At 55.7% G+C, this 57,671-nt stretch carries 44 protein-coding genes and 1 other RNA gene (1 of these 45 running past the window's edge); 24 read left to right on the forward strand and 21 right to left on the reverse strand.

All coding sequences use genetic code 11. The features are described 5' to 3' along the window. Positions 1-1,527: PLxRFG domain-containing protein (locus tag ACUHMQ_RS08065; RefSeq protein ID WP_445294943.1), on the forward strand; the 1,527-nt coding region annotated here is incomplete at its 5' end. A gap of 317 nt (positions 1,528-1,844) precedes the next feature. On the opposite strand, the gene ssrA is transcribed toward ACUHMQ_RS08065, so the two are convergent. From ssrA to ACUHMQ_RS08115, 10 genes are all read right to left on the reverse strand, one after another. Then, positions 1,845-2,205, reverse strand: a transfer-messenger RNA (tmRNA) gene (gene ssrA, locus ACUHMQ_RS08070). 27 nt (positions 2,206-2,232) lie between these two features. Continuing rightward, positions 2,233-2,895: an HAD family hydrolase gene (locus ACUHMQ_RS08075; RefSeq protein ID WP_445294944.1), complete on the reverse strand. Its 663-nt coding sequence runs from the start codon at positions 2,893-2,895 to the stop codon at positions 2,233-2,235. Further along, positions 2,892-3,614 carry a bifunctional 2-polyprenyl-6-hydroxyphenol methylase/3-demethylubiquinol 3-O-methyltransferase UbiG gene (ubiG, locus tag ACUHMQ_RS08080; protein ID WP_445294945.1) on the reverse strand — a complete coding sequence of 241 codons (723 nt, stop codon included), beginning with the start codon at positions 3,612-3,614 and terminating at the stop codon, positions 2,892-2,894. The genes ACUHMQ_RS08075 and ubiG overlap by 4 nt, the downstream gene beginning before the upstream one ends. A 37-nt stretch (positions 3,615-3,651) precedes the next feature. Then, the gene (locus ACUHMQ_RS08085; protein WP_445294946.1) at positions 3,652-4,968 is read right to left on the reverse strand and encodes a TRZ/ATZ family hydrolase; all 1,317 of its coding nucleotides are present in this window, start codon (positions 4,966-4,968) and stop codon (positions 3,652-3,654) included. Positions 4,969-5,046: 78 nt separating this feature from the next. Then, positions 5,047-6,942 (reverse strand): bifunctional tRNA (5-methylaminomethyl-2-thiouridine)(34)-methyltransferase MnmC2/FAD-dependent 5-carboxymethylaminomethyl-2-thiouridine(34) oxidoreductase MnmC1, encoded by a 1,896-nt coding sequence (gene mnmC / locus ACUHMQ_RS08090; protein ID WP_445294947.1) that lies wholly within the window; start codon positions 6,940-6,942, stop codon positions 5,047-5,049. A gap of 90 nt (positions 6,943-7,032) precedes the next feature. Continuing rightward, on the reverse strand, positions 7,033-8,538 hold the full coding sequence (gene lysS, locus ACUHMQ_RS08095; protein ID WP_445294948.1) for a lysine--tRNA ligase: 1,506 nt from the start codon (positions 8,536-8,538) through the stop codon (positions 7,033-7,035). A gap of 51 nt (positions 8,539-8,589) precedes the next feature. Beyond that, positions 8,590-9,694, reverse strand: a protein-coding gene (gene prfB / locus ACUHMQ_RS08100; protein ID WP_445294949.1) for a peptide chain release factor 2 whose coding sequence is annotated in 2 segments (ribosomal slippage) — positions 8,590-9,612 and positions 9,614-9,694 — 1,104 coding nt in all. Because the reading frame shifts where the segments join, the coding sequence is not laid out codon by codon here. Between the two features lie 203 nt (positions 9,695-9,897). After that, on the reverse strand, positions 9,898-12,597 hold the full coding sequence (locus tag ACUHMQ_RS08105) for an ATP-binding protein (RefSeq protein ID WP_445294950.1): 2,700 nt from the start codon (positions 12,595-12,597) through the stop codon (positions 9,898-9,900). A 27-nt stretch (positions 12,598-12,624) separates the two neighbouring features. After that, the gene (locus ACUHMQ_RS08110; RefSeq protein WP_445294951.1) at positions 12,625-16,953 is read right to left on the reverse strand and encodes a response regulator; all 4,329 of its coding nucleotides are present in this window, start codon (positions 16,951-16,953) and stop codon (positions 12,625-12,627) included. Between the two features lie 207 nt (positions 16,954-17,160). Further along, positions 17,161-21,939: an NAD-glutamate dehydrogenase gene (locus ACUHMQ_RS08115; RefSeq protein WP_445294952.1), complete on the reverse strand. Its 4,779-nt coding sequence runs from the start codon at positions 21,937-21,939 to the stop codon at positions 17,161-17,163. A 417-nt stretch (positions 21,940-22,356) separates the two neighbouring features. Between ACUHMQ_RS08115 and aotJ the strand changes: the two genes are divergently transcribed. The 12 genes from aotJ (at position 22,357) to astE (ending at position 35,751) form a co-directional block, all read left to right on the forward strand. Further along, entirely contained in the window at positions 22,357-23,133 is a 777-nt protein-coding gene (gene aotJ / locus ACUHMQ_RS08120; protein ID WP_445294953.1) for an L-arginine-binding protein AotJ, read from the forward strand. 549 nt (positions 23,134-23,682) lie between these two features. Beyond that, positions 23,683-24,384: an ABC transporter permease gene (locus ACUHMQ_RS08125; RefSeq protein ID WP_445294954.1), complete on the forward strand. Its 702-nt coding sequence runs from the start codon at positions 23,683-23,685 to the stop codon at positions 24,382-24,384. Between the two features lie 2 nt (positions 24,385-24,386). Then, a complete protein-coding gene (locus tag ACUHMQ_RS08130) occupies positions 24,387-25,100 on the forward strand; it encodes an ABC transporter permease (RefSeq protein ID WP_445294955.1) in 714 nt (237 codons plus the stop codon). A 5-nt stretch (positions 25,101-25,105) separates the two neighbouring features. Further along, positions 25,106-26,224 carry a succinylglutamate desuccinylase/aspartoacylase family protein gene (locus ACUHMQ_RS08135; protein WP_445294956.1) on the forward strand — a complete coding sequence of 373 codons (1,119 nt, stop codon included), beginning with the start codon at positions 25,106-25,108 and terminating at the stop codon, positions 26,222-26,224. 75 nt (positions 26,225-26,299) lie between these two features. Further along, on the forward strand, positions 26,300-27,067 hold the full coding sequence (locus tag ACUHMQ_RS08140) for an ABC transporter ATP-binding protein (protein WP_445294957.1): 768 nt from the start codon (positions 26,300-26,302) through the stop codon (positions 27,065-27,067). Between the two features lie 2 nt (positions 27,068-27,069). Next, positions 27,070-28,059, forward strand: a complete 990-nt coding sequence (locus ACUHMQ_RS08145) for a GlxA family transcriptional regulator (protein ID WP_445294958.1) — start codon at positions 27,070-27,072, stop codon at positions 28,057-28,059. 237 nt (positions 28,060-28,296) lie between these two features. Further along, positions 28,297-29,508, forward strand: coding sequence for an aspartate aminotransferase family protein (locus ACUHMQ_RS08150; protein ID WP_445294959.1), 1,212 nt, complete (start codon positions 28,297-28,299; stop codon positions 29,506-29,508). A 33-nt stretch (positions 29,509-29,541) separates the two neighbouring features. Then, the gene (astA, locus tag ACUHMQ_RS08155) at positions 29,542-30,549 is read left to right on the forward strand and encodes an arginine N-succinyltransferase (RefSeq protein ID WP_445294960.1); all 1,008 of its coding nucleotides are present in this window, start codon (positions 29,542-29,544) and stop codon (positions 30,547-30,549) included. Between the two features lie 17 nt (positions 30,550-30,566). Then, positions 30,567-31,586, forward strand: a complete 1,020-nt coding sequence (gene astA / locus ACUHMQ_RS08160; protein WP_445294961.1) for an arginine N-succinyltransferase — start codon at positions 30,567-30,569, stop codon at positions 31,584-31,586. Between the two features lie 219 nt (positions 31,587-31,805). Then, positions 31,806-33,287 carry a succinylglutamate-semialdehyde dehydrogenase gene (astD, locus tag ACUHMQ_RS08165; protein WP_445294962.1) on the forward strand — a complete coding sequence of 494 codons (1,482 nt, stop codon included), beginning with the start codon at positions 31,806-31,808 and terminating at the stop codon, positions 33,285-33,287. 84 nt (positions 33,288-33,371) lie between these two features. Next, a complete protein-coding gene (astB, locus tag ACUHMQ_RS08170) occupies positions 33,372-34,718 on the forward strand; it encodes an N-succinylarginine dihydrolase (RefSeq protein WP_445294963.1) in 1,347 nt (448 codons plus the stop codon). Positions 34,719-34,743: 25 nt separating this feature from the next. Further along, positions 34,744-35,751, forward strand: a complete 1,008-nt coding sequence (gene astE / locus ACUHMQ_RS08175) for a succinylglutamate desuccinylase (protein ID WP_445294964.1) — start codon at positions 34,744-34,746, stop codon at positions 35,749-35,751. 58 nt (positions 35,752-35,809) lie between these two features. Here astE and ACUHMQ_RS08180 read toward each other — a convergent pair whose 3' ends face one another. Then, the gene (locus ACUHMQ_RS08180; RefSeq protein ID WP_445294965.1) at positions 35,810-36,571 is read right to left on the reverse strand and encodes an RNA methyltransferase; all 762 of its coding nucleotides are present in this window, start codon (positions 36,569-36,571) and stop codon (positions 35,810-35,812) included. 170 nt (positions 36,572-36,741) lie between these two features. Here ACUHMQ_RS08180 and ACUHMQ_RS08185 point away from each other — a divergent pair, with 170 nt between their 5' ends. The 4 genes from ACUHMQ_RS08185 to ACUHMQ_RS08200 all read left to right on the forward strand — a co-directional run bounded on the left by ACUHMQ_RS08185 (position 36,742) and on the right by ACUHMQ_RS08200 (position 41,156). Next, positions 36,742-37,524 (forward strand): inositol monophosphatase family protein, encoded by a 783-nt coding sequence (locus tag ACUHMQ_RS08185; RefSeq protein ID WP_445294966.1) that lies wholly within the window; start codon positions 36,742-36,744, stop codon positions 37,522-37,524. Between the two features lie 224 nt (positions 37,525-37,748). Further along, positions 37,749-39,191: a TldD/PmbA family protein gene (locus ACUHMQ_RS08190; protein WP_445294967.1), complete on the forward strand. Its 1,443-nt coding sequence runs from the start codon at positions 37,749-37,751 to the stop codon at positions 39,189-39,191. Then, positions 39,188-40,513 (forward strand): TldD/PmbA family protein, encoded by a 1,326-nt coding sequence (locus tag ACUHMQ_RS08195; protein ID WP_445294968.1) that lies wholly within the window; start codon positions 39,188-39,190, stop codon positions 40,511-40,513. The genes ACUHMQ_RS08190 and ACUHMQ_RS08195 overlap by 4 nt, the downstream gene beginning before the upstream one ends. A gap of 202 nt (positions 40,514-40,715) precedes the next feature. Beyond that, a complete protein-coding gene (locus tag ACUHMQ_RS08200) occupies positions 40,716-41,156 on the forward strand; it encodes a VOC family protein (protein ID WP_445294969.1) in 441 nt (146 codons plus the stop codon). 155 nt (positions 41,157-41,311) lie between these two features. Here ACUHMQ_RS08200 and ACUHMQ_RS08205 read toward each other — a convergent pair whose 3' ends face one another. Beyond that, the gene (locus ACUHMQ_RS08205) at positions 41,312-44,074 is read right to left on the reverse strand and encodes an AarF/UbiB family protein (RefSeq protein WP_445294970.1); all 2,763 of its coding nucleotides are present in this window, start codon (positions 44,072-44,074) and stop codon (positions 41,312-41,314) included. Positions 44,075-44,441: 367 nt separating this feature from the next. Between ACUHMQ_RS08205 and msrA the strand changes: the two genes are divergently transcribed. Next, positions 44,442-44,993, forward strand: coding sequence for a peptide-methionine (S)-S-oxide reductase MsrA (gene msrA, locus ACUHMQ_RS08210; protein WP_445294971.1), 552 nt, complete (start codon positions 44,442-44,444; stop codon positions 44,991-44,993). A 23-nt stretch (positions 44,994-45,016) separates the two neighbouring features. On the opposite strand, the gene ACUHMQ_RS08215 is transcribed toward msrA, so the two are convergent. Beyond that, complete coding sequence (locus tag ACUHMQ_RS08215; RefSeq protein WP_445294972.1) at positions 45,017-47,134, reverse strand: putative bifunctional diguanylate cyclase/phosphodiesterase; 2,118 nt, start codon at positions 47,132-47,134, stop codon at positions 45,017-45,019. A 124-nt stretch (positions 47,135-47,258) separates the two neighbouring features. Between ACUHMQ_RS08215 and ACUHMQ_RS08220 the strand changes: the two genes are divergently transcribed. Next, the gene (locus tag ACUHMQ_RS08220; RefSeq protein WP_445294973.1) at positions 47,259-47,867 is read left to right on the forward strand and encodes a GNAT family N-acetyltransferase; all 609 of its coding nucleotides are present in this window, start codon (positions 47,259-47,261) and stop codon (positions 47,865-47,867) included. Positions 47,868-47,875: 8 nt separating this feature from the next. Here the strand turns inward: ACUHMQ_RS08220 and ACUHMQ_RS08225 are convergent, their stop codons facing one another. From ACUHMQ_RS08225 to metG, 4 genes are all read right to left on the reverse strand, one after another. Further along, on the reverse strand, positions 47,876-48,151 hold the full coding sequence (locus ACUHMQ_RS08225; RefSeq protein ID WP_445294974.1) for an acylphosphatase: 276 nt from the start codon (positions 48,149-48,151) through the stop codon (positions 47,876-47,878). Next, complete coding sequence (locus tag ACUHMQ_RS08230; protein WP_445294975.1) at positions 48,148-48,822, reverse strand: HAD family hydrolase; 675 nt, start codon at positions 48,820-48,822, stop codon at positions 48,148-48,150. Before ACUHMQ_RS08230 ends, ACUHMQ_RS08225 begins: the two co-directional genes overlap by 4 nt. Then, positions 48,812-49,372, reverse strand: coding sequence for a GNAT family N-acetyltransferase (locus tag ACUHMQ_RS08235; RefSeq protein ID WP_445294976.1), 561 nt, complete (start codon positions 49,370-49,372; stop codon positions 48,812-48,814). Before ACUHMQ_RS08235 ends, ACUHMQ_RS08230 begins: the two co-directional genes overlap by 11 nt. A gap of 70 nt (positions 49,373-49,442) precedes the next feature. Continuing rightward, complete coding sequence (gene metG / locus ACUHMQ_RS08240) at positions 49,443-51,488, reverse strand: methionine--tRNA ligase (RefSeq protein WP_445294977.1); 2,046 nt, start codon at positions 51,486-51,488, stop codon at positions 49,443-49,445. A 209-nt stretch (positions 51,489-51,697) separates the two neighbouring features. Here metG and ACUHMQ_RS08245 point away from each other — a divergent pair, with 209 nt between their 5' ends. From ACUHMQ_RS08245 to ACUHMQ_RS08265, 5 genes are all read left to right on the forward strand, one after another. Beyond that, complete coding sequence (locus ACUHMQ_RS08245; RefSeq protein WP_445294978.1) at positions 51,698-52,537, forward strand: 2OG-Fe(II) oxygenase family protein; 840 nt, start codon at positions 51,698-51,700, stop codon at positions 52,535-52,537. Positions 52,538-52,588: 51 nt separating this feature from the next. Further along, on the forward strand, positions 52,589-53,677 hold the full coding sequence (apbC, locus tag ACUHMQ_RS08250) for an iron-sulfur cluster carrier protein ApbC (RefSeq protein WP_445294979.1): 1,089 nt from the start codon (positions 52,589-52,591) through the stop codon (positions 53,675-53,677). Then, the gene (locus ACUHMQ_RS08255) at positions 53,674-54,480 is read left to right on the forward strand and encodes a GNAT family N-acetyltransferase (protein ID WP_445294980.1); all 807 of its coding nucleotides are present in this window, start codon (positions 53,674-53,676) and stop codon (positions 54,478-54,480) included. Before apbC ends, ACUHMQ_RS08255 begins: the two co-directional genes overlap by 4 nt. A gap of 15 nt (positions 54,481-54,495) precedes the next feature. Then, on the forward strand, positions 54,496-55,071 hold the full coding sequence (dcd, locus tag ACUHMQ_RS08260; protein ID WP_445294981.1) for a dCTP deaminase: 576 nt from the start codon (positions 54,496-54,498) through the stop codon (positions 55,069-55,071). 130 nt (positions 55,072-55,201) lie between these two features. Further along, positions 55,202-55,804 (forward strand): peroxiredoxin, encoded by a 603-nt coding sequence (locus ACUHMQ_RS08265; RefSeq protein ID WP_445294982.1) that lies wholly within the window; start codon positions 55,202-55,204, stop codon positions 55,802-55,804. A 61-nt stretch (positions 55,805-55,865) separates the two neighbouring features. On the opposite strand, the gene ACUHMQ_RS08270 is transcribed toward ACUHMQ_RS08265, so the two are convergent. The 4 genes in view from ACUHMQ_RS08270 to ACUHMQ_RS08285 are tightly spaced (at most 21 nt apart) and all read right to left on the reverse strand, a layout consistent with a single transcriptional unit that may run on beyond the window. Next, on the reverse strand, positions 55,866-56,525 hold the full coding sequence (locus ACUHMQ_RS08270) for an energy-coupling factor ABC transporter permease (protein ID WP_445294983.1): 660 nt from the start codon (positions 56,523-56,525) through the stop codon (positions 55,866-55,868). Positions 56,526-56,546: 21 nt separating this feature from the next. After that, positions 56,547-57,170: an alpha/beta hydrolase gene (locus ACUHMQ_RS08275; RefSeq protein WP_445294984.1), complete on the reverse strand. Its 624-nt coding sequence runs from the start codon at positions 57,168-57,170 to the stop codon at positions 56,547-56,549. A gap of 3 nt (positions 57,171-57,173) precedes the next feature. Continuing rightward, positions 57,174-57,482, reverse strand: coding sequence for a (2Fe-2S) ferredoxin domain-containing protein (locus tag ACUHMQ_RS08280; RefSeq protein WP_445294985.1), 309 nt, complete (start codon positions 57,480-57,482; stop codon positions 57,174-57,176). Between the two features lie 7 nt (positions 57,483-57,489). Beyond that, positions 57,490-57,671, reverse strand: partial view of a hypothetical protein gene (locus ACUHMQ_RS08285; RefSeq protein ID WP_445294986.1) — the 3' end only. Its footprint extends 925 nt past the window's final position; the window shows 182 of its 1,107 coding nt (coding positions 926-1,107); the start codon falls outside the window, past its right edge — the gene reads right to left on this strand; the stop codon is at positions 57,490-57,492.

The following is a 57,671-nucleotide window of genomic DNA, read 5'->3' on the forward strand; positions in this document are numbered from 1 at the left end:
CGCCAAGCTTCCGGTAACTTCAATCGGGTTGAGATGCTGGAAGCGGCAGAAGCCTGCAAGGGTGACGTGAAGGACGAAGCGGTCAGCCTAGTGCAGTACCTGACTGAACCCAAGGAAGAGGCAGCCGCATTGCGTGGCTATATGTTCCTGCACTTCCTGGGTGGTTCGGTGGCTAGTGCTGCTGTCAATCTGACGCAGCCTGCCATCATGACCTTTCCGTATCTGTCGCAGTTTGGTGGTCCGACTAAGGCTGCCAAGCGACTTTCCAGTGCAGCTGCCCGTATCTACGCCAAGCGGCACGCACCCGACTTGGCCAAAGCACTGAAGCAGGCTGAAGCCGATGGCATTGTGGCGCCACATGAAATCCACCAGCTGATGGCGGAAGCAGGCGGGACGATGCTGGATCGTCAACCTGGACTCCGTGCCTTTAAAGCGATTTGGGGTTCCATGTTCGCTTTGGCCGAGTCGGTCAACCGGCGTATGACCTTTATCGCTGCGTTTGAAACGGCGACTGAAGAGAAAATCACAGATCCCTACGGGTTCGCCGAACGTGCAGTACAAGAAACTCAGGGTCTCTACAACCGAGGCAACCGTCCCAACTGGGCACGCGGTGCCATTGGCGCGACGGTATTCACTTTCAAGCAATACAGCATCAGCTATCTGGAAATGTTCAAACGGATGGACAGACAGGGGCAAGCCATCGCCTTGGCGGTCCTGTTGCTGGCTGCTGGTCTGGAAGGACTGCCCTTTGCCGAAGATATCCAGGACTTGATCGATACGCTTGGCCGATTCATGGGGTACAACACCGACAGTGAAACGGCGCTGCGGCGTGCGGTGATCGGTACCTTTGGCAAGACCATAGGCGGTATTGCACTGGATGGTGCAAGTGCTTTGCCCGGTATGCCATTGGATGTGCAAGGCCGTTTGGGACTGGGCAACCTGCTACCGGGTACACGCCTGCTGACGCCGTTTGAAAACAACAAGACTGACGATATCGCCCAGTTTGCTGGGCCTGTGGGTGGATTAATTGGTCAAGCAGGTAAAGCGTTTGGGAATCTGGCGAGTGGCGATGTAAAGGCAGCGTTCGGCGCAATAGCACCGGTAGCGATCCAAAACATCGCCAAGGGTGCAGATATGGCCATGACAGGTATGTACCGTGATACCAAGGGCCGTAAGGTGATTGATACCAGCATTACGCAGGCACTTATCAAGGGAATTGGCTTTCAGCCGAGGGAAGTAGCGGAGACACAGCAGGAGTTGGGGCAGGCAATGCGCCGCATCGAGCTGCATAGAAGCGTCAAACAGTCGATTTCTGATCAGTTGGCACAAGCTATTGCGCTGGGGGATAACGAGGGGAGGGCGGAAGCACTACGCCGCCTGAAGGCATGGAATGCCAAAAACCCAGGCACGCCGCTTCAGATTACTCGAACGGCGATTGGACGACGAGTAAAGGAAATTCGGATGACCAAAGCAGAGAGGATGGCAAAGCGAACGCCGAGGGAGTTGCCGGCGCGTTCCAATAGTTGAATTCTATTCAGTGGACCACCAGGAGAAAATGACAATTGAATATTCGAAGCTGTGTTTTACGTGACTTCTCTTCACGTTTTTCAGCTGGAACTAGGAGAAAGTTGAGGGGAAAAGACATTGAAACAGAGGTGAAGAGGAGGGGGGAAAAATGGCTAGATGAAGACCAAAAAAAGGTCTCAAATCTGTATCGGTAAGAGGGTGAAAAGTGGAAAAAAATGCTGGCAAAAATGCTGGCAATACCCACCCAAAACAGCCCCAATTCAGCCACATAGAAAAGAGCCCGTAAAATCTAAGTGTTTGATTTTACGGGCTTTTATTGGTGGAGTCGGCGGGAATCGAACCCGCGTCCGAAAGCACTCTACAGTGAGTTCTACATGCTTAGTCTAGCCAATTGGATTTAACGTCTGACACGCCGACCGACAGGCTTGGCATACGCGAGCTACCTAAATTTGACCCTGCAACAAGTAGCCCGCTGCAGGGCGATCTCATGTAAATAACGCTGCTGCCGGTTGCCCGGCCTGACCCATGAGCAGATCAGTGCAGCGACTGGCCGGGATTAAGCGGCTAGTGCGTAGGTTTCGTCGTTTGCGACTAAATAAATTCAGCGTTTAACGGGGTTCTGAGATCCCGGCATGCCCTCATCCGCTTTGCAACCCCCGTCGAAGCCATGTCGACCCCAGGTATGAAACCGATGAAGAGCTGCCATTATACCGCTAGAGTGGGCAAAAGGGCGAGCAGTTCCAATGGGTGTGCGATGTTGTGGTCGGCTCCCCATTCCTCTGGTCGATCGGTCTCGGCGATGTAGCCATAACTGGCCAGCACCGTTTTCATGCCGACAGCACGCCCCGCGACAATATCGCGCTCAGCATCGCCCACATACCAGCATTGGCTGGGGTCGATACCTATTTCTGTGCAGGCGTGCTGCATAGGGCGCGGGTCAGGCTTGGGGACACCGACTGTGTCACCAGAGACGACGATGGCAGGGGGGACGGAAAAACCGAGAACAGGGACAAGCCGGTCTGTGAAGCGCATTGGCTTGTTGGTTACGATGCCCCATCTCAACCCGCGAGTAGCCAAGGTTTCCAGCATAGGGTTGATGCCGTCAAACAATACTGTTTCATGTCGGAAGCCGTCTTCATAGTGGTTGAGAAAACGTAGGCGCATCGCATCAAACCCCGGGTCATCACGATGCAGGCCGAAACCCAGCTCAACCAAGCCGCGTGCGCCATGGCTGGCGATTGGACGGATTTTCTCGTAGGGAACGGGAGAACGACCTTCTTCCGCTAGAAGCCGGTTCAATGCGCCACCCAGGTCCAGCGCCGTGTCCGCTAGGGTGCCATCAAGGTCGAACAAGATGGCTTTGATCACGCTGCAGCCTTTCGGCTAGCCAGCAAATAATTCACGGTGGCGTCATCACTCAGATGGTAGGACTTGGCGATCAGTTCGTAACCCATGCCTTTCAATTCGATCATCTCCAACCCATTATTGCGTGCCATGCGTGCAAGTTCGGAGGGCTTGATGAACTTCGCATACTCGTGGGTGCCACGGGCCAGAAGGCCGAGTATGTATTCAGCGCCTACCACCGCATGCAGATAAGCCTTGGGGTTGCGGTTGATGGTGGAGAAGAACACCCAGCCGCCAGGTTTGGCCAACTGTGCGACTGCAGCTACGACGCTGGTAGGGTTGGGTACGTGTTCCAACATTTCCATGCAGGTGACAACATCAAAACTTGCGGGTTCGGCCGCGGCCAGTTCCTCGACAGCGAGACACCGGTAGTCCACCGTAACACCGCTTTCCAGGCCGTGTAGCTTGGCTATCTTGAGCGACTTCTCAGCCAAATCCAGGCCGGTGACCGACGCACCAGACTTCGCCATGGCTTCTGAAAGAATACCGCCGCCACAACCTACATCCAGCACACGTTTGCCAGCCAAGTGGGCATGTTTGTCGATAAAGCCCAGCCGCAGTGGGTTGATTTCATGCAGTGGCTTAAATTCGCTGTCCTTGTCCCACCATTTGTGGGCTTGGTCGGCAAACTTGGCCAGCTCGGCATCATCGACGTTACGGGTGGCAGCGGTTTGTTCAGTCATGGTATGTGCGGATTCCTATTCAATCAGTACCGACAGATTATTTGACGGCGATGCGTTCGCGCCAGTGATGTGCCCGCGCCAGAATCTGGCCTGCATTCAAGGTAGTCAGTTCCCTGTTTTCCATCAGCATGCGGCCATTGACCCAGACATGGCTCACTTGCTCACGTCCAGCAGCATAGACCAGTTGCGAGATCGGGTCGTATAACGGCTGAGTTTCGATGCTCGACAGGTTGACGGCGATGATGTCGGCCTGCTTGCCGACAAGCAAGCTACCGATCTGTTTATCCATACCTAGCGCACGTGCGCCCGACAAGGTGGCCATTTCCAACGCGGCGGCTGCCGGCATGGCTTCAGGGTTGGTGGATTCGGCCTTGGCGAGTATCGCAGCCAAGCGCAGATCACCCAAAAGGTCGAGCTTATTGTTGCTGGCTGCGCCATCGGTGCCAATGCCTACCTGAATACCCGCGGCCTGCATGGTATGGATGCGGGCAAATCCGGAAGCCAGCTTGAGGTTGCTGGCCGGATTGTGCGCGATATTGACACCATGCTTCGCAAGTAACGAAATCTCGGCATCAGTAGCATGTACCACATGAGCAGCGATCAGGTTCGGCCCAAGCAGGCCGAGATTGCGCAGGCGTTCCAATGGCCGCACACCATATTGCTTGAGGCTGCCTTCGATTTCGTCGGTGGTCTCGTGGATATGGCAATGAATGCCGATATCGAGTTGTTCTGCCAGGGTGATGATTTTGCGGAAGGTTTCGTCAGCTACCGTGTAAGGCGCATGCGGAGCCAAGCTGAATTTGACCAAGGCTTCGCCGGTAAAGCTGTCCCGCGCGGCCAGGGCCTTGCCGATGTAATCATTGGCATTAAGGCCGTAACCGGTGGGGAATTCAAGAACCGTACAACCTACAACCGTGCGCATACCGGCAGTGAGACCCGCGCGAGCGACCGCCTCGTGGTGAAAGTACATGTCGTTCACTGTGGTGGTGCCGCCGCGAATCATCTCGGCCATCGCATGCACCGTACCATCGAAGACGAATTCGTCCGATACATGCTTACCTTCGGCTGGCCAGATGTGGTTACTCAGCCAGTCCATCAATGCGAGGTCATCGGCCAGTCCGCGCAACAGGCTCATCGCTGAATGGGCATGCAGATTGATCAGGCCTGGTAGTAGCGCGTGTTCGTTCAGCTTCAGATGCGTGGCATCGGCATATTTCGTCCGTGCTTCTGTGCCGGGCAGGATAGCGGCGATACGCTCACCCTCAATTACCAGGGCGTGGTTTTCCAGCACACAGCCGCGTGGTTCAACAGGAATGAGCCAGCGTGGATGCAGGCAGAGTGGTTTGGGCATCATCAGGCTCGTAAAAAGAGGATAGATTTTAATGCAGGCGGTATCTTGGCTGCCATGCTGTACGTATTAGTGTTGTTCAAGTTACCGCCCCAGAAAACGCGCCGGATCGATGGCATTGATCAACTCCCGCTCCAGGGGCAGCGGTTCTCCTTCGATCTGGCTGGCCAGCAGTTCAGCCAGAAGACCGGACCAGACTAGACCACGTGCCCCAAAGCCGGTCAATGCGTAAAGCCCGGGTTTACGGGGCGCAAGATGCAGGCTGCCGGTATGTTTGGTTTGGAAGGTGGCAGGGTCACCCAGGGGGCCGACGATAGGTAGACGGTCGATTGTGCTGGGGCGTGCACAAAGGCGGCCATCGAGTTTGCTGGCCCTCAGTTCTGTTGGGGTCGAGTCGAGCATCTGCTGCAAAATCGCCAGATTGGCAGCATGCCCTGCTGGCAGGTCGTCTTCTTGTTGCAGGGGGGAGGAACCGAGGCAAGCTACTCCCTCATGGTTGGGGGTAAGGTAGCCCGCCAGGCACACCACGGTTTTACTATCGGGGGCAATATCGCTAGGCAGATGACTGACCAGGCGGGTATCGCCACGCATCAGGAGCTCGGGTGCGAAGCGAGTGGCTTCCGCAGCATTGGCCAGGATTAACACTGGGGCGCTGGCCAGCTGTTGGTTCTGTCTGTCGAGGGCCTGCCATTCGCCATTTTCATAGGCCAGTTTGGAAAGCTCACAATCATAGCGCTGTGTCAGTGCGTTGCCTGTCGCAGCAAGCTGTGCGTTGACGAGACTGGGTGGGTTGATCCAACCGGCCAGTGGGAACCAAAGCCCACTGGTAGAAAGCGGTAGGCCAGCCAGGGTGCTTGCTTCTGCCTGTGAGACAGCTTGCAGCCACGTGGTAGGCCAATCTTGTTCATCGGCCAAGCGTTTGAAGCGGTCTGCTTCGTCGGTTGAGCGTGCCAGTTGCAGCGCTCCACATTGCGACCAATGTAGTTGAGGGTATTGCGACAAGTACTTCAGTCGCCCTAGGCCATAAAGAAAACAGGACCGCACCAAGCGCACCTGCTGGTTGTCGTCGCTTGATACCACCGGCCGGTATGCGCCGGCCAAATTGCCCGAGGCTTCCTGCGCGGGCTGCGGGTGACGCTCAAGCAATGTAATGCGCCATCCGCGTACTGCCAGGCGCTCCGCAATTGCGCTGCCGGCTATACCTGCGCCGATCACAATGGCATGGCGTACGGTGTGTGTATTACTGGGCTGCCGCATACCTTTAAATTGCCCTACCAGCATTTGCCGTTTGCTGCCAAAGCCTGGCTGGCGTTCTACAGTGAACCCGGCATGTTCCAGACCGCGCCGCACTGTGCCGGCCACAGTATAGGTTGCCAGCGTTGCGCCATTCGCCGCCAGCCGTGTGAACTGCTTGAAAAGCGGCAGTTGCCACAGCTGGGGGTTTTTGCTGGGGGAGAACCCATCCAGATAAAACGCGTCTACACGCGCCGCCAGTTTGGTTAGCCAATGCAATGCATCGCCAAACAGCAGGGTAAGTGTAACGAGGCCGCCGTCGAGTTCGAGCCGGTGTATGCCTGGCATCAACATCGGCCACACCTGGACCAGCTGGGTGCCGAGTTCGCGCAGGGCAGGTTCGTCGGCAAACAACTGGATATAAAGCGTGGAAAGATCAGTCGCGGTGTAAGGATGCAGCTCGCAGGAAACAAAGTGCAGACGCTCACTGCGTTCAGCATCGGCACGCCACGCTGCCCAAGTGGCAAGAAAGCTCAATCCAAGACCAAAGCCGGTCTCGCAGATGGTGAAAGCGTGCTGCTGTCGCCACCGTTCAGGCAGGCCATTGCCCGCCATGAAGACATTGTGCACCTGGGCCAGACCGCCATCCTTGGTGTGGTAGACATCGTCGAAGGTGGACGAATAGGGGATACCGTCTGCAGTCAGCTCAAGTTTTGCGGCTTGGATCTGTGGGAAAGGCGTGGTCACGACGGCGGGCTTGGGGTGATGGCAGGGTAGGAGCAGGTTCTAAAAACAATGGGAGCCGACGCTCCCATTGTTTGATTGCACTGAGGAGGTTTAGTCCTCGCGGCGCATCTGCGGGAACAGGATGACGTCGCGGATGGATGCTGCATCGGTCAGCAGCATTACCAGACGGTCGATGCCGACGCCTAGGCCACCGGTTGGCGGCATGCCATGCTCCAGGGCGCGGATGTACTCTGCGTCGTAGTGCATGGCTTCCTCGTCGCCAGCATCCTTCTGGCGTACCTGATCAAGGAAGCGTTCGGATTGTTCTTCCGGGTCGTTCAACTCGGAGAAACCATTGGCCAGTTCACGACCCACTGCAAACAGCTCGAACCGTTCGGTAATGCCGGGGCGTGTGTCTGAGCCGCGTGCCAGTGGGGAGATTTCGACCGGATAGTCGATGATGTAGGTGGGGTCCCAGAGCTTGGTCTCAGTCGTTTCTTCGAACAGGCTGAACTGGAGCCCCGCGATACCGCTGGTGGCGAAGCTCTTGCCGCCAAGTCGTTCGATCTCGCCTTTGAGCCAGACGCGGTCGTTCAGCTGTTCCTTGGTGTACTCGGGGTTATGCTTGAGGATGGCTTCTTCCACAGTCAGCCGCTCGAAAGGTTTGGCGAGGTCGACGATCTTGCCTTGGTATGTCACGGCGGTATGGCCGACCACTTCACGGGCGGCATGGCGGATCATCGCTTCAGTCAGGTCCATGATGCGGTTGTAGTCGGCATAGGCCTCATAGCTTTCCAGCATCGTGAATTCAGGATTGTGGCGAGTGCTCATCCCTTCGTTACGGAAGTTTCGGTTGATTTCAAACACGCGCTCCATGCCACCTACCACGAGGCGCTTCAGGTACAGCTCCGGCGCGATGCGCAGGTACAGCGGCATATCGAGTGCATTGTGGTGGGTCACGAAAGGCTTGGCTGCTGCCCCGCCCGGGATTGGGTGCATCATCGGCGTTTCGACCTCGAGGTAACCCTCGTCGGTCATAAACTCGCGAATCTTCTGGACGATCTTCGAGCGCTTGATGAAGGTATCGCGGCTTTGATCATTGGTGATCAGGTCGAGGTAACGCTGGCGGTACTTCTGTTCCTGGTCGGTCATGCCATGGAATTTTTCTGGCAGCGGGCGCAGGGATTTAACCAGCAGGCGCAGCTCAGTCACCTGTATGCTTAGCTCACCAGTCTTGGTCTTCATCACGGTCCCGCGGGCAGCCAGGATATCGCCCATGTCCCAGGTTCTGAATGCACCAAGCGTTGCTTCGCCGACTTTATCCAACGAGACATAGAGCTGGATACGACCAGAATCGTCCTGAATGGTGGCGAAAGCAGCTTTACCCATCACCCGCTTCAGCATCATGCGGCCGGCAACCGATACCTCGATCAGTTCCGCATCCAGCACTTCCTTGTCTGTTGCGTCGTATTTCGCATGCAGATTGCCCGCTTTATGGGTGGGCTTGAAGTCGTTCGGGAAGGCGATGCCTTGCTTGCGAATATCCACCAGTTTGGCGCGGCGCTCGGCAATCAGCTGGTTTTCGTCTAGGGCGAGGGGAGTTTGTTCTTCGGACATGATTTGAATAGTTTCTTATAGATTTACGAGGTATCTGCGCGGGTTTGGGGATCAGACACCCTGCTTCAGGCTGGCCTGGATGAAGATATCGAGGTCGCCATCCATGACGCCCTTGACGTTGCCCACTTCGACGTTGGTACGCAGGTCCTTGACGCGGCTTTGGTCGAACACATAGGAACGAATCTGGTGGCCCCAGCCGATATCGGACTTGCCTGCTTCGAGCGCCTGCTGCGCTTCCATGCGCTTGCGCAGCTCAGCCTCGTATAGCTTGGCGCGCAGCATCTGCATGGCTTCGTCTTTGTTACGGTGTTGCGACCGGTCGTTCTGGCACTGCACGACGATATTGGTCGGTACGTGAGTAATCCGTACGGCCGAATCGGTCTTGTTGATATGCTGACCACCCGCGCCAGAAGCACGGTAGGTGTCGATACGCAGATCAGCCGGGTTGATTTCGATCTCGATACTGTCATCGACTTCAGGGTAGATGAAGACGCTGGAGAAGGAAGTATGCCGGCGGGCATTTGAATCGAATGGGGAGACACGTACCAGGCGGTGCACGCCGGTTTCCGTACGCATGAAGCCGTAGGCATAGTCACCGGTCAGCTTCAGCGTACAGCTGGAAATACCGGCCACTTCGCCTTCTGACTCTTCCATGATTTCAACCTTGAAGCCTTTGCGCTCACCATAACGCAGGTACATGCGCATCAGCATGCCTGCCCAGTCCTGCGCTTCAGTACCGCCAGCGCCAGATTGGATATCGATAAAGCAGGCGTTGGGGTCCATCGGGTTGTTGAACATCCGGCGGAATTCGAGCGCGGCGACTTTGTTTTCCAGCTCGGCGACATCGGCTTCAATAGAGGCCATGGTGTCCCAGTCAGCCTCGGCCTTGGCCATATCGAACAGATCGCGGCCATCGGCAACGCCACTGGTGATCTGGTCCAGCACAAGCACCACATCTTCCAGGGCTTTGCGCTCGCGGCCTATCTCCTGCGCGCGCTTCTGGTCATTCCAGATATTGGGGTCTTCGGAGAGGCGGCTGACTTCTTCCAGACGGTCTTTTTTGCCGGGATAGTCAAAGATACCTCCGCAGCTCGTCGCCACGGGCGGCGAGATCGGCGAGGGCGTTTTCAATGGCGTTGAGGCGTTCGGCTTCCATGGCGGCGTCTATTGAAATTTTGGTAAACCGCTGATTATACCGGAGCAACGCAAGCTGGTTTGTGATTCGGGCAAATTCGTACGGACATGCTTTCCCTTACTAACATCAGCGTGGTCTCACAGTCTGGCGAACCAATGTAGAACAAGTTGAAAACAGCCGAAGTGGAAGGTGCAACTGTCTTGAACAGGCCTTTGATGAGGCAGCTATCCGTGCGAAGTAGCGACATTAAGGCCTGAAAGCAGCTGGTTCAGGACACGCGATAACTGATCGATCTCTACTGCAATAGGGGGCAATGTGGGTTCTTCGAGCTTGCTTTCGATGTCGGCCGCCAAGCGTTGTACTTCGCCTGCGCCAATCAGGCCTGCGACGCTCTTCAGGGTGTGTATCAGTCGTCGTGCAACAGTAGGGTCGTCGGGCAAGGCCACACGGATGCGGTCTGTGACGCCGGTTTGTTCCAGGGCAAAGCGTTGCAGCAGCGCTAGGTAGAGCGTTTTGTCGCCCAAGGTACGGGCCAGACCGCTGACCACATTCAGACCGGGTAGATCGGGCAGGTCGATATCGGATATTGCGGAGTCAGCAACATTAACACTGTGCCGCGCCGTCCAGCGCCCCACTGTGTCGAATAGGGCCTGCGGTGTAATCGGCTTGGCGAGATGGTCGTTCATGCCTGAATCGAGACAGCGCTGCTTTTCTTCCAGCAACGCATGAGCCGTCATCGCGATGACGGGTAGGTTCGCAAGACTAGTTTCGGCGCGAATGGCTCGGATGGTGGCAAAACCGTCCATGATGGGCATCTGTACATCCAATAGCACCAGGTCGTAAGGGGCGGGCTCGAAAGCCAGCAGCTTATCGAGCGCCTCGCGGCCATTATTAGCAAGCGTGACGCTGACGCCGGCTGCCTGCAACAGTTCCTGTGCGATCTGCTGATTGATTTCATTATCTTCCACCAGCAAGACCCGGATGCCGCCAAAGCTGGGCAGACTGCTGGGTGTTTCGCGCGTTGGCCGTACTTGGCTGGTCGTGGCGGGTTGGAACAGGGCGTGGAAATGGAACAGCGAGCCTTCGCCCACACGGCTTTGTACGCCGATCTTGCCTCCCATCATCTCCACAAGCCTGCGTGAAATACTCAGGCCCAGACCAGTACCACCGAATTTACGGGTGGTGGAACCATCGGCCTGGGTAAAGGCCTGGAACAGGCGGGCGACTTCCTCTTCGGTCATGCCGATGCCGGTATCGCGTACGTTGAAGCTGAGGCGGATACCGCGCTCGTCCTGCTTCACCAATGTGGCGCTCAGGGTGACTTTGCCTTCCTCGGTGAATTTGACGGCGTTGTTGAGCAGATTGATAAGAATTTGCCCCAGGCGCAATGGGTCGCCCTTAAGCCGCCGTGGTATGTTGGGCGGGATGTCGAACGTATAGTCCAGCCCCTTTGCATGCGCGCGGGCATTGGTGACGGTTGCGACATTGGCCAACACTTCATCAAGATCAAAATCGACCGACTCCACGTCGAGCCGGCCGGCTTCTATCTTCGAGAAATCGAGGATGTCGTTGATGATGCCCAGCAAGGACAGCCCTGCGGTGTGGATCTTGTCGATATAGTCCCGTTGCTTGGGGCTGAGTGATGTTTTGAGCGCCAGATGCGCCATGCCGATAATGGCGTTCATCGGCGTGCGGATTTCATGACTCATATTGGCAAGGAACATGGACTTGGCGCGCGTGGATTCCTCCGCATGCTTACGGGCCGCTTCAGCAGCGCGTAAGTCGCTCTGTATGCTGAACATAAGCAACTTGGTCCGTGTAGCCTGGCCCTGTGCCTTTTCAAAGAGCTGGTGATAGCGCTGGTGATCTTGCAAAGCAGCCCGCCAGTTGCCTTGCGCTGAATGGATTTGCGACAAGTCGTTGCAGGCACGCATGGGCATGAAGGTGTAGCCCATCTCGCCGGTCTCATCAATGGCAAGGTTCAGATATCGAATGGCTTCAGCCAGATTGCCCTGCTGATGATGCAGATGACCACATGCCCACCAGATGTAGGGCCGCAGGTGTTTTTCCTCATAGCTGTTGATTTCGGCCAATGCTTGGCAGCAATAAGTCTGGGCTTCTTCCGGCTTTCCTTGGTGGGCCAAGGTGTAACAGGCGACAGCCAGAAAGAAACCCCGGTTGGAAGGCGAAGCCTGCTTGATGGTAGGGGAGGGAGGCAGAAAGGGGGCGATGACGCAGTAAGCGCCTTCCACATCGTCGCGAGACAATTTGCACAGCGCCAGAATGAAGCTGATAAAGGGTACCAGCCAGTCCTCGTCGCAACCCTGCGCCAGTTCATAAGCTTGCCAGAGCGTTGTTTCGCCATCGTCGGCGTTGCCGCAGATATAGAACAACTCGCCGATATTGCAGCTGATTTGCGCCTCGCGCGCGCGCAACCCCAAAGCCCTTGCCGCTTCAAGCGCGGCATAGAAATGGCGTAGTGCTTCGTCGGTCAGTCCACACTCCTGCGCGATAATGCCCAGGGTATTCAGTGCCAATACGCTGCCAAGTTCAGGTTTGGTGGGCAGGATAGGCAATATGTGCTCTTGGCCGTACGCGTAGGCTTCCTGGATCTGCCCGAGCACGCGGTACACGGCGCTCAAGCCATAGCGGCTGAGCAATAACCCTTCCCGCATCCGATGAGTGCTGAAGGCTTCATCGAGCCGTTGAAAGACAGCGACGGTATGGGTGTTGCGATCATCAAAGAAGTCACACAGCGCTTGCACCAGCTCGCCATACAGCGCTGGTGCGATCTGATCATCCCGTTGACCCTGTGCCTGCAGTTCGAGGCCGATCTGCCGGCCTTCTTCGGGCTTGTCGCGCATGATGCTGAGCGCACGCTCAAACTGTGGCCGCCAGTGCAGACTTGAGGAAGTGGTTGGCATGATAGGGCTGTTCGAATTGACGTCAGGTTAAAGTCCGGCCCGTCCGGCCAGAACACCAAGCAGGGCATGAGCCGCGACATAGTCTTTGTCCGCTATCGATTGCTCGACTGCAGCAAAGGCATGGCCAAGGCCCTGACGTAGCGTGGCGGCATGTTGCTCGACCAAGCCGAGTGCGGCGGGACTTTGGTTTTGTAGTTGATGATTCAGTTGGCTGACAAGGTCGGCAAGACTTTGGGTTGTCATGGCAGGTGCTGCCGTCTGGTTGAACCAGTTTGTCAGGCCCTTGCAGAGGGGCTGTAAGGTCTGCTCGAGCACCTGGATGGGAGTGTCCAGTGTGTCGATCGTGCCATCGGCGGCGATGCCGGCTTCGACGGCGCTAGCCAGCGTGGCGATTTCATGCGCGCCTAGGTTGGCGGAGACGCCTTTGAGCGAATGCGCTTCGCGCTCGGCAGCTTCCCTATCGGTGTTGAGCAGGTCGCGAATCCGGCTGGCGCTGTGCAGAAAACGGTCGCCATACTGACCCAGCAGTTTCCGGTATAGCTTCATATTGCCGGCCACCCGACGCAGACCATCCTTGCAATCCATGCCGGCCAGTTGCGGCAAATCATCCTGTACCGGTGTGGTTGGAGGCGGCGTAGCTTCCCGCTTGCTTATCCAGCGCTGGGCGCACGCATACAGCATATCGGGTTCGATCGGCTTGCTGATATGGTCTTGCATACCTTCCTTGAGGCAGCGTTCACGTTCCTCCACCATGGCGTGAGCCGTCATGGCAACGATGGGCAGGGCATCGAAACGGCGGTCGGCACGTATGGCCAGCGTGGTTTCGTGCCCGTCCATGATGGGCATCTGCAGGTCCATGAACACCATGGCATAGTGGTTGGGCGCCTGTTGGCGCAGCATATCGAGCGCTTCCTGGCCGTTGCCTGCAAAGTCGATACGCAGACCGATGCCCTGCAGCAGTTCGGCGGCGATCTGCTGGTTCACTTCGTTGTCTTCCACCAGCAGAACACGGACACCCTCAAGACCCTGGGTATTCACTTCGATTACCGGTTGGGTTGCCTCGGTTTCTTTTGGACCCAGCAGCGTAATGAGCGTGTCAAACAGGCTGGAGCGGTTGACCGGCTTGAGCAGGAATCCATCGATGGCAGCCTGCTCGGCGCGGTGGCGAACCTCTTCCCGGCCAAAAGCCGTCACCAATACCACCAGCGGTATATGTTGCAGCCCCTGGTCCTGCTTTACCCGTTTGGTCAGCTCAATGCCATCCATGCCTCGCATCTGCCAGTCGGTCAACACAACCTGATAGGGAGAGCTGCGGTCGGCAACGCGTATCGCCCGCAGCGCCGCTGCACCGGAATCGACGGCATCGACATGGAAGGGCATATCGCTGAGCGCATCCACCAGCACCTCGCGTGCCATTTCGTTGTCGTCAACCACCAGCACACGCATGTCATTGAATGCGGCCGGCAGAATGCGCCTGGTACGGACTCTTTCGCCACCCTGGGCGAGTCGGATATTGAACAAGAATTGCGACCCCTGACCTTCAATGCTGTGAACAGAGATTTGCCCGCCCATCATTTCGACCAGCCGACGGGAAATACTTAAGCCTAGACCAGTCCCGCCAAAGCGGCGTGTTGTGGAGCCATCCGCCTGCTGGAATGCCTGAAACAGATTGGCGGCCTGCTCCTGGCTCATGCCGATACCGGTATCGCTGACACAAAAGCTCAGCTGGATTTCATTGTTCTGCTGCCCCAACAGTCTGGTACTGAGCTTTACCTCACCGTATTCGGTGAACTTGACGGCATTGTTGATAAGGTTGATTAGGATCTGCCCCAGCCGTAGCGGGTCCCCCTTCAGGTGGCGCGGTACCTCGCGGGGGACATCGAACAGGTATTCAAGCCCCTTCTCCTCGGCGCGCGCACTGGTAATAGCGGCAACATTGGCCAGCACCTCATCCAGGTCGAAATCGATTCTTTCCACGTCCAACCTGCCGGCTTCGATTTTTGAAAAGTCGAGAATGTCGTTGATCACGCCGAGCAGCGAGACGCCGGCTGTATGAATCTTGCTGATGTAATCACGTTGCTTGGGTGTAAGCGTCGTCTTCTGGGCAAGATGCGCCATACCGATGATGGCGTTCATCGGTGTACGGATTTCGTGGCTCATGTTCGCGAGGAAAAGCGACTTGGCATGGGTGGCGTTCTCAGCCTCTTCCTTGGCGGCACGCAAGGCGGCGGCTTGCTGGTGCGACTCGGTGACGTCGATCCAGAAGCCATTCCATACCCAGGCTCCATCTTCATGCCTGCTGCAGGTGGAGCGTGTGTGCACCCAGACCAGCTTGCCATCGATCTGCAGGCGGCTTTTGAAGTCGGTTCCCACTTTGTCCGCGATCGCGCGATGCAGCATGGCTTGCCCGGTGACGCGGTCCTCGGGCAGCATGAAGCGCCAACGTACCGAAGGGTCTTTTTGCAGTTCGCGGTAATCCACGCCGATGATGTCACGTACCTTGGCGCTGGCAAATGGGTAGTGCAGATAGCCATCAGGTTCGAGCCGCAACTGGAAAATCGCGAGCGGCAAGGCATCGGACAGATCGATCAGCCGCTGGCGTGATTCCTGCGCCAGATCGCGCGCACCAGCCAATTCCGCGCTGGCCCGTTGCGTATCGGTCACGTCCTGCCAATAACCGTTCCAGATCAGCTTTCCGTCACGCTCCAGGCTGGGTCGCGCCTCGCCCCATACCCAGCGCTGCTCCCCATCGCTACGGTGGATGCGGAAGGACTGCTCCCACGGTTCGCGTGCTGCGATGGCGGCATTAATCGAATCACGCACGCACTTCAAGTCCGAGTCCACGATCAGGCTGAAGGCTTCGTTCACGTCGGCGACGATGGCTTCCGGCGCGCATCCGAATTCCTGCCACTGCGAGTTGGCGAAGATAATACGCGGCGCATCGGCATCGATACGTAGCTGGAAGACCGCGAGCGGCAGTTTGTCCGTCAGCTCGCGTGCACGTATCTCTGCATCGGCAAGTGCCGCTTCGTTATGTTTGCGCTCGGAGATATCCCGGATAAATGCGGTGGTATGCGGATGGTTGCCCTGGTGGTAGCGCGTCAATGCAAGTTCGATCGGCACCCGGTACCCATGCGCATGCGTCGCTTCCAGTTCGATCACCTGCCCAGGAGTGGAACCGGCGCTGTGTTCCAGAAAGTAAGTGAGGCCGGTCACTTCTCGGTTGTACATTGCTTGCAGCGGTAGAAGACGGTTGATGTGTTGTCCCAGCGCTTCGGTGCGCGACCAGCCGAATATGGTTTCCGCTGCCGGATTCCAGTAAGTGATAAGCGCACTGCTATCGATACTGACAATCGCCTCAGGCGCGGCGGACAACAGTGTTTCGATCCGGGCCCGCTCAGCCTGGTGAGCCTGAGTGGAAGCCAAGTCGCGTTGCTGCTGTACGACGACGCTGACTAATAAGGTCAGCGTGGAAAGGCTGAGCAGGAACAGCCCTAGCGAGGCTACCTGCGTGAGCGGGTCGTAAGGGGGTGGCGTCTGTGCAGACAGCTGAAGCCCAAGGGTAATCAGACCCGTGACCAGTATCGTGGAGTGGACAAACAGCGGCTGGAAGCGAATGGCGGCCCATACCAGCAGCGGTAAGGCGAGGAAGCCGATCAGTTCCACAGGCAGCGCCGCATAACGCGTCAAACACCAGGCTAGACCGGTGAACGTGAGGCCAGCCGCAATAAAAAGCCATTGTGGCTGTGTCAGTTGCAGAGGAATCGACCAACAATCGGTTGTTGGCTTTGGCAATTTGGCGCGGGCCGCCGGGTCCAGGCGTAAAGCCCAGGACAATAACGCCGGTAGGCAGATGAGCGCACCAAACAGGTCGCCTAGCGCGGCCTGCAACCAATGCGATGCCCAGCCTTGCTGCTGGCAGATATTCAACCCAGCCCAACCACAGTAGGCCAACGTGGAAATCGCAGCGTTACAAGTGGCGTAAAGCAACGCCATCGCCATCAGCAATACATTGGCGCGCAGTGTACTCAGGCTCAGGTCGAGCGACTCACGTTTGCCCAACCATGCCACGACACTGGCGGAAAGCAGCATGCTGGCAGGCTCGATCAACCCGTTGCTGTAGCGGGCGACATCGTTGAAATTGACGGCGACATAGTCGTAGAAGATATAGATCGCGACGCCAATCAGGCTTCGCGGCCCGTACAACAGCGCGGCGCCGGTGGCAACGGCTGCAGGCGGCCAGACTGGTGTCAAGTAACGTGGGTCGATGAAGGCAAAGCCCAGTTGGGCAGCCAGCCAGTACAGGGCAACAATAACAAGCGAACGTAACAGATAGGAGCGATGAGCGAGGGGCATGCAATAGGGCAATGTCGACGAAGGGCAGGCGCCTTGGCGGTATGCGGCAAAGCAGGCGAATGCGGGCCGTCGATGAGTTTAACAGCCATTACTGACCTAGTTGGGCTCTATATGGGTTCGCTATGCCGTATTAGCGGTAGCTGGTGTAAAAAAGCCACCCTTGCTTAAGGGTGGCTTTTCCTTTGGTATGACGCAGCAACGTTTTATCTATGCCGCCAACCGGCTCCGGATCTCGCGCATGGCTGCGGAGATCATGGCAAGGTCGGGTACCGCCACACGCAACTCCTCGAACATCTTGCTGCAATGTTCGATCGCTGCACCACGGCCATCCAGCCAGCCGTCCACCTTCTTGGCGGTGGTCTTACCATCGTTTTGCAGCACGCGTTTGGTCAGGTGGGCATGTTCGCGATACAGCTCGTCGCGGAATGCCATCCGGGCCAGGGTCTGCCAGCGGTTGTCGCGTGGCAATCCGTCGACGACGCCACGCAGCCAGTCGATCTGTAAGGCCTGCTCCAGTTTGAAGTAGACCTGCGCCACATCTTCCACGCTGGCTTTGGATTCACGAGCAAGGCGTGCGATATCCAGCAGGGCCAGCAACGCATCGAGGTTGACCACGCGGGCAGCCAGCTCGGCCTTGACGCCCTCGGCTTTCAGGCGGTCCTGCTGGGTAACGAAATGCGGCTTTTCCGACAGCCATTTGTCCAGCTTGGGCAAGAGCGACGGAATTTCATCTGTCAGCTGCTTGATACGGCTTTCCGCATCGCTCTCGGTCAGCTGCACATTCAGTACCCAACGCGCCACGCGCTCGAGCTGTTTCCGTACTTCCAGCATCAGGGCGTACTGCGTCTTGGTCGGTACCTTGTTATCGAGCGATTCAAGTTCCATCCACAGCTTGTCGGCCTGCACCAGACGTGAAGCCAGGCTCCAGGCGTGGACAATGGCTGCGGGGCTCGCATTGGTTTCCTCTGCCACGCGGTATACAAAGCTGATGCCCATGCGATTGACGCATTCGTTGGTCAGCACCGTGGCGACGATTTCGCTACGCAGCGGATGGCTTGGCAGCTGCTTCTTGAACTTCTCGACCATCTTGACCGGGAAGTAGGTTTCCAACAGGGAATCCCATTCCGGCATGGCTGGCAGCGGCGAGGCAATGAGCTGGTCGAACAACACCAGCTTTGCGTAGGCCAGCAGTACAGCGAGTTCCGGGCTGGTAAGGCCCTGGCCGGCAGCCTGGCGTTCCACCAACAGCGCATCATTGGGCAGGTATTCGATACGGCGGCTGAGTCGACCGGCTTTTTCCAGGCCCTGCATGAAGCGGCTGTGCACGGACAGCAGTGATTGCGCTTGTTGCAATTCCAGGCTGATGGCGGCGGTCTGCAGGTAGTTATCGCGCAACACAAGCTGGCCGACGTTGTCAGTCATCTCGGCAAGAATCGCATTGCGCTGCTTGAGCGTCATGTCACCACCGCGAACCAGACGGCCGAACAGGATCTTGATGTTTACCTCGTGGTCCGAGCAGTCCACCCCGGCTGAATTGTCGATGGCATCGGTACAGATATGGCCGCCGCTTTGGGCGTATTCGACCCGGCCCAATTGCGTGAAGCCAAGGTTGCCGCCTTCGCCGACCACGCGGGCGCGGATCTCGCGGCCGTCGATACGCAGGGCGTCATTGCTGCGGTCGCTGGCTTCAGCGTGGCTTTGCGAGCTGGCCTTGAAGTAGGTGCCGATGCCGCCGTTGTAGATCAGGTCGACCGGTGCTTTCAGGATGGCGCGAATCAGATCGTTAGGCGCCATGGCTTCTTCGGTAACGTCCAGCACCTTGCGGATTTCAGGCGACAGTGGAATCGACTTCGCGCTGCGCAGAAATATACCGCCACCCTTGCTGATGGTCTTGGTGTCGTAGTCTTCCCAGCTGGAGCGGGGCAGGGCGAACATGCGCTGGCGCTCTTTGAAGCTCTTGGCGATATCGGGGTTCGGGTCAAGGAAGATATGCAGGTGGTTGAAAGCAGCCACCAGCTTGATCTGGTCGCTCAGCAACATGCCGTTACCGAACACGTCGCCCATCAGGTCGCCAATGCCGGCAACGGTGAAAGGTTGGGTCTGGGTATTGTGGTCCATCTCGCGGAAGTGACGCTTGACCGATTCCCAAGCACCCTTGGCGGTGATGCCCATCTTCTTGTGGTCGTAACCGACCGAGCCGCCGGATGCGAAAGCATCATCAAGCCAGAAGCCGTACTCCTGCGATACGCCGTTGGCGATATCGGAGAAGGTGGCGGTACCCTTGTCGGCTGCCACTACGAGGTACGGATCGTCTGCATCCAGGCGCAGCACAGACTTCGGTGGTACCACCTTGCCATCGATCAGGTTATCGGTCAGGTCCAGCAGACCTCGGATAAAGGTCTTGTAGCAGGCAATGCCTTCAGCTTGATAAGCCTCACGATCGGACATTACCGGTGCCTGCTTGAGTACAAAGCCGCCTTTGGAGCCTACCGGCACGATCACCGTGTTCTTGACCTGTTGCGCCTTGACGAGGCCGAGCACCTCGGTTCGGAAGTCTTCTTTACGGTCGGACCAGCGCAGGCCGCCACGCGCCACCTTGCCAAAGCGCAGATGGATACCTTCGACACGTGGTGAATAGACGAAGATTTCATACAGCGGCACCGGCTGCGGCATATTGGGTATCTTGCCGCTTTCGAACTTGAAGCTGATGTAGTCCTTGACCTGGTCATCTGCCCCCGGTTGGAAGAAGTTGGTACGCAGTGTGGCGGAAATGGTGTGGTAGAAGCCCGACAGGATACGTTCGTCGTCGATGCTGGGTACCTGGGTGAGCGCCTCCTTAATTTTGGCGCTGAGTGACTCGACCTGTTTGCGGTGCTTTGATGCTGGATCGTGTAGGGCAAGGAACAGGGTGACCAGATTGCGCGCGATGTCGCGGAAGTTCGCCAGACGGTCGGCAATATGGTCGAGGCTGTAGTTAAGACCGATCTGCTTCTGGTACTTGGCATAGGCGCGCAGCAGTACGACCTGACGCCACTCGAGACCCGCCAGCAGAATCAGATTATTGAAGCGATCGTTCTCGGCGCGACCTTCGAAAATCGCGGCAAAACCCTGCTGGAAGGCATCCCGGCGGGTTTCATCATCCAATAGGCCGGTCTGCTGCAGCTTGATGGCGATATCGGTCACCCAAGCGCGGCCACCATCTGCAAACTTGAGTGTGTAGGGCTGCTCTTCAATCACCCGCACCCCCATGTTTTCCAGCACTGGCAAGCTGTCGCTGAGTGCAATCGGGTCTTCGCGGAAGATTTTGAAGCGATGCTGCGTCGGGTCGGCCAAAGTGGCATCCATCAGCTTCATGGTCAGCTGTTTGGTGGCCAATGTGGCTTCAATCTTGTCGATGTCGCTGACGGCGGTACGTGCGTCGTAGTCAGCGTAATACGCAGCCGGGAAGCTGCGTGCATACTTGGTGTTGAGGGCCATCCCGCGCTCTTCGCCGGCGTGGGCAGTCAGATTCAGCTGCAGGTCATCCGCCCAGCGCCGCGTGGTGTGGGCGATCTGGTTTTCGATTTCACGCGGGTCGTAGTCAGGCAGGGTCGAACCGGCCGGGGTCCGCACCATGAAGTGGATGCGGGCGAGCAGCGAGTCGGACAACAGCACGTTGAATTCGCACGAGGTGCCGCCAAAAGCGGTGAGCAGCAGCTGCTGCATCTTGAGCCGGACATCGGTGGTGTAGTTGTCGCGTGGCAGGTAGACAAGCGCGGAGACATAGCGGCGATAAAGGTCTTCGCGAATAAAGACACGGACCTGGCTGCGTTCCTGCAGGTTGGCGATGCCAATCGCGATTTCCGCCAATGCCGATTCGCTGATCTCGATCAGCTCGTCGCGCGGGTAGGTCTCCAGCACATTCAGCAGCGTCTTGCCGCGATGGCTTTGCGGCGCAAACTGGTTGGCGGCCATGACCGCGCTGATCTTACGGCGCAGCATTGGAATCTGATGAGGCGGCGTGGAGTAGGCCTTGGCAGTATAAAGGCCAAGAAAACGGCGCTCGCCCACCACATTGCCCTTGGCGTCGTAACGCTTGAGGCCCACGCAATCGAGGTAGGTGCCGCGGTGTATGGTGGAGCGTGAATTGGTCTTGGTCAGCAGTACGGGCGATTTGTCACGCGCCAGTGCGCGGATTTCAGCGGGCAGGGCGGCAAAGCTGGAGGAGTGGGCTCCCTTGGCCTCCCCGCGCAACAGACCCAGACCGGAATGCTTGACGATTGCGAGTTGCACACCGTCCTTGCTGTCGGTCAGGTCGTAGTCGCGATAGCCAAGGAATACGAAATGGCCTTGGGACAGCCAGTCGAGATAGGCCAGGCTTTCGTCCCATTCGGCTTTGTCGATAGTAGGCTTGCGCTTTTTAAGCTCGGCTGTGGATTCGGCAAGTTTGGTTGTCATGGCCGAAAAATCTTCGACGCAATCATTCAACTGCTTCAAGACATGCGCCAGCTCGTCTCTGATTTCATCGAGCTTGGCTTTGTCGCTGATGCGGTCAATTTCCAGATGTATCCAGGATTCGGCCTCTCCAGCGCGAATCTTGGTCAGGCGGCCCTTGCCATCGCGCTCGGTTTTGAGCACGGGATGGATAATCAGGTGGATGGCATAACCCAGGCGATTGAGTGCAACGCTGACCGAGTCTACCAGAAAGGGCTTGTCGTCGTTGACCAGCTCGATGATGGTATGGCTGGACTGCCAGCGATGATCGTCGAAACTGGGGTTGTATACACGCACCAATGCTTCGCCACGCTTACGGGCGGCTGCGAGCTTGACATGGGCGAGGACGGCACCATACCAGTCCTGGCTGTCGCGACCGGATAAGTCGTGTGCATCGGTATCGGCATAATACGATTCGATCAGGGCGGCGAGGTCGACCGGACCGGCCTCACGAGCATCTGCATGGCGCTGGATGTCGGCTATGAGGCTGGCTTGGAAGCTTTGCATCTTCATTTATCTCCTGGTGGGCGGCAAGCAGGCGCTTCGTAGGCTTCTGCTCGTATAGACAGACGTGAGTCTGGAGCCCGTGTTGCACACGGGCTCAGGGCTGTATTGTAGCCGTTGGAAATCGACTACCAATATTAGGGGATGCGACAAATTGTTATAGGCTTCGGGCTGTATCATGCGCATCGGCACTGCGGTAGCAAGCTGCGGGAAACCCGTCGGGTGTTCTGGCAACTTCTGTTGCAGACTGCCGCGCTTGGTGTATGAATATGTCGCATTACCAGAATCACGCTGTATACAGGTCATGATTACAATCGCCATCGGGGTTGGATTCCGAACAGATCGTGAACGGGTTTTGAGAGCTGCTGCGTATTGCGACGTATTCCCAGATCTTTTCAAGCACATCCAATAAGAAGGAGTAAGGCAATGAAGAAAACCGCGCTATTCGGTGCGATCGCATTGGTGTTGTCAGTGGCGGCTTCCGCAAAGGAGTGGAAGGAAATCCGCGTCGCGATCGATGCGACGTACAAACCTTTCACCTACAAGACACCCGAAGGTACACCGACAGGCTTTGATGTGGAGATTGCCACAGCCTTGTGCGCTGAGTTGAAAGCCAAGTGTGTTTTTGTTGAGCAGGCGTGGGACGGCATGATTCCGGGGCTGAACGCCAGGAAGTATGATGCCATCATTTCCTCGATGTCGATCACGGAAGAGCGCAAACGCGCTGTCGACTTCACCGGCAAGTACTACAACACACCGTCACGCATCGTGGTGAAGCTCGGCGGCGCCATCAAGAATGTGCCGGCAGACCTGAAAGGCAAGCGTGTTGGCGTCCTCAAAGGTTCGACCCAGGAAAAGTATGCGCGTGGTGAATTGGAGACCAATGGCGCGGTGATCATACCTTACGAAGCGCAGGATCAGGTTTACCTCGACATCAAGTCCGGCCGCCTTGACGGAACCGTGGCCGATACCGTGGAAGTTTATGAAGGCTTCCTGAAGACACCCGATGGCAAGGGATGGGGCTTTGTAGGGCCTGTGTTGAATGATCCGAAATACTTCGGTGAAGGTGTCGGTGTTGCGCTGCGCAAGAGTGATCGGGACTTGCGCGATGCCCTGAATAAGGGAATCGGCACTATCCGTGGCAACGGTGTTTGGAAGAAAATCAACGATAAATATTTCAACTTCGAAGTCTGGGGCAAGTAAGCTGAGTTTCGAGCCCACAAGAGAACCTGCTTACGATCTGTCGTGAGCAGGTTCTTTGCCCTGATGCGGTTGGGCGCTTCAGTGTTTTTGGTTGCGCTACTCTTATTGTTTCTCGTTGAATCTGTTCAATGATCTGTCCCAAATCTCTAGGCAGTGATGTGAACAGTTTTTCAGAATATGGCGACGGTCTGTCATACGGGCTTGTCGCAGTACTTTCGTACGATTCATACTTAAAGGCAAAGCGTCTGCTTGCGAATTTTCCGCGAGCAGGGACATCTTGTTTTCAACTAGAACCTCGTCAGTTCAAAGTCTCGCGAGCTAGAGCGAGACAAGGCGGAAACAGCCGAGGAAGCGGAGTTTACAAATGGTAAATGAGCACTCCGAGGGTGTTTTCAACGCCGTATCGCTGACGCGCAGCAGATTTTGAACAGGTTCTTAGCGCATGGGAGGATAGTTTTAGTCGCGTGTAGTCAGCGCAAATGCAGGTCCGTAGTAGTCTGGTATCGCCTAGCCAGGCTGGATTTCCTTTAGGCGTTGTAGAGATCAAAGATGGAAGAGTATTTACTGAATATTCTCAAGGGCTCGGTGCTTACGCTCGAGGTAGCCTTGGGATCGCTTGCTGTATCAATTGTGCTTGGCCTGTTGGGCGCAACCGCCAAACTGTCGCCGAGCAAACCGTTGAATTGGCTGGCGGGCATTTATTCCACGGTGATCCGCGGCATTCCCGATCTTGTGTTGATGCTGCTGATTTTTTACGGCGGCCAGATTCTGCTGAACAAGGCATTGGAGTCGGTGGGCTATACGGACTACGTCGAAATCAATCCCTTTGTCGCCGGCGTATTGACCATCGGTTTCATCTATGGCGCGTATATGACCGAAACGTTCCGTGGCGCCATCATGGCGATTCCAAAGGGGCAGATGGAAGCGGGCTACGCTTTCGGTATGAGTGGCGCGCGGGTTTTCTTTCGCATTACTGTGCCGCAGATGATCCGGTTGGCGCTGCCAAGCTTCACGAACAACTGGCTGGTGCTGATCAAAGCAACGGCGCTGGTGTCGATTCTGGGCCTGCCGGATATGACCATGCTGGCCAAACAGGCAGCGGCGGCCGGCCGGGGCATTACGCCCTTGGCGTCCATGCTGTTCTTCCTCTTCACCGGGGCAATCTACCTCGCTTTCACGACGGTATCCCTTGTGGTGCTCAAGCAGCTCGATAAGAAATACTCGATGGGCGTGCGCCGGGGGGAGTTCTGATCATGCAATTCGACGTTATCTTCCAACCTGCGACACTCAAGCTCTTCTGGCAGGGCATTCTGGTCAGTCTTGAACTGCTGGTTCTGTCGGTCAGCATCGGTGGCGTGCTCTCGATCCCGATGGCGATCATGCGGGTATCGTCCAATCGCTGGATATCAACACCGGTTTGGCTGTACACCTATGTGATGCGTGGCACCCCGATGTTGATCCAGGTGTACCTGATCTACTACGGCGTGGCGCAGCTTGATGTTGTGCAGAACAACTGGGATACGGTGGCCCTGTTCAAGCCGTTCAAGGACGGGCTGTTCTGTTGTGTGCTGGCATTCACGCTGAATACCTGTGCCTACACAACTGAGATGTTGGCTGGTGCCATTCGCGATACCAATCACGGGGAGCTGGAAGCCGCCAAAGCCATGGGAATGACGCCCTGGCAGGCTATGCGCCGAATTGTGCTGCCTTCAGCATTGCGCCGTACGTTGCCGGCGTATTCCAACGAAGTCATCATGATGCTGCACGGTACGTCATTGGCCAGTACGGTGCCCGCACTGATGGATATCACGAATGCAGCGCGCAGTGTCTACTCTGATTACTACCTGCCTTTCGAGGCGTTTATTACTGCGGGTGTCATCTACCTGATCCTGACCTTTACCCTGGTAGGGGTGTTCAAACTGGCCGAAAACCGTTGGCTGGCCTATCTGCAACCACGTAAGGCCTGAAAATCATGCAAGTGAAACGACATGCCTTGCTGAGCCCCAGCATCGGGACGCGGCGTGAACTGCTCAGTTTTCATTACGGCAAGCCCGGTAGCGGACAGAAGATCTATCTGCAAGCCAGTCTGCATGCGGACGAGCTTCCCGGTATGTTGGTGTTGCATCACCTGAAGCAAAAGTTGGCGGCGTTGGAAGCAAGTGGTGATTTGCTGGGGGAGGTAGTGGTTGTGCCGGTCGCCAACCCGATAGGGCTGGACCAGACTTTGATGCATGGCCACCTTGGCCGTTTTGAGTTTGCCAGTGGCGAGAATTTCAACCGGCAGTACCCCGATTTTGTTGCCTTGTTGGGGGACAAAATCGAAAGCCAGCTGAGCGGCGATGCTGAGCTCAACAAGCAGGTTATCCGTGCTGCGATGGGGGCTGCGTTGCAGGAGATCAAGCCTGCTTCTGAGCTTGCTTCGCTGCGTCATACACTGGTTTCTTTGGCCTACGATGCCGATGTTGTGCTGGACCTGCATTGCGATTTCGAAGCAGTGATGCATGTTTATACCGAAGAGCCGTATTTGGCGCAGGCTGAGCCTTTGAATCGTTTTCTCGGTGCGCAGGCGGTGCTGTTGGCGCGAGGGTCCGGCGGTGCATCGTTTGATGAAGCCTTGAGCGGGCTGTGGTGGCAGCTGGCCGAGCGCTATGAAGGGCGTTTCCCTGTTCCGTTGGCGTGCCTGTCGGCCACGGTGGAATTGCGTGGCGAAACCGAGGTGTACCACCCCTTGGCCGAGCAGGATGCAGCAAACCTGATTGCCTTTCTGCAGCATCGTGGGGTTGTCGCTGGCCCTGTACCGGCATTGCCAGCGGCGCTTTGTGAGCCCACGCCGCTTGCCGGCTCAGAAACCTTGACCGCGCCGCATGCCGGCGTGCTGGTATTCCTGAGGCAGCCTGGCGATTACATCAACGCGGGTGATGTGGTGGCTGAGGTGATCGACCCCTTGTCCGATACCGTAAGCGCAGTGCGCGCCACCGTCAGCGGCGTGTTGTACGCGCGCGGCATCATCCGTTATGCCGCAGCAGGGACGGACCTGTGCAAAGTAGCCGGCAAGGTGGCGTTTCGCAGCGGCTATTTGTTGGGCGCCTGAACAAGCTAAAGACATTATGCCGGGGTGGTGTTTATTGGATGCACCAGCCCGGTTTGAATCAAATTGGAGAGTACCGTGAGCATCAAGCTATCTGTCGAAAACCTGCATAAGAGCTATGGCACCCATGAGGTGCTGAAAGGTGTGTCGCTCACAGCCAATGCAGGCGACGTCATCAGCATCATTGGCTCATCGGGTTCGGGCAAGAGCACCTTCCTGCGCTGCATCAATATGTTGGAGCGTCCACACGCAGGCCGTATCACCGTGGCCGGCGAGGAGATGAAGCTCGTCACCGCCAAGGACGGCATGTTCAAAGCCGCGGATGAGCGCCAACTACAGATGATGCGCGCCAAGCTGGCGATGGTGTTCCAGCACTTCAACCTCTGGGCGCATATGACGGTGCTTGAGAACATCATCGAAGCGCCGGTGAATGTGCTGAAGCTGTCCAAGGATGAAGCAGTGGGGCGTGCGCGTAAGTATCTCGACAAAGTCGGCCTCAAGGATGTGGAAGACAAGTACCCAGCGCATATGTCGGGCGGCCAGCAGCAGCGTGTGGCTATTGCTCGCGCGCTGGCGGTGGAGCCGGAGGTAATGCTGTTCGATGAGCCTACCTCGGCGCTTGATCCTGAACTGGTTGGCGAAGTACTGCGTGTGATGAAAGCGCTGGCGGAAGAGGGGCGCACCATGGTGGTGGTGACCCATGAGATGGCGTTTGCCCGTGAGGTGTCCAACCATGTCATCTTCCTGCACAAGGGTGTGATCGAAGAGCAGGGCGACCCGAAAACCGTGCTGGTCAGTCCGCAAAGTGAGCGTCTGCAACAGTTCCTTAAGGGAAGCCTGAAGTAACCATGTTCGACTACGCCGACAAGCCCGTTACCCAGCGCTTGGGCGTATTGCTGTTGCCGGGTTTTCTGGCGGGTGAGCTTGGGTTGCTGCAAGACTGTGTGGACGAGGCCAATCGGCTGGCGGAAGCGTTGCTCTATGAACTGGTCCTATTGTCCATGGATGGCGGATCGGTGGTATCGAGGCAGGGCAGGGCGCAGCCGGTTGATGCTGTGCTGCAGATTGATGCAGCCTACCCGATGTTGTTTGTAGCGGCCTCCGATTTACCCAAACCTTTGTCTGCCAGTGACCCTGTGGTCGCTGCATTGGCGTCACTGGGTCGCCAGCCTGGTGTGATCGGGTCGTGGCATGCGGGGGCATTCTGGTTGGCGGCTGCAGGCTTGTTGACGCAATGCCGGGCCACTGTGCATTGGTCTTTGCTGGAATCTTTCACTACCCGGCACAGCAGCGTGATTGCCTCATCCGCGCTGTTTGAAGTCGACAAGGATCGCGCAACCTGTGGTGGCGGCGCAGCGATTGCCGATATGTTCCTGCATCTGCTGGCACGCCACCATACGACGGAGTTGGCGGCCAGTGTGGCCGAGCATCTTTTGCTGGAGCGCATCCGTGGCCGGGACGACCGCCAACGCATTCCACTTTCCAATCGTGTGGGCAGCAACCAACCCAAGCTTGTGCAGGCGGTGATGCTGATGGAAGCGAATCTTGAAGAGCCGCTGACCACCGATGAGATCGCCCAGCATGTGTGCGTATCGCGCCGTCAGTTGGAGCGCTTGTTCAAACAGCATCTCGACAGGGTGCCTTCGCAGTATTACCTAGAGTTGCGGCTGAACCGTGCACGTCAGATGCTGCGGCAGACATCTGGCTCGATTATCCAGATCGGGCTGTCCTGTGGATTTTCCAGTGGCCCTCATTTTTCCAGCGCCTACCGTAATCATTTCGACATCACGCCGCGTGAAGACCGCCAGCGTGGTTCGGTGCGTGGCGATACTACGTGATGCATAGGGTGCATACCTGTAGGTTTGCAGGATAAGTTTCAACTTTAGCGAGTTAGATGTCGCAATCCGGTAATCAATTACCGGGAGACCTCCTTAGAATAAGAGTGGCTAACAGAACTGTTTTTTTGACCTTGCTGGGCAAACTTGCCGTGCCGACGCACTGTCTACGTTTTCACACCTGGCAAGAAACGTTTCGTTGGTTTTGTCAGCAATCAAACGATTGAAAGGATTTTCAACATGAGTCAGACCGTTACCCGCGCCGATTTTGACCAAGTCATGGTGCCAAATTACGCCCCGGCGGAATACATCCCGGTGCGCGGCGAAGGTTCTCGCGTCTGGGATCAGGCCGGCCGTGAATACATCGACCTTGCAGGCGGTATCGCCGTAAATGGCCTGGGCCATGCCCACCCGGCCTTGGTAAAGGCGCTGACTGAACAAGCGGGCCGGATCTGGCATGTGTCGAATGGTCTGACCAATGAACCCGCACTCAGGCTTGCCAAGAAGCTGGTGGCGGCGACGTTTGCTGAACGTGTGTTCTTCTGCAACTCGGGTGCGGAAGCCAATGAAGCCGCCTTCAAGCTGGCACGCAAATATGCGATCGATGTGGGTGGTGCGGAGAAGTACGAGATCGTTTCGACAACCAACTCCTTCCATGGCCGTACTTTCTTTACGGTCACCGTGGGTGGCCAGCCCAAGTATTCCGACGGATTTGGCCCACGCCCGCAAGGTGTGAAGCATATTGCCTACAACGATATCGACGCGCTGAAAGCGGCGGTTTCGGATAAGACAGCTGCGGTAGTTGTGGAGCCGGTGCAGGGTGAAGGCGGTGTGTTACCTGCCACGAAGGCTTATCTGCAAGCCGCGCGTGACCTTTGCAACCAGTATGGCGCGCTATTGATATTCGATGAGGTACAGACAGGGGTTGGCCGTACTGGTTCACTGTATGCCTACATGGATTACGGCGTTACACCAGACATTCTCACCTCGGCCAAGTCACTCGGTGGCGGCTTCCCGATCGGGGCGATGTTAACCACTGAAACAGTTGCCAAGCATTTTGGCGTCGGCACACATGGTTCCACCTATGGCGGCAATCCATTGGCCTGTTCGGTGGCGGAAGCCGTGCTGGATGTTGTCAACACGCCGGAAGTGCTGGCAGGCGTTCGCAGCAAGCATGCGCGTTTTGTGTCGCGTCTGAATGAGATCGCCACCAAGACAGGCGCCTTCACGCAAGTGCGCGGTATGGGATTGCTGCTTGGCGCAGTGCTGAGTGATGCCTACAAAGGACGCACCAAAGATTTCGTCGTCGCCTCTGCCAAAGCCGGCGTTATTGTGCTGCAGGCTGGACCGGATGTGATGCGCTTCGCCCCCAGTCTGGTGATTCCAGATGCGGATATCGATGCCGGTCTCGACCGTTTTGAGCAGGCTGTCCGCACCGTGCTTGGTCAATAAGCTGTATTCACACAGAAACCTGAGGAGTCGCGCGTGCTTGTCTTACGCCCCAGTCGCCAATCAGACCTGCCAGGGGTGGAGCTGCTTGCCGTGGAGAGCCCTATCGGGGTGACCTCGTTGCCGGATAACCGCGACGCGCTGTACAGGCGCATCGAGGCTTCGCTCGATTCCTTTGCGGCCGATGTTTCGTTCCATGGTGAAGAGCGTTATTTCTTTGTATTGGAGGAAACTACGACCGGTGAATTGGTTGGCGTTTCCGGCATTACGGCGTCAGCGGGGTTCAACGAGCCCTTCTATAGCTATCGCAATGAGACCCTGATCCACGCCTCTCCTGGCCTTGGCATCAACAACAAGGTGCATGCGTTGTCGCTCTGTCATGACCTTACCGGCAACACCTTGCTCAATGGTTTCTATTGCCGTGATGCCTTGGACTTTACCCAGGGGAGCGATCTGCTGTCGCGTGGCCGCTTGTTGTTCATTGCTCAGTGGCCGGAGCGTTTTGCCCACGGCGTGGTGTCCGAGATGCTGGGTGTGAACCGTGATGACGGTTCCAGCCCTTTCTGGGATGCGGTGGGCCGTAATTTCTTTGGTATCGATTATCAGCAGGCGGAATTCTATTGTGGCGTCAAAGGCCGCAAATTCATTTCCGAACTGATGCCGCAGCATCCCATCTACGTGCCTTTGCTCAGTGATGAAGCCCAGGAGGTGATGGGGCAGATCAACCCGGCTTCGGCAGTGCCGTTTGACGTGTTGACGCGTGAAGGCTTCGAGACCGAGAACTACGTCGATATCTTCGATGGTGGCCCGACCTTGTATGCGCGTACCGCAGCCATCCGCACGATTGCCCAGAGCCGTTTGATCAAGCTCGCAGCGGGTGAGGGTGGGCAGGTCCCTTATCTGATCGCAACAACGTCGTTGAAGGATTATCGCTGCACGGTAGCGGATGCGCAGTTGGTGGGTGACAGTCTGGTAGTGGCGCCGGCAGTGCTGACCGCACTGGGTTTGAAAACCGGCGATACGGTGCGTACTGCACCGCTATAGGCCACAAGGAAAAACATATGCGGGTACGTTCCATCCGCCGCGACGATTTAGCGGCACTGATCCAACTGGCGCGCAGCACAGGTGTCGGAGTCACGACCTTGCCGGTCAATGAAGAACGCCTGACCCGCCGCATTGAAGGCTCGTTGGCAGCAGCGGCAGGGCCGGCGAATCCGGCAGATTCCAGCTTTGTCTTTGTGCTCGAAGACGATGAGCAGGCAGGCCATGTAGCCGGGATCTGCGGCATTGAAGGCGCTGTGGGTGCAACCGAGCCCTGGTACAACTATCGGGTCGGTCTTTCGGTACACAGCTCGCGCGAGATCGGCGTTTATCGCAAGCTCAACACACTCTTCCTGACGAATGACCTGACCGGTAAGGCAGAACTCTGCTCGCTGTTCCTGCAGCCGGAATATAGGCGTGACAGTAACGGCAGCCTGCTTTCGAAAAGCCGCTTTCTGTTCATGGCCGAGTTTCCCGAGCGCTTTGATAGCCAAGTGATTGCCGAGATGCGCGGTGTGTCGGACGACGCGGGTTACTCGCCCTTTTGGGAAAGCCTCGGCCGGCATTTCTTCAAGATGGAATTCTCGGAAGCCGACTACCTCACTGGTATTGGCCAAAAGTCGTTTATTGCAGAACTGATGCCACAGCACCCGGTGTACACCGCTTTTCTGAGTGAAGCGGCGCGCGCTGTGATCGGCCAAGTGCATGAGAACACCAAACCTGCGCTCGCAATGTTGGAGAGCGAGGGTTTTCGATACAACCACTACGTGGACATCTTCGATGCCGGTCCGACAATCGAGTGTGCACTCAGTGATATCCGTGCGGTACGGGATAGCAAGACCTACACCGCCAAGCTTGAAGACACGACCGCAGGCCGTGTCTGGCTGATCGCGAATCGTAAGTTGGACGACTTCCGGGTGTGCCTGGCGCAAACCGAACCGACGCCTATCGGTCTGCCGTTGACCCAGGATGTAATTACGCGGTTGGGTGTTGAACCGGGCGAGAGTGTAAGGGCGGTGTTGTTGTCAGCACGAAGCTAAGCACCGTTCGAAGTCTGCTGCGCGTCTGCAATACGGCGTTAGAAACATCCTCAGAATGCTTATTTACTCTGAGTAAACTCCGCTTCTTCAGGTGTTTCCGCCTTGTCTTGCTTTAGCTCGCGAGACTTTGAATTGGTTCTAAGAATCCGTAAGCTGCTTTTACCAAATGGCGGCTACAGCTTGCGGCATAGGCCGCGCAGAGGGGAACAGGAAACCATCATGACGCAGCAAACCATTAACGGCCTCTCCTTTATCAATAACGAATGGCAGGCCGGGCTTGGCCAATCTTTCAGTTCCAAAAATCCCGTTACCCAGCAGGTTGTCTGGCAAGGTCAGGCTGCTACTGCCGAGCAGGTCGATGCTGCGGTCAAGACTGCGCGTACTGCATTCAAGGCATGGCGAGCGCTGGAGTTTGCCGGGCGTGAAGCAATCGTACGTCGTTTTGCCGAGCTGTTGAATGACAACAAGGCGGCATTGGCTGATGCCATCGCTATTGAAACTGGCAAGCCCCGTTGGGAGTCGCTGACTGAAGTCACGACCATGGTGGGCAAAGTCGATATCTCGGTAAAGAGCTATCACGAGCGCACAGGCGAGAAGGAAAGCACGATGGGCGACGCCCAGGCGGTGTTACGCCATCGTCCGCATGGCGTGGTGGCGGTTTTCGGCCCGTACAACTTTCCCGGTCACCTACCTAACGGCCATATTGTGCCCGCGTTGCTCGCAGGTAACTGCGTGATTTTCAAGCCGTCGGAACTGACGCCTGGTGTGGCGCACAAGACGGTGGAGCTGTGGGAAAAAGCTGGGTTGCCGGCAGGCGTATTGCAACTGGTGCAGGGCGCGAAGGATACCGGGGTAGCCTTGGCAGGCCATATCGGCATTGACGGTCTCTTCTTCACGGGTTCAAGCAATACAGGCCAATACCTGCACAAACAATTTGCAGGCAGTCCGGACAAGATTCTGGCGTTGGAAATGGGTGGTAACAACCCGCTGATTGTGCAGGATGTGGCCGATATCGACGCTGCGGTATTCCAGACGATTCAGTCCGCCTTTATCAGCGCCGGCCAGCGTTGTACATGTGCTCGCCGTCTGCTTGTACCCCACGGCGCCTCTGGTGATGCGTTCCTTGCGCGGTTGGTCGAAGTAACCCGTCAGCTCAAGGTTGGCCGTTGGGACGATGCTGAACAACCATTTATGGGTTCGGTGATCTCGGTTGCAGCAGCAGACCACCTGCTGGCAGCTCAGGCTGATCTGATCAAGCTTGGTGCCAAGCCGGTGCTCGAGATGCGTTGTCTGGAGGCGGGAACCGCGTTGCTGTCCCCCGGTATTCTGGACGTGACAGCCGTAGCTGAGCTGGTTGATGAGGAACACTTCGGGCCGTTGCTGAAGGTGCAGCGCTATACCGATTTTGATGAGGCGATCGTCCTGGCCAATGCAACCCGCTATGGTTTGGCGGCAGGTTTGTTGTCGGACAGTAAGGCGCTATACGAGCAGTTCTGGCAAGAGAGCCGAGCGGGTATCGTCAATTGGAACAAACAGCTGACGGGCGCCTCAAGCGCTGCACCGTTCGGTGGGGTAGGCGCAAGCGGTAACCACCGCGCCAGTGCTTATTATGCGGCAGACTATTGCAGCTACCCGGTTGCAGGTTTGGAAACGCCGAATCTGGCACTACCCGCCACCCTGCCTGCCGGCATGACGATGTGATGACCGTGATGGGAAGTCGTAAGTAAGCGGGGGTAGCCCGTGTTTACGCTTTCACCGTGAGCCTAGCTTTTGATGGAGTGAAGAATGAGTGCATTTGAAGCCAATTTCGATGGCTTGGTCGGTCCTACCCATAACTATGCCGGCCTGAGCTTTGGCAATGTCGCCTCCACCGGCAACCAGAATGTAGCTGCCAACCCCAAACAAGCGGCTTTGCAGGGTTTGGCCAAAATGAAGGCGCTGCACGACGCAGGCTTCAAACAGGGTGTGTTGGCCCCGCATGAGCGGCCCAATCTGCCTGCGCTGCGCCAACTGGGCTTCACCGGTAGCGATGCCGAGGTAATTGCCAAGGCAGCCAAAGAGGCCCCTGTGATTCTGGCGGCGTGTTCGTCCGCTTCCACCATGTGGACTGCCAATGCGGCTACAGTGTCGCCCAGTGCCGATACGGCGGATGGCCGCATCCATTTTACACCGGCTAATCTGAACAACAAATTTCATCGCAGCATCGAACACCCAACGACGGGCCGTATCTTGCAAGCCATGTTTGGTAATGAGCGGCACTTTGCGCATCACCCGGCACTACCTGCTCAGATGCATTTCGGCGATGAAGGCGCAGCCAACCATACCCGGTTCTGTGCCGAGTACGATAAGCCTGGTGTGGAGTTCTTCGTCTTTGGCCAAGCCGCTTTCGACTCGCGCTACCCCAAGCCGCAGAAGTTTCCAGTCCGCCAGACGCTGGAAGCCAGCCAAGCCATTGCTCGCCTGCATGGCCTTAAAGATGAAGGCGTGGTCTATGCGCAGCAGGACCCGGATACCATCGACAAGGGTGTATTCCATAACGATGTGATTTCGGTGGGTAACCGGAATGTGCTGTTCCATCATGAGAAGTCGTTTGTGGACCAGGCCAAGGTACTGGCTGAGCTGGACCGTAAACTGGCGGCAGTAGGCGGTAAATTTGTTGCTATTGAGGTGCCCGAGGCTGAAGTCAGCGTCGAGGAAGCGGTAAAGTCCTATCTCTTCAACAGCCAGCTCTTGAGCAAGGCGGATGGCAAACTCATCATCGTGGTGCCGGAAGAGTCACGCAATATCGAGCGGGTGTGGGCCTACTTGAACAAGCTGACTGCAAGTGGCGGCCCGATTGATGAAGTAAAGGTGTTTGATCTCAAGCAATCGATGCAGAACGGTGGCGGCCCTGCCTGCCTGCGCCTGCGTGTTGCCATGAACGACCAGGAACTCGCTGCGGTCAACCCGGCTGTATTGATGAATGAACAACTGTTCACCACGCTTAACGGCTGGGTGAACAAACATTACCGCGATCGCCTCAGTGCGGCGGATCTGGCAGACCCGCAACTGCTGCTGGAATGCCGTTCGGCGTTGGATGAGCTGACCCAGATTCTTAAGTTGGGGTCGGTCTACCCATTCCAGCTGGCTTGATATCACTGCCAAGAAGGTGCCGACTGTGTCTGACCCCATGCATTACCTCGCTCATTTGCTTGCAGGCCGTACCGATCAACCTTGGCCAACCCGATTGCCCGAGGGGGCTTGCGTCATGGTGCTGGGTGAGGGCCTGATCGCCATCGAGCCTTTGGCGCCGATGTTCGATCTGTTTATTTCCAGCGGCATCCATGGCAACGAAACTGCACCGATTGAGCTTGCCGCCAAGTTATTGCAGGAGATTTTGGACGGCACCTTGGCGCCCAAGGCGCGAGTGCTGTTTGCCTTTGGCAACCCGGAGGCGATACGCCGTAACGAGCGTTATCTTGACGACGATTTGAATCGCCTTTTCGGTAAGCCGGCCACGCAAACCGGTAACGGCCCAGCTGCACAGCGTGCGCGCGAATTGGAGTGTGTGGTGACGGCGTTCTTTGCCGGTGAAGGGAGCTTGTCGCAACAATCATCGGCCTGGAAGCTGCATTACGACCTGCATACAGCAATCCGCGGCTCCAGGATCGAGAAGTTCGCGATCTATCCCTATCCGCACGAACAGCCGTTTGATGCTACCGAGATTGGCCGCCTGGCTGCGTGCGGTATCGAGGCCGTGTTACTGCAATCCAAGCCGTCGCCAACATTCTCATACTTTACCCGCCAGCATTGCGGCGCGCAGGGCTTTACGCTGGAGCTGGGCAAAGCCAGACCTTTTGGACAGAACGATTGTGTGAACCTGAGCTTGCTGGAAGCAGAGTTACGCCGTTTGCTCGATGGCGAGCGGATGGATAATTCGCAAGCCCGTCCACCGGTGCTCTACAAGGTGGCGAGGGAAGTAATCAAGCAGACCGATGCTTTCCAGCTCAATCTTGATGATGCGGTGGAGAACTTCACCGAGCTGGACCAAGGCTATGTATTGGCTGAGGATGGCGATAGCCGATTTGTCATCGAAGAGCGCGATGCGCGTATCGTTTTCCCGAACCGTAAGGTCAAGAATGGCTTACGCGCGGGGTTGGTGGTGGTGCCGACGACTTTGCAATGAGGTAGAAGCGAACCAGCTCTCGCGGCCCACCCTATGAAGCAGGGTGGGCCATTTGCATTCATTTCGTTGTATTGTCCGGTTTCTTGTAAGGCCCTTCTTGTACGGCTCTTAAAATGCCACGCCAGATATCCACTTCCAGTTTTTCCAGCTGAATCCGCCCAAACATACGCCGTAAACGTGGCATAAGCCGTTTAGGATTGTCTGGGTTTAAGAACTCCAGTTGTACCAGTGTCTGTTCAAGGTGGGCGTAGAAACGCTCAATGTCATCATGTGCGGCCAGCTGGGGCTTTTCTTCCAGATGGGTGATGTCGTCGTCCACGGCGCAGCGCAATTCGTACGCCAGAATCTGTACTGCCTGCGCGAGGTTCAATGAAGAAAAGTCGGGGTTGGTCGGGATGGTGACAAGACGGTTGCAACTGCGTACTTCTTCGTTGGTCATGCCCGACATTTCGGTACCAAAGACGATGGCGACTTCCTCGCCGCGGCCAGCGTGTTTGATCAGAATCGGGGCGATCTGGCGAGGGTTGTGGCGCGGCACGCTAAGTTCATGCACACGCGGGCAGGTAGCCACGGTTTGTGTGCAGCCGGCCAGGGCTTCATCTAGGGTGCTGACGACAATGGCACGATCAAGTACATCGGCAGCCCCAGAGGCCAGCGTGACGGCTTCATCGTCAGGAAAGCGCTTCGGGTTGACGAGGTAAAGCCGTGTCAAACCCATTGTTTTCATTGCTCGCGCCACGCTGCCGATATTGCGCGCCAGGCTGGTGTGCGAGAGCACGATGCGGACATTGTCTAAACTATGGAGTGCTGGTTTATTCATTCGCTGACTTCGCGTAAAATTGCCAAAAACCAACGGCGTCGGTCCCGACCGACGCCGTTTCTATTGTTCTTTGCTCTCTGCCGCATCGCATGCCTTGCCAACCTTTGTTGGCCGGCTCGTCTATTGTTCCTCGGCAGGGAGTTTACTTCTTTGCTTCAAGGACTTATGCCATGCATCCGATGCTCAATACCGCCATCAAGGCCGCCCGCCGCGCCGCTTCCGTTATTCAACGGGCGTCCAACAACGTTGACCATCTGCGTATCGAGAGCAAAGACCATAACAGCTTTGTGACCGAGGTCGACCGCGCTGCCGAAAAAGCCATTGTTGATACTTTGCTGGAAGCCTATCCCAAGCACGCGATTTTAGCTGAAGAGGGCGGTTCCCGCGGTGAAAGCGATGATGTGTGGATTATCGACCCGCTCGATGGCACCACCAATTTCCTGCACGGTGTGCCGCAGTACTGTATTTCGATTGCGCTGGCACACAAGGGCCAGGTGACGCAGGCGGTGATTTATGATCCGAATCGCAATGACCTGTTTACCGCTACCCGCGGTGCGGGCGCTTTCTTGAATGACCGTCGTATCCGTGTTTCCAAAACCAAGGAGTTGGCCGATTCGCTGGTTTGCACGGGCTTTCCTTATTCGAAATTCGGTAAGCTTGACCTTTACCTGAAGCAGCTGGGTGAAGTGATTCAGAAGTCGGCTGGTGTACGCCGCCCGGGTTCTGCTGCGCTTGATCTGGCCTATATCGCCTGCGGCCGGTATGACGCGTTCTGGGAAATGGGTCTGCAGCCGTGGGATATTGCAGCCGGCAGCTTGCTGGTGCTGGAAGCTGGTGGTTTGATTACCGACTTGAACGGCGAAGGCAACTTTATGGAAAGTGGCGATGTGGTGGCAGGTACGCCGCGTGCCTTTGCACAGCTGTTGCAGACCGTGCAAGCGCCCGGCAGATAAGCTGTTCAAAGTCTGCTGCGCGCCAGCAGCACGGCGTTGAAAGTTAAAACCCGCATGGTGATACATCATGCGGGTTTTTATTTTTAGCACTGTGGGGCATTCGCGACTGCGGCGATGATTTGACCTGCCCAAAATGACGTTGCGTGTGGCGGGGGATTAGAATGAGAGCCTCCCGGTGCAGGCTTATTTTGCCGCCACCGCCCCTTTTTGTCGGACGACATCCCATGCTTGAACAAATCGAAGCCCGGTTCCGGGCGCTGAACCCCGGGGTTGATTTTTGCTCGTTGCGTTATGTGGAAGAGACGAGTGAGAGCTTGTCGGTACGCCAGGGTGTGGCGGAGCCTATCCACCGTGGCCTCGATCGTGGCGCCATGATCACCGTGCTGCATCGTGGTGGTTACGGCTATGCCGCAACATCCGATCTTTCTGCTGCGGGCCTACAGCTGGCGCTGGATAGAGCCAAGCAGTGGGCTGACACGAGCCGTGGCCGGGCGGTGTTTGATTTCTCGGGGTATAAGCCCCCGCGTCCTGAGGGGCGTTATGCCGGTCCCGGTGTGGATGTCGAGTTGGATTGGAATCGCAAACAGCTGATTGAACTATTGATGGCGGAAGATGCTGCTAGCCAGTTCGATACACGTATTGTTGACCGTACGGCCAGTCTGGGGCGGCTGGATGTCAGCCAGCTTTATGTTGTTCACGACGGTGGTGCAGTGGAACAGCGCTTCCGTGCCTTGATTCCCAGCCTGGTGGTGACGGCATTTGCAGACGGCGTTACCCAGACGCGCTCCTTAGGTGGGCAGTACAACGGCTATTGCCGCCAAGGTGGTATGGAGATCCTCGCCGAAGCCGGGCTGACAGGGGCGGGCCGCAGAGTTGCCGAAGAGGCACTGGCCTTGCTGGTCGCGCCAAATTGCCCGAGCGGCAATATGGATCTTTTGCTGATGCCGAGCCAGATGATGTTGCAGATACATGAGTCCATCGGCCATCCGTTGGAGCTTGATCGTATTCTGGGCGATGAGCGCAATTACGCCGGCACCAGCTTTGTCACGCCCGATATGTTTGGTACCTATCAATACGGATCGGCCCTCTTGAATGTGACCTACGACCCCACACGCCGTAATGAATTTGCGTCGTATGGCTGGGATGATGATGGGTCGCCTGCCGGCAAGGTCTGGTTGATTGAACACGGCTTGCTTAAAACGCCACTGGGTGGCGCGATTTCCCAAGCGCGCGCGGCGCTGCCCGGTGTGGCCAACAGTCGCGCCTGTAACTGGAACCGCGCGCCGATAGACAGAATGGCCAATCTGAATATTGAACCGGGTGATACCAGCCTCGACGATATGGTGGCCAGCGTGGAACGCGGGGTATTGATGGACACCAACGTCAGCTGGTCGATCGACGATTCGCGCAATAAATTCCAATTCGGTTGTGAGTACGGCCGCCTGATTGAGAACGGGGAGCTTAAGGGCGTGGTCAAGAACCCTGGTTATCGTGGTGTCTCGGCAACCTTCTGGTTGTCACTTAAAGCGGTAGGCAATGAAGCCACGATGGATGTGATGGGCACGCCTTACTGCGGCAAGGGTGAACCGAACCAGACCGTACGTGTGGGGCACGCGTCACCAGCTTGTCTGTTCAGCGGGGTTGATGTATTTGGAGGAGAGGCATGATGCGCCAGTATTTTGATGCCATCGCGCAGGAAGTGTTCGTTGCCCTTAACCAGGACGAGCAGGCAACATTATGGCTGGCGGGGGAGGTGACCGACTTTGTCCGGTTCAACCGCGCCAAGGTACGCCAGGCAGGCGAGGTTCGACAGCTCTACCTTACTGTGCAACTGATATGTGGCCAAAAGCATGTGTCACAGCATGTTGCATTGACCGGTGTGCTGGTGGAGGACAGTACGGTCTTGCGCCAGGTGTTGACCGAGCTTCGCGGCATCGTGAAGGAAGTAGCAGACGATCCCTATTTGCTGCTGAATACCGAAGTGCAATCAAGCGAGCACAGTGAATTCAATCTGCTGCCACCAACCGAACAGATGGTGGCCGATATCATGATTGCGATCGGTGATGCAGACTTGGTGGGTATACTCGCCGCAGGGCCGGTGTTTAAGGGGTTTGCCAATAGTCTGGGGCAGCGGAATTGGCACGAGGTAGCCAGTTGGAATTTCAACTGGAGCCTGTATCTGCAAGGTGACAAGGCGGTGAAGCGCGGTTCTGCTGGTACGCGGTGGGATACTGCTGCACTGAAAGCTGCAGTTGCAGAAGCGCGTAGCCAGTTAGCCCTGCTAGCTCGTCCTGCCAAAACACTCTCGCCCGGTAGTTACCGGGCCTATCTGACGCCGGCTGCGGTGAGTGAGTTGGTGGGTATGCTCAACTGGGGTGGGTTTTCCGAACGGGAAAAGCGCAGCAAGCGTTCTGCTTTGTTGAAACTCATCAGTGGCGATGCCAGCTTCTCGCCATTGCTCAGCCTGCGTGAAAACACGGCTGCGGGTCTGACGCCGGCATTCCAGCGCGAAGGGTTTATCAAACCCGACTATGTTCCGTTGGTCAAAGAGGGGCAACACGCTGGTAGTCTGGTCAGCCCGCGTACAGCGCGGGAGTTTGGTATTGCCAGCAATGGGGCTGGGGGGGCTGAGGAGTCTGAGTCACTCGATATGGCTGCTGGCAGCCTCCCAAAGGCAGAAGTCCTCAGGGCGTTGGGCACCGGAATCTATGTATCGAACCTGTGGTATCTGAATTTTTCTGACCGTGCTGCCTGCCGCATTACCGGGATGACCCGCTTTGCCTGTTTCTGGGTGAAGAATGGCGAGATCGTCGCCCCACTGGATGTGATGCGTTTTGATGACTCCCTGTTCCGTCTATTGGGTAGCGAGCTGGAGTCGCTGACGGTAGAGCGAGAACTGCTGGTTGATCCGGGTACTTATGATGCGCGTTCTACATCCAGCCAACACTTGCCGGGGGCATTGGTGCGTTCGTTGAATCTGGTGCTGTAAGCATTCCGGTAACCTTTATGAGCTCAAGTCCTCGGACTCTATTCCACCGGTTCTTTGAGCCGTTCTGCACGCTGCCTGAAGCAGACCTCAAGCGTATTTTGCATTCAGGGAAATAGCTGATTGTTTGGATATTTGATTCCTATTAAAAGATGGAAGGTATCTCTAATACCGAAAACTTAGGGAAAATATTTAGGAATTGAAATTGAAAGAAAACATCAAATACGAATTCCATCACACAGGAATCCCGACGTCCGAAGTGCGGGATGGAGAGCTGTTTTCAGCGAATGTCGGTATGTATACAACTGACAATCCGGGGAAGTTTCGTATTCAATGGCATCGGTTTACATCGGACTCTCCGCTTCATCCACTCATCAAAACCCTTCCCCATGTTGCGTTTAAAGTAAGTGATCTTTATGCAGCGATTGAAGGAGAGGAAGTCATTCTTGGTCCCTATGAGCCGATCGATGATTACTTCGTCGCCATGATTAACGATGGCGGAGTACCGGTTGAGTTGATCCAGACCTCTCTATCTGATGAAGAGATATGGGGTAGAGCGAAACGTGGCGAAGGTTCCCTGTATCGAACGGGTGAAGAGGCGCATGAGTCGCTGGCTCGTGAACTGAAAGGTAAGGGTCAGATATAACTTTCATCCATACCGCCTAAATAAAAAGCCAGTCATTGTGACTGGCTTTTTTATTCCTCTAATTCAATAGAGCGTTATTCACGCTTAATACTAACAATATGCCGAAAGTAAAGTGACAAGCTAAGTTGCCACTACCCAGTGCCGCAGCACTTGTATTATGCCAGCTGAGCGTTGACTCTGGGGTCCAGCTGCCCCTGCCGTGCCACCCAGGCATTTTGGGCGGCCCAAAGGCCCATGATATCTCCACGAGCAAGATTCAGACTGTCCATCTTGTGATTCAAGCCGATATTCTCGATGATTTGCGAGAAATTAATAGGAGCTAACCCCCTGGATAGCAGCGTATTACTATGCTGCGAGAGCATCTCCAGCTGGTTTTTCTGGGCATTTACCACATCTACATTTTCTTCACTACTTTCCAATTCGGCGAGTTTTTTCTGGATTAGCGCCGGAAGTTTGTCAATTGATAAGTCTTTAACATCGCGGAAATAAACACCTGCATAAGCACCAACCTCACGTGTCAGCTTTTGAGATATCTGATTATTCAGCGAATTGATATTATCGATTGCGCTTTGCAACATAATCTGCGAACGAGAGAAATTCGATACTGTTGCTGGAATCTCCAGGCCAAGCTTGTTGGCAGCATCGAGAATTGAGAAAATTACTTTCCCTGGATCCTCAGTACTATTCATAATTTGTCTTGTTTGTTCGAGCAGCGCTGTACGCTTATCCGCTATTCTGAGCTTTCCTTCCTCAGATAATACTTTTTCAAAATTCCGAACAAAAACCTCCGGGCTATGCACGCCGGCAGCCATCACCATCTTAAAGACAGCTGTTCTTTGCTCTACCGACAAGGTCGTTGCATTCCCCATATCAATAACGGTAAGCAAACCATTATCGTCGGAGAACATTATGTTTCCAGAGTGTAAATCACCATGGTAAAAGCCTGTACCAAACAATCCTTCTTCTACCCATTTTGTGGTGAGCGCCTTGATCCCGGAGGCGAGCTTGGTACCTATCTCTGGCGCTTTGTTGTTAGCATCCATTGGTTTTTTAAGCTTGTCTTCCAAGGCAGTAAACGCTGAGTTAACCGTAGTTCCCTTGGCTTTTTCCAACACCATATAGCCTTGTGAAGGCGGCACTTCATCAACCAGCTTCATCGCCGTCAAATTAGCGTGGCCGGTATTGTAAACCTGTGCCAGGCGAACATTATGCGCTTCTTTCGACAGGTCCATTTCTACTTGCACTTGCTCGGAAATGCCATCGAACGTTTTTCGCATTCCTGCAATTGCATCGGCTTCTTGCCTCATGAATACGAGTTCTCTGTCCGCACGCAGGCGAATACCAGGACGCAAGAGTTTGACCACCACTTCTTGTGGCTCGTCTCCTTTGCTCTTCCAGTAAATATTTGCCAATACCGTTTGACCAACTGATGCGGCCCCCAGGTTTTTACCGAGTTCAATCTTCGCGATCTTGCCACCAGACCTATCAACGATCCCATTCAAGTTTGATTTAATAATTTGGTCATTAATCGGGCTTAGCGAAGCTTTCATTTCATCAAGCGCTTTTTTTAGTTCAGGGGGCGCATTATCTCCCAACAGCTGAAGCATTTTCTGCAGATAGGGCCCTCCGCCCTTGAGAAGGCCTACCAGCTTCCGCTCATCAGTATCTCCAGCCCTGGCATCATTCAGAAAAGAGGCGATCATGGCACGCTTGTCGATCACCGTCTGATTGTCAAAATATTTTCCCAAGACATTCTTCACAAACAATTGCAAATTGCCTTCGCCTACATCTCCAATATTCGACAGCATTTGGACACCATCCAGTGAGCTGAATTTAAAGTCTCCAAATTTTTCATCAATCGATTCTGAAAGTCTTGTGAAGTATGCAGCAGGGGTGTTTTCCAGTATGGATTTAATATTTTCCTGATTTGCCCTAATGCCAACCAAATTAGTCTGTTCTTTCAAAGATGTCAGTGTTTCTTTGGCAACAGTACTTAGGCCTTCAGGTATTCCTGCAGCATCAATCAATTCTGGTTTTGCATATATCTCTGCGAGGACGTCCGAGTTTTCGATAAATACATTTTTAAGACGCTCTCCTGGCTCAAGCGTATCGGCCTCCCATGATTTCTCCGGGAAAAACGCTTCAGCAAATAATTTCCGTACCTTCTTTTCATCTTCCGATTGTACGGGCCTATTATCGTCAATCTGCTGAACATGGATCGCATTAACAGCAACAACTCTACCTTTATCTGCGGCTTCCCACTTTTCCAGTAACTCTTTGCTTTCAGCATCAAGAAACATTCTGCCTGTTATATCTGATTTGTCGAATTGATGTGTAATTTCAGCAGAATTTTTTGCACCGCTAACCAGTTCAATCGCTGCTTGAACGAGGTCTACCGTTGCTACGTGATCAAATTGAGTTAGATTTGTTTTTGCTTGCAGGACTTGTAATGCCAATGATCTTTGATTTGCCGTTTCATCCTTCAATGCCATCACAGCGGTTTCAACCGTGCATTTTTCTATATTATTTAGAATTTCCTTCTTTATATTCTCTCTTAATTCCCCGATGGTTTTGCCATGAATCGTTCTTTCTTCATTACCAAACAGGATCTTGACATCATTTCCTTCTTGCCTGATTTGAACGGGAGAGCCTTGGTATTGAAAGGTAAACCCTTCCTCTTCCGGAGGCATCTCTCTCATTCCCTTCAGCATTCCACCCGTCAACTCTGAAAATTCCTGGTTTTTATGTGACTTATTGAATGAGTGGTACACTTCAAACCCAATAACTCCAATCCCGCCAGTCAGTAAGCCGACAATGACCTCAAGCACAATGCCAGCGGTAGAGCGCTCATAGTTACGGGCATTAATCGCCATATTTTCATTAGCCGAAATGGCGCGTTGTAATGTATCTATCGACATGCTCAATCTCCAATTTTCTACTTGCCCTGGTGTTGGCACTCCGTACTGTGATTTAGCGTTGGCTAGACCAACCCCGCCAGCTTGAGGAAGCTTTACGCTGTGTCAGAGCATGTCGCGGCCCAGCTAGATCATTAACGACTTACGTGTTTTGAGTGCTAGGTTGTAAGCACCTTCTAACCAGTGGCCCCGTGATTTTTACGCTGAAAATCTAAGGTAGTCTTCCGGAAAGTAAGTGGAGCTTTCAACTTTAAGACGATGCCTTGGGTCAATCTCTATCTGGGTATGAGCGGGGAGTTTTCCTTGCCAATTCCCAGGTGTTTGAAGCCTAGAACCAGATGACAGAAATACAGCCCTAAGGGAGAAAGTCATGGGAAATCAAGATATTAACAAGCTTGAAACGGCTACTTTGGCAGGTGGCTGTTTCTGGTGCTTGGATGGCGTATTCAGCCGTTTACGTGGCGTCGAGAAGGTCGTATCTGGCTACATGGGTGGTCATATCGACAACCCGACCTACAAACAGGTCTGTAATGGCGATACGGGCCATGCCGAGGTGGTGCAGATCCAGTTCGACCCAGCTCAGATCGGCTTTGCAGACCTGTTGGAGATATTCTTTGCCGTTCATGACCCCACCACCTTGAATCGGCAAGGGAACGATGTCGGGCCACAATATCGCTCGGCGGTGTTCTATCACTCGGCGGAACAGGCGGTGGCGACGCGTGCGGTAATCGATGGGCTGGCGGCGGAACGTGCCTATGATCAGGCCATAGTGACGGAAGTGACTGCTGCCACCATTTTCTGGCCGGCTGAGGGGTATCACCAGGGGTATTTCGATGCCAACCCTAACCAGCCGTATTGCATGTCGGTGGTAGGGCCGAAGGTGCGCAAGGCGATGGAGAAATTTGCAGCGCAGCTGAAGTAGCCGTCAGCACTCGTTCAAAATTCTCAGCCGGGCAAGGTCCAGCGGCCACGGTGGTCGATATGCCAGGGGGTGAGTTCGATCGCCGGCATCGGCTTGGCAACCAGGAAGCCCTGAACTGCATCGCAGCCCAGGCTGCTCAGTATATTCCAGACCTCAGCGTTCTCCACCCCCTCTGCGACGACCTCCAGCTTGAGGATATGCCCAAGTTGGACAATAGCGCGGACGATTTGTATGCCGTCGGTTTCATTCAGATGCATCATGAAGGAACGGTCGATCTTCAGTTCGTTGACAGGCAGGCGTGATAGGTAGGCAAGCGATGAATAACCCGTTCCAAAGTCGTCGATCGATAATTTGAAACCCAGTTCCCGGAAGGTAAACAGAGCGTCCATGACGCGCTCAGGTTCACCCATCACTGCCGACTCGGTAATTTCGAGGCACAGGTCAGCTGCCTCGGCCTTGGTATCGACCAGAATCTCCCTGACCATGCCTACGAAGGCCGGGTCTTCCATGTCATTGATCGAAACATTGATCGATATCTTCATCAGGATACCCACTTCCCGCCACTCACAGCTCTGTTGCATGCACTCACGCAGCATCCACAGCGTCAAGCCCCGGATTCGACCAGTTTGCTCGGCAAAGGGAATGAACTGGTTCGGTGGTATCCAGCCGCGCTCAGGATGGCGCCAGCGCACCAGTGCTTCGACACCGACGATAAAGCCATCCTGTAGACCAACCTTGGGTTGGTAGAAAGCGACTAACTGGTTTTCTTCGATCGCGACCTTCAATTCACCTAAGAGTGACAGCTGATCCTTGCGGCTTTCTTCCTGTCGAGCGTCGTAGATCATGTAAGGCGCATGGACGCGCTTGGCCATATACATGGCTGACTCGGCCTGGCGCAGCAAAGTGTTTCCACTGGTGCCGTGCTGAGGATAGAAGGATGCACCGATGCTACCGGCGATATCGATGCTCTGGCCGGAGATAGCCAATGGAGGTTCCAGCACGGTGTGCAGGCGATACACCGTGTCGTCGATATTGTTACGGTCTATGCCGGGCAGTACTAGTACGAACTCGTCGCCGGAAAAACGGCCGAGATGCCCAGTTTTGCCGAGCATTTCACTTAGCCGTAATGCAATGTTTTTCAGCGCCGCATCACCCACGTTGTAACCAAGGAAGTCGTTGATGTATTTGAAACGGTCGATATCGATCATGACGACCGCAACGGGTTCCTTGGCCTGCTGGGCACGGTAGATAAGGGCATTGATCAACTCGACCAGCCGTACACGGTTGGGTAGTTCGGTCAGCGGGTCGATGTAGGCTTGCCGGGTAATTTCGCTTTCGCGTTCTGAAATAGCTACGCTCATGGCATTGAAGGCGCGCCCCAGCCGTGCCAGTTCGTCATTGCCTTCAACTGACACCCGGGCACGGTAGTCACCCCGGGCGATACGGTCGGCCACATCCGCAAGTTTAACGACAGGTGCGGCCAAAAGCCGGCCCAGTATCAGCGAGCCAAGCAAACCGATAGCCAGGGAAAGCATCCCGATGATGAATGACCGGACCAGTGCTTCATCCAACAGATTGGCCAGATAGTCACGGTCGATGTCTGCCCCCAGGACGACCACGCTGCTATCTTCGCGCGTCATGGGCAGAAATACGGAGCGGAATAGTCCTCCATCCCGTTCCCGATAGTCTGCAAATCGTGGGTCACCGCTCTGAAAGGCTTCCAGTAATGCGGCTGGTGGGGTAGCGTAGGGCTGGAAGTACTGCCCTCGAGTATCGGCACGGTTCGCTGCGCTGTTTGCCAGAAAGCGCACCTGGCCGTTCTGCTGGGTCATGACGTACAGGTGGTGCAGGCCTACCTTGTGTCCATAGTCGCTCAAGAGCTGGCTGATGGAGAGGTATTGTTCTGCACTGATGGATTCAGCCGACTTTGCCGAGCGTAGGTAGTCATGGCCGATAATCTTGGACATGGCGGCTGCGGCGGTAATCAGTCGGGCATCAATTGCGCTGCGTACAGCTACTGTCTGCATGTTCCAGGCATAGAGCGAGTAGGCCACGGTCGCAAGCAGACTGACCAGCATAAACACCATCTGTATCTTGAGGCGCGCGGTTTGCGGCATCAAGTGAGCAAGCAGGTGCTTCAACTAATAGGCCTCCGGTGTATGCAGGGCGCTTTTCCGGTGCGCGGGCATGCCTCGCATGTCGCGCTAAAAATGGGCAAGGCTGCGTGGAGTATGGTAAAGCGTAGCCACAACAGCAAGATTATAAATGTCTGATATGGAAGGAATTAGGGCTGCCAAGGCGCAGGATCGTGAAGCCTTATATGCCATTTGCTTGGCTACGGGCAGTGCTGGAGAAGACGCGAGTCGACAGGTGGCTGAGGGCTCATTGTATGGGCATCTTTATGCCGGCCCTTATCTTGCGCTACAACCGGACTTTGCCTGGGTTGTTGAGGATGCCGCCGGGGTATGTGGTTATGTCTTGGCTACGCCAGATACGGCAACCTTTTATACATGTATGGAAACAGCGTGGTTGCCTGCACTGCGATTGCGTTATGCCGGTTTGGTCAATCAGTCTGACCGTGCGCTTTTGGCCCAGCTGAACAGCCGATGGGAAGCGAAACCTCAGCTGGCAGCATGGCCTGCCCATCTGCATATTGATTTACTTCCACGTGCACAGGGTAGGGGTTTGGGCAGGCGGTTGATGTGTATCGCACTGGCGGCGTTGGCTCAGGCAGATGTGCATGCGGCTCACGTTGGGGTAGACCCGCGTAATAAGCGCGCATTGGCTTGGTACCAGCGCTTTGGTTTTCGTGAGCTATACCGCCAGCCGGGATGTGTCTGGCTGGTGTGTGACCAAGTCATATGGAAGGATTGAGCGTTACCTCAACCCGTAGGCAGACGTTGAAAGCCATCCTGCTTGATAGGGTCGTGATCCTTTACCGCCACCTGGGTGACGCTGGCGGTGGGTGGGCCCTGTCTTGCCCAGGCGACCAGGGCATGAACCGATTCCTCTGGCCCTTGTACGATAGCCTCTACCGTGCCGTCTAGCCGGTTACGTACCCAGCCCTCAAGCTGCAACGTGGCGGCTTTGGCTTCCAGCGCGTAGCGATAACCTACGCCCTGAACCCTGCCGTAGATGAGAAGATGGCGCGTTATCATGGTTGTGGTTGCAGAATGGGCTTCAACAGCGTGTGCGCTTCTGCCAGCGACCCTACAATGCAGTGGCCCAGCTCGCGCACCGCTTCGCTGGGTTGTTTCAGATCAGGCACTTGAATGGGCGTCATCCCTGCGGCCAAGGCGGCGCGTACACCGGGTTCTGAATCTTCAAGCACGATGCAGTGGGTAGGTTCAACCCCTAAGCGCTTGGCGGCAAGTAAATAGATATCTGGCGCTGGCTTAGGGTGTTCGATATCGCTGCCCGTTACCACCAGTGGGAAATGCATAATCAACCCGCTCTGCTTGAGTTTGATTTCGGCGCGATCCCGTCGGGTCGAGGTTGCGACAGCTTTGGGGATGCCGAGGCTGGTCAGCCATGTTAGGAGCGGCATAATGCCGGCCTTAAGTGGCAAGCCTGCGGCAACCCTGGTTTGATAGAGGCGGTCTGTACTGTGTGCTAATACCAGCGCTTCGGATTCGGGCATGCGTTCGCACAGCAGTTTGAAAGCCAGTTTTTCATGCAGGCCCACCATCGCGTGCAACAGCTCATCATCCAACGTCATACCATGCTGGGCGGCAGCTTCCACCCAGCACTGCAGTACCGCGCTTTCGCTATCGATCATCAAACCATCCATGTCGAACAGGATGGCGGCAGGGGTAATGTTAATTTTCATGGTCAATGGCGGACCACTCGCGGGCCAGCAGGGAGTAACAGTTCAAATCGTGGAATTGCCCGGCCCAATAGCCTTGCTCTCGGTGGCAGCCTTCTGACTTGAATCCCAGTTTCAGCACTTGTTTGATCGAGGCGTGGTTGTTTGGATGGATTTCAGCCTGTACACGATGCAATTCCATCTCGGCAAAACCATAGTCGAGTACAGCCTGTAGCGCTTCGCGCATGTATCCCAACCCCCAGGCCGGCCGGGCCAGTTCGTAACCAAGCGTACAGTTGCGCCAAGTGGGGTTCCACTTGAACAGCCCGCAACTACCAATCAGTTTACCCGTTTCCTTGACGCAGATACCCCAGCGGGTACCCGGTGCAGGCAGCTTGCGCCAGGCGGCGAAGGTGTCGATCAGCTTCAGGGCTTCCTGCCGGTTACGTACAGGGTCGGCGCCAAACCAGCGCATGACTTCAGGGTCGCCGTGGATATCGAGAATGGTGCCGGAATCGGCAGGGACCAGTTCACGCAGTGTAAGACGAGAAGTATGTAAAGTGGGGAAAGACATTGTTCAAAGAGCCAACTGAGAGCCTGTTTACGATTTAAACAGGTTACCGGGTTGGCCCATAAATGGTTGGTTAGCTGACGCGCATGCCTGGCTGGGCACCGCTGTCCGGGTTCAGTAGATAGATGCCAGGGCCTTCGCCGCTGGCGGCTAAGACCATGCCTTCCGACAGGCCGAACTTCATCTTGCGTGGCGCGAGGTTGGCCACCACCACGGTAAGTTTGCCGACCAGGTCTTCCGGTTTGTAGGCGGATTTGATACCGGAGAAGACATTACGGGTATGGTCACCAAGGTCAAGCGTCAGCTGTAGTAATTTCTCTGCGCCTTCGACATGCTTGCAGTCGATGATCTTGGCGACACGCAGATCGACCTTGCCGAATTCATCGATATTGATGGTTGGCGCAATCGGCTCGATGCTGCTGGCAGCAGGGGCGGTTGTCGGGGCAAGGCTTTGTTTGTTGGCTTCCACGAGTGCGTCTACTTGTTTTGAATCAATGCGGGTCATCAGATGCGAATAGGGTTTGACTTCGTGGTTGAGCAGCAATTTGGCTGCATCGTTCCACTGTAGCGGTCCAATATTGAGAAAGGCTTCCACATCGGCAGCCAGCTTGGGCAGTACGGGCTTCAGATAGATAGTCAGCAAGCGGAATAGGTTGATCAGCAAGGAGCACGCGCCATGCAGTTCAGCATCTTTGCCTTCCTGCTTGGCCAGCTCCCAAGGTTTGACCTGGTCGACGTACTGGTTCACTTCATCCGTCAGCGCCATGATTTCACGCAGCACACGGCTGTATTCGCGAGCTTCAAAACCTTCGGCCAAGCTGCCAGCTGCACTCTGAAGCTTATCGACCAGCGGACTGGCGGGCAGTTCCGCAGCCAGTTTGCCCGCAAAGCGCTTGCTGATGAAGCCGGCCGCACGGCTGGCGATATTGATGTATTTGCCGACGAGGTCGCTATTCACGCGCGCCACGAAGTCGCTCAGCGACAAATCAGCGTCTTCGATACCGCTGCCGAGTTTGGCGGCGTAATAGTAGCGCAACCATTCAGGGTTCAGGCCTACGTCGAGGTAGCTCTTGGCGGTGATGAAAGTACCGCGCGATTTGGACATCTTCTCGCCGTTCACGGTTAGGAAGCCGTTGACGTTGATGGCGGTGGGCGTGCGATGGCCCGAATACTTCAACACAGCCGGCCAGAATAAGGCATGGAAATAGAGGATATCTTTGCCAATGAAATGATAGAGCTCAGCATCTGAGCATTCAGCCCAGTAAGCCTCAAGATTTTCGCCGATGCGGTCGAACAGGTGCTTGGTGGCGGCGATATAGCCGATAGGGGCATCGAGCCAGACGTAGAAATACTTGCCTGGCGCATCGGGAATCTCAAAGCCGAAGTAGGGTGCATCGCGGCTGATGTCCCAGTCCTGAAGGCCGGCTTCAAACCATTCGCCCATCTTGTTGGCGGCTTCCTTCTGCAAACGTCCTGGTTGACGGGTCCAGTCCTGCAGAAACTCGCCGCATTCGCTGAGCTTGAAGAAATAGTGCTCGGACTGACGCAACTCCGGTGTGGCACCCGATACGGCCGAGAACGGATTCTTCAGTTCAGTCGGGGCGTAGGTTGCGCCACAGACTTCGCAGTTGTCGCCATACTGGTCTTTGGCAGCGCATTTCGGACATTCGCCCTTCACGAACCGGTCAGGTAGGAACATCTGCTTTTGCGGGTCGTACAGCTGGCTGATGGTTTTGACGGCGATTTTGCCGTTGTCTTTCAGACGGCGATAGATGCTGCTGGACAGCGCTTTGTTCTCGGGTGAGTTGGTGGTGTAGAACTCATCGAAGCCAATATGAAAGCCTGCAAAGTCGGCCACATGCTCGTCGTACATCTTGGCGATGAAAACTTCCGGTGTCATGCCCTGCTTTTCGGCATTGATCATGATCGGCGTACCGTGGGTATCGTCGCCGCAGACATAATGCACTGTATTGCCACGCATCTTCTGGAAGCGGACCCAGATATCGGCTTGTACATAGCCGACCAGGTGGCCTAAGTGAATTGCGCCATTGGCGTAGGGCAGGGCATTGGTAACGAGAATCTTGCGTTTAGACACGGCGGAATCCTGTCTGTGGGACATGAGCGGGAAGCGGCGATTATAGCCCAAGCCCTGCAGGGACAGGCGCGAGAACAGGTACTTAACTATTCAGTAGCGACACCATCGCCCGTTGCGCCGAATCACATGTTGTTGACGGTGCGACGCAAGCATTGTGAACCTCGGCCGATAACTGATCGTGACAGTTTGTGCACAGGTTCTTAGAATGTCGATCCGATTGGAACACCTTCCTTATGTTTGTTGATACCGTTGACTACTGCGCCAAGGACGCGCCGCGCCGTTTGGTGGAGTCGCTGCGCCAGACAGGCTTTGCGGTATTGGTGCGCCATCCTTTGCCCTCTGGGTTGATCGAACATCTCTACCATGACTGGTTGACATTCTTCGAGTCGGGGGACAAAACGCCTTACCACTTTGATCCCGTAAGACAGGACGGCTGGTTTCCGCCCGAGGTGTCTGAAACCGCCAAAGGGTCACAGCTGCGGGACCTCAAGGCGTTCTACCATATCTATCTCTGGGGCCGGATTCCGCCTGGGTTGCGCCAGGATGTGCTCGCGTATTTCGGTGTAGCGACAGCGCTGGCTTCCGAGCTTTTAGGCTGGATCGAGGCGGCCTTGCCGGTGGAGGTGGCAGCGAGCTTGAGCGAGCCCTTATCTGATATGGTGCTGGGCAGCTCAAACACCTTGCTACGGATGCTTTATTACCCGCCCTTGTCTGGCGAGGAAGCGCCGGGTGCCTTACGTGCTGCCGAGCATGAAGACATTAACCTGATCACCTTATTGCCTTCGGCAACCGAGCCCGGCCTGGAAGTGTGTGATCGGCAAGGGAGATGGCACGCAGTGTCGTATGAAGATGGTGCGCTGGTGGTGAACGTCGGCGACATGTTGCAGGAAGCCACGCAACATTGGTTGCCTTCCACGCCGCATCGCGTGGTGAACCCAACTGGCGAATGGGCAAGGCAGCCGTGTATTTCCGCCCCGTTGTTCCTGCATCCTCGCGGTGATGTGGTTTTATCGCCGCGTTATACGGCAGCGGATTATCTGCACGAGCGATTGTGTGAGCTTGGCATCAAGTAACCGGATATACGAAATAAACAGCAGCCTTGCAGGGCTGCGTTGGAGAGTTGTATGGCGACGCTGGATGAGTTGAATAAAGCCTTGGCGGGCTGCATTGATAGCGACACCGGTCGCGACTTTGTTGCCATGAAGGCGGTCCGTAATATGGCGTTGGAGGGTGCCAAAGCCAGTTTGACGATTGTATTGCCTTATCCAGCCCAGAGCCGTCATGCTGAAATTGCCAAGCAGGTTGAAACTGCGCTGCTGGCAGTGGCAGGTGTCAGCCAGGTTGATGTGAAGATGGAAACACGCATCGAAGCGCATACGGTACAGCGGGGTCTGACACCCCTGCCGGGCGTGAAGAATGTGATTGCGGTTGCCAGTGGCAAAGGCGGTGTGGGCAAATCGACCACTGCGGTCAATCTGGCGCTGGCGCTGGCCGCTGAGGGCGCCCGGGTAGGTATTCTGGATGCCGATATCTATGGCCCGAGTCAGCCGTTGATGCTGGGCCTGCAGGGCGAAAAGCCCGAGTCCCCGGATGGCAAGTCGATACTGCCTATGCGGGCGCATGGCATTCAGGCGATGTCGATCGGTTTTCTGATCGATGCGGAACAGCCGATGGTATGGCGCGGGCCCATGGTTACGCAGGCCTTGATGCAGTTATTGAACGATACCCGTTGGGATAATCTCGACTATTTATTGGTCGATCTGCCGCCCGGTACGGGCGATATCCAGCTGACCCTGAGCCAGAAGGTGCCTGTGACGGGTGCTGTTATTGTCACGACGCCGCAGGACATTGCATTACTTGATGCCCGCAAGGGCTTGAAGATGTTCGAGAAGGTCGGGGTGCCGGTGACGGGTATTGTGGAAAACATGGCCATGCATATCTGCAGTCAATGCGGCCATGTCGAGGCAATTTTCGGCGAAGGCGGTGGCAACCGTATGGCCCAGGAATATCAGATTGATTTACTGGGGCAACTGCCGCTAGAGATGTCGATCCGTCTCGCGACCGATACCGGCAAACCTACCGTGGCTGCAGAGCCGGATGGCAAAGTGGCTGCTATCTATAAGGCTATCGCCCGCAAGGTGGCGGTGAAGATAGGCGAAAAGGCGAAGGACTTTTCGTCCAGAATGCCTAAGATCGTCGTACAGAACACATGATGGACTTGAGCGGGTCACTGGTTCAGGCGACGGAACATATTTTCCATCGTGCCAATGGCGAAGTGGTGGATTGCGGTGGGTATGTACGCATTCTGACGCCAAGCAATCCAACCTTTTACTGGGGTAATTACCTGCTGTTTGCCAAGCCACCGCAAACAGGGGACCTGCCGCACTGGGAAGCGTGTTTTGCTGCAGAGGTCGAAGCCAGGCAGCCAGAATCTTCCCATCGCACTTTCAGCTGGCTAGGCCCGAAAGGTGAGGTAGCCCAGTTTCTGGCTGCAGGTTACGAGATTGCCGAAGCGACGGCCTTGTCATGCCAAACACCAGTACTGCCACATCATTACAGCAAAGCGCTAGAAGTCAGACCGATCGTGTCTGAAACGGAGTGGGAAGATGCCGTTGCGTTGCAGGTAATGTGTCGCGATCCAGCACATGAAGAAGCGGATTATCGGCACTTCAAGCGCGCCCAGTTTGCAAATTACCGGCGCATGGTCGACGCTGGTCTGGGCCACCGGTTTGGGGCTTGGCGCAATGGCGCGTTGCTTGCTGAATTAGGTATATTCGCAAACGAAAACGGGCTGGCCCGCTACCAGAATGTCTGTACCCATCCGGCTTGGCGTCGCCAGGGGATTGCGGCAAGGCTGGTTTATGAATCCGGACGTTGGGCTTTGGCCGAGTTGGGAGCCCATACATTGGTGATCGTGGCGGATGAGTCTGGTCCGCAGCGGTTGTACCGTAGCTTGGGCTTTATGCCAGCCGGTGTCACCTATAGTGCCGAAAAAATGCCGCCACAGGCGCAATAACAGGGAAAGAAAGTAATGAGCATCAAGTCCGACCGTTGGATACGCAAGATGGCGCAGGAGCACGGCATGATCGAGCCGTTCGAGCCGAATCAGGTGCGCTATGTGAACGACCAGAAGATCGTGTCCTATGGTACGTCCAGCTATGGCTACGATATCCGCTGTGCCGATGAATTCAAGCTGTTCACCAATCTGAACAGCACTGTGGTGGACCCGAAGAATTTCGATGAAAACAGTTTCGTCGATGTATCTGGCAAAGGCTACTGCATCATCCCGCCTAACAGCTTTGCATTGGCGCGCACGGTGGAGTATTTCCGCATTCCACGGAATGTGCTGACCATCTGTCTGGGTAAATCCACCTATGCGCGCTGCGGCATCATCGTGAACGTCACCCCGTTCGAACCGGAATGGGAAGGCTATGTAACGCTGGAATTCAGTAATACTACGCCGCTGCCAGCCAAGATTTATGCGAATGAGGGGTGCGCCCAGGTGCTGTTTTTGGAAGCTGCGCCAGATGATATTTGCGAAACGTCCTATCGTGATCGTGGTGGTAAGTATCAGGGCCAAAGTGGCGTTACTTTGCCCAAGACCTGATTTCGTCCAACAAGATGCGAACTTCGATAGGACATGCCTATCGAATGATTTTGGTTTTTAAATTGGACGTCAAGGCCGCACCAAGCCTACATTCAGACGTTTGTATCCAACTTGCTTGAGGAGAATTGCAATGACCGTGCTTGTAAATAAGAAGGCCCCGGATTTTACCGCTGCTGCTGTATTGGGTAATGGCGAAATCGTTGAGAACTACAACTTCAGCGCGGCCACCAAAGGCAAGTACGTTGCGGTTTTCTTCTACCCGCTCGACTTCACCTTTGTCTGCCCATCTGAGCTGATCGCCTTCGATCACCGCTTGGCTGAGTTCAAGAAGCGCAATGTGGAAGTGATTGGCGTCTCCATCGACAGTCAGTTCACTCACAGCGCATGGCGCAATACCCCCGTGGAAAAGGGCGGTATCGGCCAGGTTGGCTACACCTTGGTGGCCGACGTGAAACACGAGATCTGCAAGGCTTTCGATGTTGAGCATGCAGACGGTGTTGCGCTGCGCGGTACCTTCCTGATCGATCGCAATGGCGTTGTACAACACCAAGTGGTGAACAACCTGCCGCTGGGTCGCGACATCGATGAGCTGTTGCGCGTGGTTGATGCCCTGCAATTCACCGAAGAGCATGGCGAAGTCTGCCCAGCTGGCTGGAACAAGGGCAAGGCTGGTATGAAGGCTGATGCTGCTGGCGTGGCCAAGTACTTGGCTGAGAACGCCGGTTCGCTGTAATTTCTCGGCGTGCTGCTATGAAAGACCTCGCTTCGGCGGGGTTTTTTCTTGTGTGGTGTGGCTACTTGCTCAAGTAACGTCGGTCGTCAAAGCTCTCTACCCATTGCGGGCGGTAAATTACCAGTACAGCGATAATGAGGCCGCTGGTAAAGGCTTCCGACCAAGAGAACAGCAGGTAATAAGGCAAAGCTTCGTCGAGCAGGTAGCTGGGAGCATAACTGCCGGCAAGTGCATGAAAACCGAGCAAACAGAGGGCTGCAGCAATAAAACTGACGGCAGCGCCGAAGAAGCCATTGGTGAAGAAATAGGCAAAGTAGTTGGGGGGAAGGCGTGTTTGGCTTAGTTGTAGGATTCGGTCAGCCATCACGATGCCGACACAGGGCCCGAGCAGCCAGTTCCAGCCAGCTGCCAGCCAATCCGCCTGGCCGGCAGCGCAGTTTGCGAGGACGACAGCTGCCATGCCGACCAGCGCTTTATCGCGGCCGCAGATCAAAGTCAGGGCGGATGCGCCGAGCAGATGGAAATTCAGGCCGGGCTGGATACCCGTCTGTAATTGCCAAAGCACAGCGAGCAAAGTACTTGCGCCTAGCCAGCCTGTCAGCTGAGCTTGGCTTAACGTCAGCCAAGCTACCTTACGGGCACGCCACAGCAATACGCCACCTGCCAGCAGATCGCCAATCAGGAGTAGCTCACTCGAAAAGCCATCTGCACGCAGATTCATAGGTGCCCGACCGGCAATGGGTCAGCCCAGCAAACGGTTGACTATCTCCGCCAGCTGAGTGAGTTTGCCGTGGAAGAAATGCCCTGCGCCTGGCAGAACAGTAATTGGTAGGCTCTGCGGCCTGGCCCAGTCAAATACTGCGGTAAGTGGCGCGACTTCATCCTGTTCGCCGTGCACCACGATGGTATTGGCAGGCACGTCGGGGAATGTCCATTTCGATGTGGCGGGGCCGATGAGGAGCAGTTGGTCCAGTTCACCTTCGGGCAGGCGTGCTGCCAGTTGGCTCTGTACATAAGTACCAAATGAAAAGCCGGCCAGTATCAGCGGTAAGGTACCGTGCTCGGCTCGGACAGCCGCCAATACGGCTGCCATATCGTCCACCTCGGCGCAGCCGAAGTCATGCTCACCCTCGCTTTTACCTACGCCACGCAGATTAGGGCAATAGGCTACATAGCCACGGCGCGACAGTAACTTGGCTAGCGTGTGAACGACCTTATTGGTATTGGTGCCGCCTTGAAGCGGATTGGGGTGTGCCACCAGTGCAATACCGACGGGTGGACCATCAAGAGCGCTGCCCAGGACCTGTGTTTCCAGCTGGCCTGCGGGGCCGGCGATGAAGCGGGGTTCGAATTGTGGTGCGCGCATAACTCAGACTTTCAGACGCTCGACAATTTTGCCCTTGATCAGATGTTCCTGGATGATTTCTTCGACATCGTCCTTGTCCACATACTGGTACCAGACATTGTCGGGATAAACCACCATCACTGGCCCTAGAGAACAGCGGTCAAGGCAGCCGGCTTTATTGGTGCGGACCTTGCCTTCGCCCGCTATGCCCAACTCCTTGACGCGTTTTTTGGCATAGCTGTGCATCTCGCTTGCCCCGAGATCATTGCAGCAGCTCTCACCATTAGGGCGTTGATTGGTGCAGAAGAAAACATGGTGTTTGAAGTAACTCATGGCAACCTCAGTGGCGGGTAAGAGCAGTCGGCAGTTCGGTCGGCAAGGGGAAGTAGGGCAGGTTGTCCTTGATTTGCGGCAACACCTCACCGAGCACTCGGATATCGTCGTGGTGGCATTCGCGCAGGAGCTCCACCATCATCTGCTGGAGCGCTTCAACCCGGTCGAGCGGACCAAGGGGCCAGATGA

It is taken from the genome of Chitinimonas violaceus, assembly GCF_052601015.1.

What these genes read in the sequence shown, in the direction of transcription:
- ubiG (WP_445294945.1), bottom strand. Translation starts at nt 3,614, where the DNA reads ATGACTGAACAAACCGCTGCCACCCGTAACGTCGATGATGCCGAGCTG.
- ACUHMQ_RS08085 (WP_445294946.1), bottom strand. Translation starts at nt 4,968, where the DNA reads ATGATGCCCAAACCACTCTGCCTGCATCCACGCTGGCTCATTCCTGTT.
- lysS (WP_445294948.1), bottom strand. Translation starts at nt 8,538, where the DNA reads ATGTCCGAAGAACAAACTCCCCTCGCCCTAGACGAAAACCAGCTGATT.
- ACUHMQ_RS08105 (WP_445294950.1), bottom strand. Translation starts at nt 12,597, where the DNA reads ATGCCAACCACTTCCTCAAGTCTGCACTGGCGGCCACAGTTTGAGCGT.
- ACUHMQ_RS08110 (WP_445294951.1), bottom strand. Translation starts at nt 16,953, where the DNA reads ATGCCCCTCGCTCATCGCTCCTATCTGTTACGTTCGCTTGTTATTGTT.
- ACUHMQ_RS08115 (WP_445294952.1), bottom strand. Translation starts at nt 21,939, where the DNA reads ATGAAGATGCAAAGCTTCCAAGCCAGCCTCATAGCCGACATCCAGCGC.
- aotJ (WP_445294953.1), top strand. Translation starts at nt 22,357, where the DNA reads ATGAAGAAAACCGCGCTATTCGGTGCGATCGCATTGGTGTTGTCAGTG.
- ACUHMQ_RS08125 (WP_445294954.1), top strand. Translation starts at nt 23,683, where the DNA reads ATGGAAGAGTATTTACTGAATATTCTCAAGGGCTCGGTGCTTACGCTC.
- ACUHMQ_RS08130 (WP_445294955.1), top strand. Translation starts at nt 24,387, where the DNA reads ATGCAATTCGACGTTATCTTCCAACCTGCGACACTCAAGCTCTTCTGG.
- ACUHMQ_RS08135 (WP_445294956.1), top strand. Translation starts at nt 25,106, where the DNA reads ATGCAAGTGAAACGACATGCCTTGCTGAGCCCCAGCATCGGGACGCGG.
- ACUHMQ_RS08145 (WP_445294958.1), top strand. Translation starts at nt 27,070, where the DNA reads ATGTTCGACTACGCCGACAAGCCCGTTACCCAGCGCTTGGGCGTATTG.
- ACUHMQ_RS08150 (WP_445294959.1), top strand. Translation starts at nt 28,297, where the DNA reads ATGAGTCAGACCGTTACCCGCGCCGATTTTGACCAAGTCATGGTGCCA.
- astA (WP_445294961.1), top strand. Translation starts at nt 30,567, where the DNA reads ATGCGGGTACGTTCCATCCGCCGCGACGATTTAGCGGCACTGATCCAA.
- astD (WP_445294962.1), top strand. Translation starts at nt 31,806, where the DNA reads ATGACGCAGCAAACCATTAACGGCCTCTCCTTTATCAATAACGAATGG.
- astB (WP_445294963.1), top strand. Translation starts at nt 33,372, where the DNA reads ATGAGTGCATTTGAAGCCAATTTCGATGGCTTGGTCGGTCCTACCCAT.
- ACUHMQ_RS08180 (WP_445294965.1), bottom strand. Translation starts at nt 36,571, where the DNA reads ATGAATAAACCAGCACTCCATAGTTTAGACAATGTCCGCATCGTGCTC.
- ACUHMQ_RS08185 (WP_445294966.1), top strand. Translation starts at nt 36,742, where the DNA reads ATGCATCCGATGCTCAATACCGCCATCAAGGCCGCCCGCCGCGCCGCT.
- ACUHMQ_RS08190 (WP_445294967.1), top strand. Translation starts at nt 37,749, where the DNA reads ATGCTTGAACAAATCGAAGCCCGGTTCCGGGCGCTGAACCCCGGGGTT.
- ACUHMQ_RS08195 (WP_445294968.1), top strand. Translation starts at nt 39,188, where the DNA reads ATGATGCGCCAGTATTTTGATGCCATCGCGCAGGAAGTGTTCGTTGCC.
- ACUHMQ_RS08205 (WP_445294970.1), bottom strand. Translation starts at nt 44,074, where the DNA reads ATGTCGATAGATACATTACAACGCGCCATTTCGGCTAATGAAAATATG.
- msrA (WP_445294971.1), top strand. Translation starts at nt 44,442, where the DNA reads ATGGGAAATCAAGATATTAACAAGCTTGAAACGGCTACTTTGGCAGGT.
- ACUHMQ_RS08220 (WP_445294973.1), top strand. Translation starts at nt 47,259, where the DNA reads ATGTCTGATATGGAAGGAATTAGGGCTGCCAAGGCGCAGGATCGTGAA.
- ACUHMQ_RS08225 (WP_445294974.1), bottom strand. Translation starts at nt 48,151, where the DNA reads ATGATAACGCGCCATCTTCTCATCTACGGCAGGGTTCAGGGCGTAGGT.
- ACUHMQ_RS08230 (WP_445294975.1), bottom strand. Translation starts at nt 48,822, where the DNA reads ATGAAAATTAACATTACCCCTGCCGCCATCCTGTTCGACATGGATGGT.
- ACUHMQ_RS08235 (WP_445294976.1), bottom strand. Translation starts at nt 49,372, where the DNA reads ATGTCTTTCCCCACTTTACATACTTCTCGTCTTACACTGCGTGAACTG.
- metG (WP_445294977.1), bottom strand. Translation starts at nt 51,488, where the DNA reads ATGTCCCACAGACAGGATTCCGCCGTGTCTAAACGCAAGATTCTCGTT.
- ACUHMQ_RS08245 (WP_445294978.1), top strand. Translation starts at nt 51,698, where the DNA reads ATGTTTGTTGATACCGTTGACTACTGCGCCAAGGACGCGCCGCGCCGT.
- apbC (WP_445294979.1), top strand. Translation starts at nt 52,589, where the DNA reads ATGGCGACGCTGGATGAGTTGAATAAAGCCTTGGCGGGCTGCATTGAT.
- ACUHMQ_RS08255 (WP_445294980.1), top strand. Translation starts at nt 53,674, where the DNA reads ATGATGGACTTGAGCGGGTCACTGGTTCAGGCGACGGAACATATTTTC.
- dcd (WP_445294981.1), top strand. Translation starts at nt 54,496, where the DNA reads ATGAGCATCAAGTCCGACCGTTGGATACGCAAGATGGCGCAGGAGCAC.
- ACUHMQ_RS08265 (WP_445294982.1), top strand. Translation starts at nt 55,202, where the DNA reads ATGACCGTGCTTGTAAATAAGAAGGCCCCGGATTTTACCGCTGCTGCT.
- ACUHMQ_RS08270 (WP_445294983.1), bottom strand. Translation starts at nt 56,525, where the DNA reads ATGAATCTGCGTGCAGATGGCTTTTCGAGTGAGCTACTCCTGATTGGC.
- ACUHMQ_RS08275 (WP_445294984.1), bottom strand. Translation starts at nt 57,170, where the DNA reads ATGCGCGCACCACAATTCGAACCCCGCTTCATCGCCGGCCCCGCAGGC.
- ACUHMQ_RS08280 (WP_445294985.1), bottom strand. Translation starts at nt 57,482, where the DNA reads ATGAGTTACTTCAAACACCATGTTTTCTTCTGCACCAATCAACGCCCT.